This is a genomic window from Actinomadura nitritigenes (genome assembly GCF_017573545.1).
GTDB lineage: Bacteria > Actinomycetota > Actinomycetes > Streptosporangiales > Streptosporangiaceae > Spirillospora > Spirillospora nitritigenes.
The window spans coordinates 1-54,802 of record NZ_JAGEOK010000029.1; the positions used below are offsets into that span (position 1 = coordinate 1).

The window sequence follows — 54,802 nt, forward strand, 5'->3', positions numbered from 1 at the left end:
CAGCAACACCCAACGCACCCACCGCCTGGCACCCTGGCTGGAGTACTACAACACCCAACGCCCACACACCGCACTCGGCGGTCACCCACCCATCAGCCGCCTGTCACCAACCTCATGACCGAGTACAGCTAGCCGGTCACTTCGGCCGGTGCGGCCGCCGATCCCCGCCGCCCGTCGTACGGGGTGACGGTGACCAGGGCGACGACGATGCCGAGCAGGTACAGCCCGACGGCGACTCTGAAGCCCGCCGTGTAACCGTGGACGAGCGCGTCCGGCAGGGGCGTGCCCTTCGCCGCGTGCCGGGTCGCCGTGACCGCGACGGTCGCCAGTCCCGCCAGGCCCAGCGCGCCGCCGATCTGCGAGCCCGCGGTGAGCAGCGCGGAGCCGATGCCGGCCTCGGAGCCGTCGATTCCGCGGACGCCGATCCCGGTGGAGACGACGACGGTCGCGCCCAGGCCCAGTCCGGTCACCAGCGACGCCGGCATCACCATCCCGTACATGCTGGAGTGCACCGTCAGGAAGCCGAACCATGCGGTGCCCGCGGCGGCGAGTGCCAGGGCCAGCGACAGGGCCGCCCTCTCCGAGGTGCGGGCGAGCAGCTGCGGGCCCACACCGCCGGCCGCGATGCCGAAGCCCACGGCGAGCGGCAGGTACATCAGGCCGGTCCGCAGCGCGGAGTAGCCCAGGATCTGCTGCATGTACAGGGTCAGGAAGAAGTACGTGGCGAAGCTGCCCGTCGACATCAGCAGCGTGACGATGTTCGCCCCGCCCCGGCCGCGGTCGCCGACCACCTCGCGCGGGACCATCGGCGTGCGGCCGATGCGCTGGGCGGCCACGAAGAGGGACAGCAGCAGGGCCGATCCGGTCAGGCAGCCGACGACCGCGGCGTCGCTCCAGCCGTGCTCGCCGACCCGGTCCACCGCGTAGACCAGCGAGCCCGCGCCAAGGGTGGCGAAGGCCGCGCCGGGGAGGTCGATCTTCGTCCGCCCGGCGGGGGCGCCCTCGTCCAGGGCGTTGACGCCGAGCAGGACACCGATGATGACCGGCACGTTCACCAGCAGCACCCAGCGCCAGCCGGCGTAGGTGGTCAGCACGCCGCCGAGGACCAGGCCCATGACCGACGCCAGTCCGGTCATCCCGCCGTAGAGGCCCAGGGCCCGGGTGCGGGGCCTGCCTTCGGGGAAGGTGGCGACCAGCAGCGACAGCGCGCCGGGGGTGGCGATCGCGGCCCCGACGCCCTGGACGGCGCGGAACGCGATCAGGGCGCCGCCGGTCGGCGCCAGCCCGCCGAGCAGCGAGGCCGCGCCGAACAGCACCAGGCCGACCCTGAAGATCTTCTTGCGGCCGTACAGGTCGCCGACCCGCCCGGCGACGAGCATCAGTCCGCCGAAGGTCAGCGAGTACGCGTTGATCACCCAGTTCAGGTTCGACGGAGAGATCTTCAGTGCGTCCTGGATGCTCGGGAGCGCGACGATCATGATCGTGCCGTCCAGCACGACCAGGAACCGTGCGAAGGCGATGACCCACATGGCGACGCCGAGCCGGCGGTCCGGAACCGGGTCCGCGACCGCCGCGGGGGCGCCCGCCGCGGCCTCCTCGTTCGCGTTACCGGTCATCGCTGCTCGTCGTCACCCGGGCGACCTGCGGAAGCCGGTCGTCGGTGGCCGAGGCCGGCGCCAGCCGCGTGACGGCGGCGGGCATGGGGCCGACGGTGAACACGCGGGTGAACGGGCCGACGGTGACACCGGCGAAGGACGCTTCGGCCGGTACCCGGTCGGGAAGCGGGATGACGTGGGTCCCCGCGTCGAGGCGGTCGTCGAACACGTACATCGACGCGCTCTCGGGTTCCGGGGGGACGAAGGACGTGCCCCACCACGCCTCGACGGTGACGGGGGCGGATTCGTCGAGCGTGAGCCGCAGCGAGCGCGTTGGGGCGTCGTAGACGACCTCGCCGGTGCCGAGGGCCTCGTCCGAGGTGGCGGCCTTCACCTGGGCGGCGATGAGGCCGGCGATACCGGCGAGCCCCTGGACGAACGTCACGTCCGGGTTGCGCTCGAGGACGTCCTCGCGCAGCTTCTGCTTCGTCTCGGCGGGGACCATGCCGCCGAAGACCAGGACGTCGAGATCGGTGACGTCGTAGTCCTGGAGGACGTGGTCGAACTGGTTCGTCGCGTCCGCGGAGTAGCCCCTGGCGCGCAGGATGTCGACGGTGGCGATGAGCACGCCGGGGCTGCGGCCGACGACGAGAACGCGTTCCGGCTCGCTCTTCGGTGACCTGTTCACTGGGAGATCTCCTCGGCGGTGGGCGGTTGAGTGTTGGTCAGGCCAACATAGCGAGTGTTGGGGCGACCCACAACTGCTAGACTCGGCGCGTGCCCATGCCCCGCCACGACACCGGCCGCACTCCGACCCGGCTCGAAGGACGCGCGACCTGGCTGGTCAGCCGCGCCTACCTGCGTTCCTCAGGGCTGCTCGGCGCCGGTTTCGAGACGCATGGCGGCGGACTGCGCAGCTACCACTACCGGCTCCTCGCCGCGCTGGAGGAGTGGGGTCCGGCGAGCCAGGCCGACCTCGGCCGCAGGACCGGGATCGATCGCAGCGACGTGACCGCCGCCCTGACCGAACTCGAGTCGCGCACCCTGGTCGAGCGCTCGGTCGACCCCGAGCACAAGCGCCGGAAGATCGTCACGATCACACCGGCGGGCGTCGACCGGCTGCTCGAGCTCGACAGGGTCGTCGACGGCATCCAGGAGGAGTTCCTCGCGCCTCTGACGGACGCCCAGCGGCGCCAGTTCATCGCCCTGCTGTCGCGACTCGCGCACGCCCAGCCCTGACCCGGCGGCTCACCGGCGACGTCCTCGCCCGCCAGGCGCCGGGACCACCCGGCGCCGTCCGTTCGAGCCCTCGGAGGGGCGCTGATCAGGCGCCGGCCGGGGCGGCTTCGGTGGTGACGGCGAGGAGGTCGGCGGCGCCGGCGGACAGGGCCTCGGCGAAGTCGGTCTCCTCGTCGGCCATCCACCGTTCGGTCGCGAGGCGGAGGACGGCCAGGCCGGCGTCGGTGGCGAGCCGCGCCGTCCGCCGGTCGCAGCCCCGGCGCACCAGGGCCGCGGTCAGGGCCTCGGAGAGCGAGACGAGTTTGATCAGCTCGCGCTCGCGCAGCGGCGGGTTCGCCGCGATGACCGCCGCCCGCTTCTCCAGGAAGTCGCGGGGACGGAACACCTCGGGCGCGGTGGCGAACGCGGCCAGCAGCGCCGGCAGCGCGCCGGTGCCCGCCGGGACGGCGTCCATCGCGGCCAGGAACCGCTCCTGGAGGTCGTCGCCGGCGAACAGCACCTCGCGCTTGTCGGTGAACCAGCGGTAGAACGACCGCTCCGTCAGGTTCGCGCGCCGCGCGATCTGCGCGACCGTCGTGCGGTCGTAGCCCTGCTCGTCGAACAGTTCCAGCGCCGCCCGTTCGAGCCGTCCGCGCGCGTCGCCCTCCCAGCGTGCCATGCCCGCGAGTATAGCGACAGCAGATGCTGTCATCGCTCTGCTAGCGTGAGGTGACGACAGCATCTGCTGTCACCGTTTCCGAGGAGGTTCCATGCGCACCCTTCGCTTCCACGAGCACGGAGCGGCGCTCGACGTCCTGAGGCTCGACGACGCCGAAGCCCCCGCGCCCGGCCCGGGCCGGGTCCGCGTCCGGGTCCAGGCGTGCGGGCTGACCCCGGCGGACTGGGCCCTGTGCGGCGGGCTCTTCCCCGGGGGCCTGCCGCGCGGCATCGGGCTGGAGGTCTCCGGCACGATCGACGCGCTCGGCGACGGCGTGACCGGCGTCGCGATCGGCGATCCGGTGTTCGGCCCGGCGCCCTTCACCGGGCCGACCGCCGGCGCGTCCGAGCAGGCGCTCCTCGACGTGTGGTTCCCGCGGCCGGCGGGGCTCGACGCGGTCGGCGCCGCCGCGCTGCCGATGGCGGTCGAGACGGCCTACCGCGGCCTGGACGCGCTCGGCGTCCGCGACGGCATGACCGTGCTCGTCCACGGCGCCGGGACCACCGTCGGGTACGCCGCGGTGCAGATGGCGCTCCAGCGCGGGGCGCGGGTCGTGGCCACCGCCGGGGAGACCTACGCCGGCGCGCTGCGGGCCGCGGGCGCCGAGGTCACCGGTTACGGCGCCGGCATGGCCGAGCGCGTGACGGCCCTCGCGGGCGGGCCGGTCGGCCTCGCCTTCGACGCGGCACCGGTCAGCGGCGCGCTGCCGGAGCTCGTGCGCACCGTCACGGCGCCGGAGCACGTGCTGACGGTCAGCGACTTCGACGCGGCCAGGGAACTCGGCGTGCGGTTCAGCGGACCCGGCGGCGAGGGCGCGGTGAGCACCCATGTGCTCGGCGAGTACGCGGCGCTCGCCGCCGAGGGCCGCTTCTCGATCCCGGTGGCCGGCACGTTCCCGCTGGAGGACTGGCGTACGGCTGCGGAGCTGAGCCTGTCGGGACGGGCGCGCGGCAAGGTCGTCCTGGAGATCGGCTAGTCGCGGCAGGTATCCGGCCGGACGCCGGGTAGATCCGGGTGGTCGGATGTGTCACATACGGGGCGCGCCGATCGTCTATCACGTGAAGGCGGAAGGCCCGAGCCGCAGGGGGGCGCCATGCCGGCCGAGGACAGGAAGCGAGCGGTGCACGACGCGCTGGTCGACCGCGTGCTGCACGGGGACGGCAGGGCGCCCGCGGAGCTGCGGGCGCGCGCGTTCCGCAACGAGGGCCTCGCCCCGCCGCTGGACGCGCTGATCGGCAAGGTCGCCGACAGCCCGGCGCAGGTCACCGAGGCGGACCTGGCCGCGGCGAAGGCGTCCGGCTGCACCGAGGACGAGCTGTTCGAGCTGGTGGTGTGCGCCGCGGTCGGCCGGTCCTCCCGGATGTACGAGGCCGGGCTCGCGGCCCTGGCCGACGCGGGCGGCGAGGAGGGGCCGGACCATGCGCCTTGACGTCCTGAACCACGGGTACCGCCCCGGCGCCAAGCTGCTGTTCGCCGCCGTCCGGCTGTTCTCCGGCCGGCCGCTGCCGGACGCCGCGAAGGTCACGTTCTACCGGCCCGACTTCTACGGCGCTCTGGCCAAGGAGTTCACCCACGAGGCGATGCGCGGGCCGTCCGCCTGGTCCGTCGGCGACCGGGAGCTGATGGCGGCCTACGTGTCGAAGGTCAACGCGTCGGCGTTCTGCGTCGGCGCGCACACCGCGACCGCGACGCAGGCGTACGGGGACGGGGCGCGGGTCGCGGCCGTGCTCGCCGACCTGGAGGCGCCTCCCGTCGAGGAGCCGCTGCGGGCGACGCTGCGGATGCTCGGCGCGCTGACGCGGGACGGAGAGGTCGGCGCCGGCGACATGCGGGAGGTGCTGGCCGCCGGGGCGTCGCCCGAGCAGGTCCGGGACGCCCTGGCGGTCTGCGCCGCCTTCAACGCCACCGACCGGCTCGCCGACGCGTTCGGGTTCGAGCTGCTCAGCCCCGAGGGCTACGCGGCGGGCGCGAAGTTCCTGCTCAAGCGCGGCTACCGGTAGCGCGGCCGGGGCGCCGCGTCAGGACTCGGCGGCCAGGCGGATGCCCAGGCCGAGGAGGACGAGCCCGGAGACCTGCTCCATCCGGCGGCGGATCGACGCGCGCTGCAGCAGCGCGCGGGCCCGTCCCGCCAGCCAGACCATCGGCAGGTACCAGATCATGTCGACGACGGCCCAGATCACCGAGAACAGGACCAGCGTCGCCAGGACGGGCGCGCCGTGCGGGACGAACTGCGGCAGGAACGACACCGCGAACACCCCGGCCTTCGGGTTCGCGAAGTTGGTGATCAGACCCTGCCGGAACGCGCGCCCGTGCGAGACGGCCGCGGCGGGGGCCGGTTCGTCGTCGGCTTCGTCTTTGTGCCGCGCCTTCCACAGCGCGCGCGCCCCCATGTAGACCAGGACCACCGCGCCCGTGATGCGCATCGCGTCGTAGGCCAGGCGCGAGGCCAGCAGCAGGGCCGACAGGCCGAACGCGGCGGCCAGGCCCCACAGCAGGACTCCGCACTCGTTGCCGAGGACCGTCGCCATGCCGTTGACCCGGCCGTGCATCACCGAGCGCCGCAGGATCACGGCGGTGCTGGGGCCGGGGACCATCGCGATCAGGAACGCCGCGCCGACGAATGCCACGAGCGAGGACATCATGCGCCAAGTATCTAGAGTCGCCCGTATCCCGACAACGCCTTTCCCGGTGGCGCGGCGCCGCCCGGTCCCGCCCGCGAGTGCGCGCGAGCGCGCGCGGCCTTCACGGCCGGACGCCCGGGACCGCCCCCGACGAGCGCGCGGCCGTCAGGGGCGGCCCGTCCCGGGCGGTGCGGCTCAGCCGAACTGGCCGGGCTGGTAGTCGCCGGCGGGCTGCTGCGTGATGACGTTGAGGCGGTTGTAGGTGTTGATCACGGCGATCATCCCCACCAGGGCGGCGAGCTGCTCCTCGTCGAAGTGCTTGGCGGCGTTCGCCCAGGTCTCGTCGCTGACGCCGGCCCCGTCGGCGAGGCGGGTGCCCTCCTCGGTCAGCTCCAGCGCCGCGCGCTCGGCGTCGGTGTAGACCGTGGCCTCCCGCCACGCGGCCACCAGGTTGATCCGCTGCTGGGTCTCCCCGGCGGCGGCGGCGTCCTTGCTGTGCATGTCGAGGCAGTAGCCGCAGCCGTTGATCTGGCTCGCGCGGATCTTCACCAGCTCCTGCGTCGCGGCGGGGAGGCTGGAGTCGGCGATGGCCTTGCCCGCGGAGTTGATGTACTTCGCGACCTTCATGGCCACGTCGCTCTCGTAGAAGTTGATCCGTGCGCTCATCGTGGTCTCCTCATGGCGGTGTCGAAACGCTGACACCTCCATGACGGGAGGGAGCCGCGGAATGTGACGCGGCGCCCGCGAGTCCCGCGCCCGCCTCAGGGCAGCTGCGCGCCGAACGCCTGGAGCGCCTCGGTGACCGGCTGGAAGAACGTGACGCCGCCCGTCCGGCAGTCGCCCGACCCGCCCGAGGTCAGCCCGAGCGCCGTGGTCCCGCTGAACAGCGGCCCGCCGCTGTCGCCCGGCTCCGCGCAGACGGTCGTCTGGATCATGCCGGTGACCGTCCCCTCGGGGAAGTTCACCGTCGCGCCGACCGCCGTGACCCGCCCGGTGCGGACGCCCGTCGTGCTGCCGCTGCGCGCGACCTGCTGGCCGACCACCGCGTCCGCGGCCTTCGCGATCGGCTGCGCGGTGCCGTCGTGCAGGTCGACCGCGCTCTGCCCGCCGTCCGTCGCCTGGACCAGCGCGAAGTCGTTGCCGGGGAAGTCGCTCTGCACCGTCGTGCCGAGGGCCTGCGCGCCCTCCTGGTCGGCGGTCCAGTCCTTCACGATGTTCCCGCAGTGCCCGGCGGTGAGGAAGAACGGCTGCCCGCCCCGCTGCACGTTGAAGCCCAGCGAGCAGCGCGCGCCGCCTCCGAAGATCGCGTCGCCGCCGAGCGCGAGGGTGCGCAGCCGCCCAGGGACGCGCACCATCCGCACCGCCGGCCCCATGCTCGCCGCCTCGCGGCGGACCCCGGCCATCCGCGCACCCCTGACCGAGTCGTCGACCCACATCACGACCTGCGACGTCGCCGGATCGACGGCCCATCCGGTGCCGGGCGTCCCCGCCATCGACCGGCGCAGCGCGGCCGTCGTCCTGGCCAGGGTCCGGGGGCTCGTCCGCATCATCTTCGGCACGGCGCCCGCCGACCGCACCATCGCCGCGTCCGCCGCGGTGGCGACCGTGACGACGGGCCGTCCCGCCGCGTCCAGGTAGCCGCCGGCCGTGCGGCCGCCGAGCCGCCCGGCGACCCGTGCGGCGAGCGCCGCCGCCCGCGGCTGCGTTCCCCCGGCCTGAACGCCCTTGGCCTGCCCGTTCCGGGCCTGGGCGTCGCCGGCCAGTCTCGCCGCCTGCGGCCCGTCCCCGGTGCGGACCGCGTACAGCGACCCGGCGACGAGCCCGGCCGCACCGGCGACCGCCACGCTCGTTCCGACCACGGTGCGCAGACGACGTTCCCTCGCGGCGTTCCGGCGCCTCATGAGCCCTCCAGCTCCCGAGATGACGATCTACGGGAGGTGTTACGGCGCGGCGTCCGGCGGAGTTCAACGCGCGTCCCGCCGATCCCGCCGAAGCGGCGAGTTCGCTGGTCAGAGGCTTAATGATCTACTCACGGTGAGTAGTCGCGCGGATGCGGAGCGGGTAGAGGAGGTGAGGAAGCACGGGCCCGCCAGGGCCCCGAACCCCTGGAGGAAACATGAAGATCCCGAGTCCGCTGCGCTCGGCGGCGCTGACCGCCGCCGGACTGACCATGGCCGCCGGCCTGGCCGCGTTCGCCCCCGCCGCCTCCTCGGCGAACGCGGCGGAGACGGCCACGGCCACGGCCGCGCGGGCGTGGCCGCGTCACTGCCCGTGGGGCACCCACTGGGACCCGTACTGGCACAGATGCGTCCGGGACCGCGGCCACGGCCACGGTGGCTGGGGCGACCACGACGACCACGGCGACCACGGCCACGGCGGCTGGGGCGACCACGGCGGCTACGGTCACCACGGCGACCACGATGACCACGGCGACCACGGTCACCGCTGGTAGAGCGCACTGAGGCGGCCGGCCGTCCCACCGAGGTCCGGGACGGCCGGACGTCCTTCCCCCGGCCCGCGGCCGCAGCGGTCAGGACAGGTCGCGGGCCAGGCGGGTCGCGCCGATCGCCATGTACGCGCCGGTCAGCGCCGTGTACCCCAGCGCGGTGGGGCGCGGGAGGTCGCCGCGGGCGAGCCGGGCGGCGCCGTGCGCGGTGTCGAGGGTGTCGACCAGCAGCGCCAGCCGCTGCCAGCGGGACCGCTCGGGGCCCGGCGCGGTCAGGTAGCCGAGCCCCAGCGCGATCGCCCGCGCCCCGAAGACGCGGGTCATGTAGCCGAGTTCCGGTGACGGCCGCACCCCGGACGCCCTGGCCATCGCGTGCGGCGCGAGGATCGCGGCGGCGCCGAGCACGATCCGGCCGGCGGCGAGGCCGCGCAGCGCGGTCGCGAGCGCGCCGCGGTCCGCCTCGCCCGAAGGCGTGGCGGCGGGTACGCCGGTGGTCCGGTCGACGGGCGGGCTGCCGGTGCTGTGTTCGCGAGTGTTCACGGCGCCTATGCTTCACCGCATGGCCGCGCCGGCACTTCCACGAACGTGCGCTCCCGTGCGGCTGTGGGTCCGGCTCGGGCACGTCGTGTACGTCGGGCCCTCGCTCGGGCTCGGCCCGCACTCCACGGCGGTGGCCTGCCTGGGCGTCGGCCTCGACGCGCCCTTCACCGTCCGGGCCGACGGGCTCCCGGAGCGCACCGTCCGCAGCTTCCTGTTCCGCGCCCGGGTCCGGCACGAGGTCGTCGGCGGGACGGGCCGCATGCTGTTCTGCTTCTTCGACCCGACGTCCGCGCGGATGGCCCGGTGCCTCGGCGGCATGCGGCGCACCGCGGGCGGGTTCGGCAGCGACCACCACCGCGAGGCCGAGCTCATCGACCTCGCCACCCGCGACGAGGTGGACGTCGAACGGCTGCTCGCGGCGGCCAGCATCCCCGTCGCGAGGCCCCGCGACCCGCGCATCGCCCGCGCCGCCGCGCGGATCCGCGACGATCCGGCGCGGCCGCAGCGCGCGGAGGCCGCCGCGCGCGAGGCGGGGCTGTCCCGGTCCCATTTCCTGCGGACGTTCTCCGACCAGGCCGGCACCAGCTTCCGCCGCTACGTGCAGTGGGCGCGGATCCTGCGGGTCGCCGAGGCGTTCGCCGCCGGCCACGACTTCACCCGCGCCGCCGCCGACGCCGGGTTCGCGTCGCCGTCGCATCTCAGCGGCGCCTTCCGCGGCATGTTCGGGCTCACCCCGACGGCGCTCGCGGCGCTCGGCCCCGACCTGGTCCTCGACGAGCCCGCCCGCCCGCGGTGACCCCGGGGCGCGGCGGGTATGACGGCCGGGCGGGATGTGACCTCGGTGTCCGTTATCTGCGATGATGGCCGGTCTTGCCGGTGCCCGTTCCGTGACCTGCCGTGAGGCCGGGCCGGCCGGAGAGGGAAGGACGCACCACCGTGGACGTCGAACGGACCGCCCTGCCGGGGATCGGCCTGCAACACGTCATGACGACCGAGCGGGGCCGGCAGCTCGGCGTCATCTCGCACCGGTCGGGCCGCCGCGACCTCGTCGTCTACGACCGCGAGGACCCCGACAGCTGCGTCGCGACGGTCGCGCTGACCCCCGAGGAGGCCAACGCGATCGCCGAGCTGCTCGGCACCGGCCGGATCGTCGAGCACCTCGCCGAGCTGCACCGGCAGGTCGAGGGCCTGGTCACCGAGCAGCTGCCGATCGCGCCGGGCTCGCCCTACGTCGGCCGCCCGCTCGGCGACACCCAGGCCCGCACCCGGACCAGCGCGTCCATCGTCGCGGTGGTCCGCGAGGGGCAGGTGTTCGCCAGCCCCCGGCCCGACTTCGTCTTCGCCGCCGGGGACGTGGTGGTGGTCGTCGGGACGGGCGAGGGCACGGCGGCCGTCGCCGCGATCCTCGCCGACGGCTGACCCCGCATGGAGTCGGCCGTCCAGCTCATCGAACTCGGCGGGATCATCCTGGCCCTCGGCATGCTCGGCGCCGTGTCCCTCCGCTTCTCGATCTCCCCGATCCCGCTCTACCTCATCGCCGGCCTCGCGTTCGGGTCCGGCGGCGTCTACCCCCTCACGACCAGCGAGGACTTCGTGTCCATCGGCGCCGAGGTCGGCGTCATCCTGCTGCTGTTCACGCTCGGCCTGGAGTACACCGCCGACGAGCTGGTCGGCACCCTGCGCACGTCCGCGCCCGTCGGCCTCGCCGACATGGCGCTGAACGCGGCGCCCGGCGTCGCGGCGGCGCTGCTGCTCGGCTGGGGGCCGGTCGCCGCGGTCGCCATGGGCGGCATCACCTACGTCACCTCGTCCGGCATCACCGCGAAGGTGATCGGCGACCTCGGCTGGCTCGGCAACCGGGAGACGCCCGCGCTGCTGTCGGTGCTGGTGTTCGAGGACCTCGCGATGGCCGCGTACCTGCCGATCCTCACCGCGCTGCTCGCGGGGGCGGGGCTGGTCGGCGGCGCCGTGGCGCTGGCGGTCGCCGCCGCCACGATCGCGGTGATCCTGTTCGTCGCGCTGCGGCACGGCGCGTGGGTGGAGCGGTTCGTCTCCTCGCCCAGCGAGGAGGTGCTGCTGCTGAAGGTGCTCGGCCTCACCCTGCTGGTCGCCGGGATCGCGCAGCAGCTGCAGGTGTCGGCGGCCGTTGGAGCGTTCCTCGTCGGGATCGCGCTGTCGGGGTCGCTCGCGCACACCGCCCACAAGCTGCTGTCGCCGCTGCGCGACCTGTTCGCCGCCGTGTTCTTCGTCTTCTTCGGCCTGCACACCGACCCGCACGACCTGCCCCCGGTGCTCGGCATCGCGGCGCTGCTGGCGCTGGTGAGCATCGGCACCAAGCTCGCCACCGGCTGGTTCGCGGCGCGCCGCGCCGGCGTCGCCGTCACCGGGCGGCTGCGCGCCGGCGTCGCGCTGATCCCGCACGGCGAGTTCAACATCGTCATCGCCGGGCTTGCGGTCAGCGCCGGCACCAACGCGCGGCTCGGCCCGCTCGCCGCCGCGTACGTCCTCATCCTCGCGGTGGCCGGGCCCGTGCTCGCGCGCGGTGTCGAACCGCTGACCAGGGCCGTCCGCGCGCGCCGCACCGCGCGCCGCGAGAAGCCCCCGCAGACCGACGACGACGTGCCCGTCGCCCCCGCCCCGCGCCACGCCCGCCCAGGCCCCGGCGGCTGAGGCCCGCCCCGTCCGGGCCGCGATCTCGGCGAACTCGGCGATGCGGCGGCCCGGGTTCCCGACATGCGCGAACGCGTCCTCACCGACCGGCCCGAGCACGGCTTCGAGCGACCCGCGCCCGGCTCAGCCGAAGCGGGCCAGGAGGTCGGAGCCGGTGGGGCCGTGGAACCGGATCAGGAGGATGTCGTGCACGGCGACCGGGATCGTCCTGCCCCATGACCCCTTGCCGTCCTTGACGGACATCGCGCCGATCGGGACGTCGCGGCCGTCGCGGGTCGTGAGGGACATGCTGTAGGTGCCCGCTCGTCCCGCCTCCCCGATGGTGACGAAGAGCCAGGTCGGCGTTCCCTGGTAGGCGAACACGTAGCCCGCCGGCGCCGCGCCGGCCGGTGCGGCGCTCGTCCCGTCGACGGGCACCGTGCGAAGGTACCGGCCGTGCGCGACGGCCAGCGTCTTGCGGTAGCTGGACGCGAGGTCCCGGTCGCTTCGCGTCTCCTTCCATACCGCGCCCGCGGCGGCGCCCCCCGCGACGCCCGCGACCAGCACCGCCGACGCCGCGAGCGCCAGCGCGTCGCGCAGCCGCCGCGGCCGCCGGCGGCGCTGCATCGGCGCCAGCACGGACGCCTCGAAACCGGCGGGCGGCTGCCGTTCCGGAACGAGCTGGAACAGCTCGTCCACCAGGGCGGTCTGCGCCTCCAGCTCGCGCTGGCAGCGGCCGCAGCCCGCCAGGTGCCGCAGCGCGCGGGCGCGCTCGTCCGCCGGCGCGACGCCCGCCGCCAGCTCGGGAAGCAGCGGCCGCGTCTCGGCGCAGGCCGGCCGGTCAGTCATGGGTCACTCCCAGCGCCTCGCGGAGTCGGGCGAGCCCCCGGCGCAGCCGGGTCTTCGCGGTGCCGAGCGGGATGTGCTCGCGGTCGGCGATCTCGCCGACCGTCAGCCCGTAGAACACCGACAGCACGATCGGGGTGCTCTGCTCGCGGGGCAGGGCGCGCAGGGCCTCGCGCAGCTCCTCGGCGTCCTCGAACGACGTCCCCGGTGGCGCGGCGCGCTCCGCGCCGGTCAGCGTGGTCAGCAGCAGGTGCGGATCGACGGGCCGGTCGGCGCGCAGCCGCAGCGCGTCGACCGCCAGGTTCCGGGTGATCGTCAGCAGCCAGGTGACCGCCCGGCCCTTGCGCGGATCGTAGGCGCCCGCGTGCCGCCACGCGCGCAGGAACGCCTCCTGCGCGACCTCCTCGGCGATCGCCGAGGACCCGACCAGCGTGTACGCGAGGCCGTACACGCGGGCCTGGTAGCGCCGGACGAACACGGCCGCCGTCTCCGGGTCGCCCGCGGCCATGCCGGTGAGCAGTGACTCATCGGAAAGTTCCCACATGAGCAATACGGATGCGAGGCACGAAAGGGTTCACGAAATGGCGAATCTCTTGCGGTCCGTCCCGGCGTATTACCGCTGACATCCAGCAGAGCGCGGAGGAGAGACGCATGAACGTGAGGTTCCTGGCGGCCGGGATCGTGAGCGCGGCCCTCGGGCTCAGCGCGTGCGGCACGGGTTCGGGTGCCGCGAGCGGGGGCGGCGGCGCTCCGAAGGTGACGATCCAGTCGCCCGCGGAGGGCGCGAGCGTCGGGTCCCCCGTCACGCTGAAGTTCAGCACGAGCGTGCCGATCGGGCCCGTGGACTCCGGCAAGGACCACGTCCACGTCGTCATCGACGGCAAGTCGGACGAGTACACCGTGGTCACGTCCACGGTGTACCAGATCAGGAACCTGGCGCCGGGGCGGCACCTCATAGGCGTGACGCTGCAGCACGCCGACCACTCGCCCGCCGGAGCCGGCTCCCAGGTCCACGTGGACGTTACGAGCGGCGGGACGGGCGGCGGTTCCGGCGGTGGGACGGGCGGCGACGGCGGCTATGTCTACTAGGACGTCCGAAGAGCGGGCGCGGCGTCGCGCGCGGGTCCTGATGCGCCGCCGCGACACGGTCGAGCGGTACACGCGCCCGGTGCGCTGGTTCCATGCTGGCATCTACCTCGCGGTGCTCGTCCTGCTGGTCACCGGCTGGTGGCTGCTCCTCGGGCACGAGGGCCGCCCGAGCGCGCTCGCCCGGCTGTTCCGCCTGCCGGACACGGCGCTGCACAAGGACGTGGGCTGGGCGCTCGCCGCCCTCGTCGTGGCCGGCCCGGTCCTCGGCTTCCGCGCGTCCCGCACCTTCGTGCGGGAGACGCTGCGGGTCCGGACGGGCGACGTGCGGTGGCTGCTCCGCTGGCCGGCCGCCCTGCTCACCGGACGGTTCGGCCGCCACGACGGGCACTTCGATCCCGGCCAGCGGATCCTCAACGTCCTGCTGGTCCTCTCCTTGACCGCCCTGGTCGGGACGGGTGCGGGGCTCGCGCTCCTGCACGGCGGCCCCGCGTTCGCCGTGCTCGCCCGCGTCCACAAGTGGGCGACCTACGCCTGCACGCTCCTTGTCGCGGGCCACGTGATCGTCGCGGCCGGGATCCTGCCCGGGTACCGGGGCGTGTGGCGGTCGATGCACCTGGGCGGCCGGCTGGACGCCGGGGTGGCCCGTCGGCTGTGGCCCGGCTGGCTCGAACGCGTCCGGGGCGAGCGGCGGGGCCCCTGATGCGCTGCCCGCACCGCATCGACGTCGGCGCCTACGCCCTCGGCGTGCTCGCGCCCGCCGACCAGACGCGGACGCGGATCCACCTGGAGGGCTGCCCGTCCTGCCGGGCCGAACTCGCGGACCTCGCCGCCGTCCTGGCCTTCCTCCACCGAGCGGCACCCTGCGGATGCCGCCCTCCTGACCTGCGCCCCCGGCGCGACCGGTGATCCATGCGGGCGGCCCGGCGGCGGGGGCGCCGGGCCGCCGCGCGCGGGCACACCCACTGAGGGGCATCAGGGGCCGATCGAGCGGCGAGGCCGGTGAACGGCAGGCCGGGGACGCCGAGCGCCGGGACGGGCACGCTCATCGGGACCGTGTGGCCCGCGCCATCACCAGCATGAACAGCATGATGAGGGCGACCACTGTCGCACCGGAGGGGCGGCCGGGCCAGGGGGCGCGCCGACTGTGGACAACCATCGAACCGACCGGCCGAACCTGGTCGAATTCCGACCTAGACTTTGCGCCCGGGCACGCCACGGGTCATGATTTGCCCCACACGAGTCCCATAAGTAAGTAATTACCCCGTGTGTACGGCGCGCAACGCAGGGGGACGAGCGGCGGGGAGGTTCCGTGTCGGACGACGGTTCGACCACGTTCGGGCGCCCGTGGGCGGATCTGCCCAGGGAACTGGCGGATCACATGAGGCCGCACCTCGACGAGGTGGCCGACGACATGATCCAGGAGATCCAGACCAAGGTCCGCGAGTACGACCGTCCGGGCGACGGCTCCTACTCGGGGACGCTGCGCCAGGCCGTCGAGCGCGTGCTGCACTACTTCGTCGACCGGGTGGCCGATCCCGGCCACGAGCCCGCCTCGGTCACCGACTTCTTCCGCGCCATCGGCCGCGGCGAGGCGGGCGAGGGCCGCAGCCTCGACGCGATGCAGTCCGCGATGCGCGTCGGCGGCATGGTCGCCTGGCGGCGGATCACCGAGGGCGCCGAGGCGCAGCAGGTGTCGCCGCGCACCCTCGGCGCCGTCGGGGAGGCCCTGATGCAGTTCCAGGACGAGCTGGCGAAGGCCGCCGCCGAAGGGTTCTCGCAGGCCAAGGCCGCCGTCGCGGGCGAGATGCAGCGCCGCCGCAAGCGCCTGCTCGACCTGCTGTTCGCCGACCCGCCCGCCGCGCAGGAGGCCATCGCCGACCTCGCGGCCGCCGCGCACTGGCCGCTGCCGCGCACGGTCGCCGCCGTCGCGCTCGGCCGTCCCGGGACGGACGCCCGGCAGCCCGCGTTCCCGCCGGACGTGCTCGCCGACCTGACCCGCCGCACCCCCAGCCTGATCATCCCCGACCCGGACGGTCCCGGCCGCGCCAAGCTCGTCGACCGCGCCCTGTCCGGCAGCCTCGCCGTCGTCGGCCCGACCGTTCCGCTGATGGAGGCGGCCCGCTCGATCCAGTGGGCGCGCAAGACGCTGTGCCTCGTCCAGCGCGGCGTCATCGAGGCCCAGGACGGCGTCATCCGCAGCGTGGAGCACATGTCCACGCTGATCCTGTTCCAGGACGAGGGCCTCATCACCTCCCTCGCCGACCTGCGCCTCGCGCCGCTGTCGCACCTGCGCGCCAGCCAGCAGGACCGGCTCGCCGAGACGCTGCTCGCGTGGCTGCAGTCGGGCCGCAACGCCAACGAGGTCGCGATGCGCCTGCACGTCCACCCGCAGACCGTCCGGTACCGGCTGCGGCAGCTGGAGGAGCTGTTCGGCGACCAGCTCCTGGACCCGGACCTGCGCTTCGATCTGGAGATCGTGCTGCGCGCCCGCGCGCTGCTCGCCGACAACGCGGGCGAGCGCATCATCCCGCAGGCGCGGGAGGCGGTCGGCGACAGCGCCGAGGTCGTCACCTTCCGCCGCACCTGACCTGGGCCGCGGCCGTCGCGGCCGAGCAGGCCGCGGCGGTCAGCGGGAGGTCGCTCCGCCGCGGAGGCGCTCGGCGGTGGCGACCCGCTCGGCGAGGCGGGTCTGGGCGTCGCACAGCAGCCACAGCTCGCCCTCGTCGAGCGCGGAGATCTCCTCCAGGCAGCCGTTGAGCAGCTGGTAGTCCGACAATGGGGTGACCCGGGTGGCCTTCAGCCCCCGCTCCGAACGTTCGCCGTGCCAGCCGGGCATGCAGGTGATCAGCGACATCGACGCGGACTCCTTGGTCGGCCTATGGTAGGTCTACCCTAGGCCGACGCCACCGGCCCCGCGCCGAGTTCGGCAGAATGCCGCGGGAGGCCTCCCGGCAGGCAGCAGAGAAGGATCCGGTATGCCGCGTCCCCCCACCAAGGCCCAGGCGATCACCAGCGCGCTGGCCGCCCGCATCGTCGAGGGCGAGCTGGAACCCGGCGCCTGGCTGCCGTCCGAGCGCGACCTCGCCCGCGCGTTCGGCGCCGACCGCTCCACCGTCCGGCGCGCGCTGCGGATGCTCGCCGAGCAGGGCCTGGTCGAGGCCCGTCAGGGCACCGGCGTGCGGGTCCGGACGGCCCGGCCGGTGCGGCGCGCCGCGTCCGACATCACCCGGCAGGTCGGCGCGTGGCGCGGCTTCCACGTGTCCGCGCAGCGGGACGGCCGCCGCCCGTTCACCCGCACCACGGTCGCGGAGGTCGAGGCGGGCGAACGGATCGCGCGGCACCTGGACGTCCCGCCGGGGACGCGGGTGCTGGAACGCGCGCGCGTCCAGGGCGTCGAGGGCGAGCCGCCCGTGCAGACCGCCACCACCTGGGTGATCCTCGACATCGTCGACGAGATCCCGAGGCTGCGCGAGGTCGACACCGGGCCGGGCGGGATCTACTCGCGGCTCGAGGAGGCCGGGCACCGCATCGCCTTCGAGGAGAGCGTCACCTGCCGGCTGCCCCGCGCGGAGGAGCAGGAGACGCTGCGGATCGGCCCCGAGCAGCCCGTCCTCACGCTGTGGCGGCGCGGCACCGACGAGGACGGCCGCGTCGTCGAGGTCACCCACCGCGTCGTGGTGGGCGACCGCCACGAGCTCGTGTACCGCTACGGCCCTGGAGCCTGACGTGACAGAGAACGAGGAGCCCGCCGTCCGCCGCGTCGGCTCGCGGGTGGTCTACGAGAACCCGTGGATGCTCGTCCGCGAGGACGAGGTCGAGCGGCTCGACGGCTCGCGCGGCATCTACGGCATCATCGACAAACCGGACTTCGCGCTGGTCATCCCCGTCGAGGGCGACGGGTTCCACATGGTGGAGGAGTTCCGGTACCCGATCGGGAGGCGCACCTGGAGCTTCCCGCAGGGCTCGCTGCCGGACCGGCGGCGCGCCGAACCCGAGGAGCTGGCCCGCCTCGAACTCGCCCAGGAGACCGGCCTGCGCGCCGGCACCCTCACCCACCTCGGCCACCTGCACTGCTCGCACGGGACGAGCGGCCAGGGCTTCGACGTCTTCCTCGCCACCGACCTGAAGGCGGGCGAGGCCGACCGCGAACCCGAGGAGCAGGACATGCGGCAGCGCCTCGTCCCGCGCGCCGAGTTCGCCGAGATGATCCGCGACGGCCGCATCACCGACGACTCCACGGTGGCCGCCTACACCCTCCTCACCCTCCACGAACACCGCTGACTCCCGGCGAGCCGCCGCCATCGCCGGCCGCATGACGGCGGCTCGCCGCAGGTCAACGCGGAGGGCCGGGGAGGGCGACGCGGATCCGGCAGCCCCTGTCCGTGTCGAGGACGGTGATGTCGCCGCCGTGCAGCTCCGTCGCCCAGTGCGCGATGGCGAGACCGAGGCCCGTCCCGCCGCCCGGCGTCCCCGCGCGGGGGCCGTTCGCCGCGCCGCGCGAGAAGCGCTCGAACACCCGCGCCCGCTCCTCCGGCGGGATGCCCGGCCCCTCATCGGCGACCTCGACGACCAGCGCGCCGGGCACCGGCCCCGGACGCGCCGTCACCGTCACCGGACGGCCCGCCGGGCCGTGCTTCGCCGCGTTGTCCAGCAGGTTCGCGACGACCTGGTGCAGCCGGTCCCGGTCGGCGGTCGCGCGCAGGCCCGGCGGGACGTCCGCCTCGAACAGCGCGTCCGGGTGGCCCGCCGCGGCCTCCGCCGCCACGTCGCCGATGAACGCCGCCACGTCCAGCTCGTCCAGGTCGAGCGGCGCCGCGCCCGCCTCCACCCGCGACAGGTCCAGCAGCTGCGTGACGAGGCGGCCGAGCCGCTCGGTCTGGTCGAGCGCCGACTCCAGGACGTCCGGCGTCGCGGGCGTGACGCCGTCCGCGACGTTCTCCAGCACCGCCCGCAGCGCGCTGATCGGCGTCCGCAGCTCGTGCGACACGTTCGCGACGAACTCGCGGCGCTGCCGGTCCACCTCGGCGAGGTCGGCGGCCATCCGGTTGAACGCCTGCGCCAGCTCGCCGACCTCGTCCCGGGACGTGGCCCGCACCCGGCGGCTGTAGTCGCCGCGCGCCATCGCGCGCGCCGCCGCCGTCATCTCCCGCAGCGGCGCCGTCATCCCGTGCGCGAGGAGCTGGATCACCACCAGCGAGATCAGCACCCCGACCGGCATCGTCTGCCGCGCCCGGAACCCCAGCGGGTACCCCCACAGCACGATGAGGACCGCGACGCACGCCGTCACCACCACGACGACGCCGAACTTCATCTTGATGGACCGCAGCGGGTCCAGCGGCCGCGGCCACCTCGTCCACAGCCTGTGGAAAACCTTCGCCTCCATCATCGCGCGGCCTCCAGGCTGTAGCCGACGCCGTGGACCGTGCGGATGAGCCCCTGCCCGAGCTTGCGGCGCAGCGCCTTCACGTGGCTGTCGACGACCCGCGTCCCGGACGCGTCCGCCCAGTCCCACACCTGCTCCAGCAGGACCGCGCGGGTGAGCACCGCGCCCCGGTTCCGGACCAGGCACGCGAGCAGGTCGAACTCCGTCGGCGTCAGGTGCACCTCGCGGCCGTCCCGCCGCACCCGCCGCGTCCGCGGGTCCACCTCCACCGGCCCGGCGCGCATCGGCCCGTGCCCCGCCGCGTCCACCCCGGGCCGCTCGACGCGCCGCAGCACCGCCCGGATCCGCGCCACCAGCTCCCGCATGCTGAACGGCTTCGTCACGTAGTCGTCGGCGCCGACGCCGAGCCCGACCAGCAGGTCCGTCTCGTCGTCACGGGCCGTCAGCATCAGCACCGGCACCGCGCGCTCCGCCTGGACGCGCCGGCACACCTCCAGGCCGTCGAACCCGGGGAGCATCACGTCCAGCACGACGAGGTGCGGGCCGAACGCGCGGGCCCGCTCCACGGCGGACGGGCCGTCCGCCGCCGTGTCCACCGCGAACCCCTCGGCGGCCAGGCGGTCCGCCACAGCCCGCGCGATCGTCGGCTCGTCCTCCACCACCAGAATCCGCGTCTCGCTCACACGCGCACTCTAAGCACACCGAACGCGCACACCGTGCCGGACATGTGCAGATTCTGTGTCGACCCAGGGGGGCGACCCCCTGGAACCCCCGTCACGACGGACGGGCTGTTTCGCGCTCCGCTGGCGCTCCGCGCGAAACAGCCCGTCCGTCGTCGGGCGTGCCCGCTGCGCTCGCTGGCGCTCGCTCCGCGTGCCCGCCCGTGGGGCGGCTGAGGTTCAGGCGTGCCGGTGCCGGGGGTCCGTCCTGGGGGCGGTCACCATTCGTGGACGGGGGCGTTGGTGCGCATGTTCTCGACGTAGCGGCGGGTCATGAGGCGGAGGGCCTCGTGGCGGGGGGCGGCGGTGGACTCCTCGATGGCGTCGACGGTGGCGATCTGCCAGGCGGCGCCGGTCCGGCCGGTGACGCAGCGGCGCTCGATGATGCCGAGGAGCCGGTCGCGGCGGGACGGGTCGACGCCCCAGCGGTCGAGGCCCTCGTGGGCGAGGGGGAGCAGGGTGCGGAGGATGAGCTCGGCGGCGGGGACCTCGCCGACGCCGGGCCAGTAGAGGGTGGCGTCGATGCCGTCGCGGGCGGCGCGGTGCAGGTTCTCCTCGGCGGTGTTGAACGACATCCGCGACCAGACGGGGCGGTCCTGCTCGGCGAGCATGCGGACGACGCCGTAGTAGAACGCGCCGTTGGCGACGACGTCGGCGACGGACGGTCCGGCGGGCAGGACGCGGTTCTCGATGCGCAGGTGGGGGCGGCCCTTGACGACGGCGTAGATGGGGCGGTTCCAGCGGTAGATGGTGCCGTTGTGCAGGGTCAGCTCGCCGAGTTCGGGGATGCCGCCCTCGTCGAGGACGGTGGCCGGGTCCTCGTCGTCGCAGAGCGGGAGCAGCGACGGGAAGTAGCGGGTGTTCTCCTCGAACAGGTCGAACACGGAGGTGATCCAGCGTTCGCCGAACCAGACGCGGGGCCGGACGCCCTGGGACTTCAGCTCGTCGGGGCGGGTGTCGGTGGCCTGCTCGAACAGGGTGATGCGGGTCTCGTGCCAGAGGCGGTGCCCGAACAGGAAGGGGGAGTTGGCGGCCATCGCGACCTGCGCGCCGGCGACGGCCTGGGCGGCGTTCCAGTAGGCGCCGAACTGGTCGGGGCTGACCTGGAGGTGGAACTGGACGCTGGTACAGGCGGCTTCGGGGAGGATCGTGTCGGTGTGCATGCGCAGCGGTTCGGGGCCGTCGATGGCGATGTGCATCTCCTCGCCGCGCGCGCGGAAGATCTGGTCGTTGAGCATCTTGTAGCGGGCGTTGGCGGAGAGGGTCTCCTCGCCGATGTCGCTGCGCCGCAGGGTCGGGAGCACGCCGATCATGACGAGTTCGCCGCCGACCTCGCCGGCCCGGTGCTCGGCGTGCTCCAGGTGGTCGCGGACCTCGGTCTCCAGTGCGCCGGTCCCCTCTCCGCCGAGTTCCCGCGGCGGGATGTTGATCTCGAGGTTGAACTGGCCCAGCTCGGTGGCCCAGGCCGGGTCGGCGATGGCCTTGAGCACGTCGGCGTTGCGCATCAGGGGGTCGCCGAGCTCGTCGATCAGGTTGAGCTCGATCTCCAGGCCGATGTGCGGGCGTTCGAAGTCGAACTGGGATTCGCCGAGCATGCGGGCCAGTACGTCCAGGCATCTGCGGACCTTGTCGCGGTAGCGCCGGCGGTCCTCGCCGCTGATGGTGACCGAAGCCACGTCCCTGCCCATGTGTCCGTCCCTGTGCTTCGGAGGAACCGTCATAAAACGGGATGTCCCGGCTAGGGGGGTGGAAAACCCTGATGATGATTTCGGCCCACGTTTAGTGACTGGCCGGTAACCGGTTCCGGCGACCCGGTATCCCGTGACACTCTGTGACGCATGCGGATGCGCCCCCGGTCGATCAGGGCCAGGGACACCGTCGTCGCCGCCGTCATCGCGGCGCTCGTCTGGGGCGTCAGCGCCGTCGGCGTCGACCTCGCCGTCCGCACGATCGTCCGGGACGACCTGCTCCAGCGCACCCAGGTGGACGCGCGGCGGGTCAGCGGCGGCGTCCGGGACGGCACGCTGCGCGGCCCGATCCCCGACGCCGGCGGCGGCCGCGTCCTGGTGCAGGTCGTCGCGCCGGGCGGCCGCGTCCGGGAGGCCACGCCCGCCGCCGCGGGACGCCCGCCGGTCAGCCGGCTCTGGCCGTCCCCGGGCCTGCGGGTGCGGGACTTCACCGAGTGCCACGGGAACTGGCCGCACCGGCGCTGCCTCGTCGCGGAGGCGATCCGCGCCACCACCGCGCCCGACTCGGTCGTGGTGTACGCGGCCGCGCCGATGCCCTCCTACCTGGTGAACGGGCTGCTGGAGGGGCTGCTCGCGGCCGGGGTGGCGGCCCTCGCCGGGATCGCCGCCCGGATCACCTGGCGGGTCGTCGGCCGGACGCTCGGCCCCGTCGAGGCGATCCGCGCCCAGCTCGCCGAGATCAGCGCGACGGATCTGAGCCGCCGGGTGCCCGAGCCGCCCGGCGAGGACGAGATCGCGCAGCTCGCCCGCACCGCGAACGCGACCCTCGACCGGCTGGAGGCGGCGGTCGGGCGGCAGCGGCAGTTCGCCTCGGACGCCTCGCACGAGCTGCGCACCCCGATCGCGGGGCTGCGCGCCAACCTCGAGGACGCCTCGATGCACCCCGAGGACAACGACCTGCCCGCCGTCGTCGAGCAGGCGCTGCACGACACCGACCGGCTGGAGTCGATCGTCACCGACCTGCTGCTGCTCGCCCGCATCGGGACGGGCGGGACCGTCGCGCAGGAGCCGATCGACCTGTCCGCGCTGGCCGGCGCGGAGATCGGCCGCCGCACGTTCCAGGTGAAGATCGAGAAGGAGCTCGCGCACGGCGTGACGGTGCGGGGCGTGCGGATGCAGCTCGTCCGGCTGCTGGGGAACCTGCTGGACAACGCCGAGCGGTACGCCGACCAGGTCATCGCCGTGGAGGCGGTGCGCGACGGCGACCACGTGCTGCTCACCGTGACCGACGACGGCGTCGGCATCGCGGCCGCGGACCGCGAGCGGGTCTTCGAGCGGTTCACCCGGCTGGACACCGCGCGCAGCCGCGGCGCGGGCGGCACGGGGCTGGGGCTGGCCATCGCCCGGGAGATCGCGGAGGCGCACGGCGGCACGTTGCGCGTCGAGGACGACCCGCGCGGCGCCCGCGGCGCCCGCGGCGCCCGCTTCGCCCTCCGCCTCCCGCTGGCCTCGCCCGCCGAATGACCGGGCCCCGGCCGGGCCGTGGAAAGCGGAAAGGGCCGTCCACGGGGCGAGGACGGCCCTTTCCGGTGGGCGCCCGTGCGGGGCGGGCGCCCTGGGAGGATGGTTCGTCAGGCGCGGACGGCCTGGATCTCCAGCGCGAGGTTGACCTTGTCGCCCAGCAGGGCGCCCTCGCCCTTCAGCGGGACGTTGAACTCGATGCCCCAGTCCTTGCGGTTGATCGTGGTCTCGGCGGAGAACCCGGCGCGCGTGCCGCCCCACGGGTCCTCGGCGACACCGTTGAACTCGACCGTCAGGGTGACCGGGCGGGTGACGCCCTTGATCGTGAGGTCGCCGTCCAGGTAGTACTCGCCGCCCTCGGCGCGCACGCCCTTGGTGTTGAAGGTCATGGTCGGGTGGTTCTCGACGTCCAGCACGTCCGCGGTGCGCACGTGGGCGTCGCGGTCGGCGTTGCGGGTGTCGAGGGAGGCCACCTTGATCTCGGCGTGCGCGCTCGAGCCGGCGAGGTCGTCGGCGATCTGCACGGAGCCGGAGAACTCGGTGAACGAGCCGCGCACCTTGGACATCAGGTGGCGGATGGTGAAGGTGACCTCGGAGTGGACCGGGTCGATGTTCCAGGTGCCGGCGGTCAGGCCCGGGGCGAGGGTGGCGATGCTCATCGGTGACTCCAGTGGGACGTAGGTGCTTGAAACTTCAACGACTAGCCCGGAGGTTAGTTGAAGGCTCAAACACATGTCAACCGCCCCTTGTTCCCGCCGCGCGCGAACGGGCGGAACGCCGGTTCGGGACCCCGGGCACCGGGGCGCGGCGGGGCGGGCCCCTAGGTGGCAGCGGTCTCCGGGCGGGCGCCGAGGAGCGGGTGGGCGCTGCCGTCCAGCAGGACGCGGGCGACCTGCGGCGGGTCGTCGGACATGGGGACGTGGCCGCAGCCCTCCAGCCAGACGAACCGGGCGTGCGGGAGGCTGCGCTGGGCCCGGACGGCCTGGCTGCGCAGCAGCAGGCGGTCCTTGGTGCCCCACGCGATCGTGACCGGGACGTCCGCGCAGGAGCCGGCGAACCGGGTGGCGCGGCCCGCGCGGAGCGTCGGCTCGAACCCGGCGGCGTCGCGCATGGCGCGGGCATCGCCGGTGAGGGCCTCCAGGTCCATCAGGTCCGGACGGCCGTAGATCATGCCGAACATGGCGGCGCGGCGGCGCGGGGAACGGGCCAGCCGGGCCAGGACGGCGTCGGGGACGCGGGCGCCGAGCCGGGACGCGCGCAGCACCGAGGACGCGTAGCGCAGCTCGGCGGCGTTGAAGAAGCCGGCGGGCGACAGCACCGTGGCGGAGCTGACCAGGCCGCGGTCGGCGGCCTCCAGGGCGAACAGGCCGCCGAGCGAGTTGCCGGCGATGTGCGGGCGGTCGAGGCCGATGTCGGCGAACGCCTCGGCGAGGACGGAGAGGGCGGAGTCGAGCGTGTAGGGGACGCCGTCGGGGAGGGGCGGGGACTCGCCGAAGCCGGGCAGGTCGACGGCGATGACGTCGCGTTCCGCGGCGAGCAGGTCCAGGACGGGGGACCAGCCCTGCCGGCGGTGGCCGATACCGTGCAGGAGGACCAGCGGCGGGCCTTCGCCGCGGCGGTCGAAGACGATGTCCACGGGCCGAGGGTAGGCCGAAGTTACTCACTGGTCACTAGTGACGCTCGTCACGCGCGCCGCCGCGCACGGGCGGGGACGGCAAGGGGCGGTGGGGGTCAGCCCGGCGCGACCTCGGCGGGGCGGCGGTGCTCCAGCGCGTTGCGCAGCTGGGCCCGGCCCCGGTGGATGCGGGAGCGGACGGTGCCGAGCTTCACCCCGAGGGACGCGGCGATCTCCTCGTAGGTGAGGCCCTCGATGTCGCACAGCACGACGGCGGCGCGGTACTCGGGGGCGAGGCCGTCCAGGGCCTTCTGGATGTCGGCGTCGAGGTGGCGCTCGTCGTAGGACTGGGCGGGGCTCGGCTCGCGGCCCTGGAGCCGCTCGGCGGCGTCGTCGGCGAGCGCGTCGAAGCGGATGCGCTGCTTGCGGCGGGCGCGGTCGAGGAAGAGGTTGGTGGTGATGCGGTGCAGCCAGCCCTCGAACGTGCCGGGGCTGTAGGACGACAGCGAGCGGAAGACCCGGATGAAGACGTCCTGGGTCAGGTCCTCGGCGTCGTGCCGGTTGCCCGTAAGGCGGTACGCCAGCCGGAACACCCTTGTGGAGTGCTCGGTGACGATCTCCTCCCACGTCGGAGGAGTCCACGCCATCGTGCCTGCGCTCACCACGACCCCCGTCTGATACGAAATCGTTACGGCCAAGCATGCCGGTACCCAGATAAGACCGGTGTAAGAAGCTTCCGGCGTGGCCGGATCCGGCGGTCCGGCGATCCTGCCCTTCACCTGGGGATCATCGCCCGGACACCCGCGGGCTCTACGGTCCCGGCTGTGACAGATCGCTCATTTCCTTACCGGACGCTCATCGCCGGCCTCGCCCTCGCGGCCGGCCCCGCCGCCCTGCTCGCCCCCGGGACCGCGCTCGCCGCGTCCCACCCGTCCTACGGGAGCGCGACGCTCCCGCGGATCCCGCTCGCGCGGTTCCAGAACGGGCTGCTGCCGGGCAGCGTCGCCGACGACCACGGGGTGGCGCTCGGCGGGATCGGCAGCGACCTGTTCCACGAGCAGGGCGCCCCGCGCGACGAGTTCTGGGCGATCACCGACCGCGGCCCGAACGGCACGGTCACGGTGGACGGCGGGGACCGCGTGACGTTCCCCGTCCCCTCGTTCGACCCGACGATCGTGAAGCTGCGGGTCCGCAAGGGCACGATCGAGATCACCCGGGCGCTGCCGATCACGAACGCGCAGGGCCGCCCGGTGACGGGACTGCCGAACGTCGAGGGCCGCGAGTCGGCGCCGTACACCGTCGACGGGAGGACGCGGCTGGCCTACGACGCCGACGGCATCGACTCCGAGGGGCTCGTCCGGACGAGGGACGGCGACTTCTGGGTGGCGGAGGAGTACGGCCCGTCACTGCTGCACCTGGACCGCCGCGGACGCGTCGTCGAGCGGTACGTCCCGCAAGGGTGGACCGGGAAGCCCGGTTACCCAGTGAAAGCGGTGCTGCCGTCAATCCTGAACAAGAGGACCGAGAACCGTGGCTTCGAGGGCCTGACCGTATCTCCGGACGGTAAGTCCCTGTACGTCGCGGTGCAGAGCCCGCTGTCGAATCCGGACAAGAACGCCTCCAAGAAGTCGCGGATCGCCCGCGTGTTCCGGTTCGACCTCCGGAAGGGGAGCGTGACCGGCGAGTACGCGTACCGGTTCGAGGACGTGTGCGCGTTCGACCCGTCCGGCTGCGGCGACCAGAAGGAGATGAAGATCTCCGCGCTGACCGCCGTGAACGACCACGAGCTGCTGGTGGACGAGCGGACCGACAACGTCGCGCGGATCTACCGGGTCGACCTGCGCAAGGCCACCGACATCCTCGGCATGCGCTGGGACGACGAGCGGACGACGCCGTCCCTGGAGCAGTCCGAGTCGGGCATCGCGCCGCTGCCGAAGACCCTGGCCGCGGACCTCGGGAAGGTCGCGGGCATCCCCGGCAAGATCGAGGGCGTGGCGCTCGCCGACCGCCGCACGCTGGCGGTCGTCAACGACAACGACTTCGGGCTCGGCACGTTCGGCCCGGACGGCCGGCTGGTCGACAGCGGCGTCCCGACGAAGCTGACCTACGTCCCGCTGCCGCGCTGACCGGACGCGCCGGGCGGACCGCCGAGCGGACCCCTGAGCGGACCGCTGAGGGCACGCGCCGGGCGGACCGCTGAGGGGGCGCGCGCCGTGTGACCGAACTCATTGGACTCGATGACAACAGCCATTGAGCCGATCGCGGGTCGCCGAGGATGATCGGAGGCGTCCCACCCACCCCGACATCCGAGGACGTGGCATGGCGCGCAGCTACAACCTGGCCGATCTGCTCGAGATCCTGGCGGAGGCGGGGCCCGAGCGCCCCGCCCTCGTCGCCGGCGGCGAGCGGCGCACGTACGCGCAGCTCGACGAGCGGGCGAGCAGGGTCGGCCACCATCTCGCCGCCGCGGGCGTCCAGGCCGGGGAGCACGTCGCGATCCTCGCCTACAACCGGGCGGAGTGGGTCGAGGCGATGATCGGCGCGTTCAAGATCCGCGCGGTGCCGATCCCGGTGAACTACCGGTACGTCGCCGGGGAGCTGCACCACGTCCTGTCCGACTCCGACTCCGTCGCGCTCATCGGGGAGCGGTCGCTGCTGGAGAAGGTGGAGGAGATCCGCGGCGACCTGCCGAAGCTGCGGCACGTCGTCGTCCTGGAGGACGGCTCGTCCGCGGACATCCCGGACGCCGTCGGGTACGAGGGGGCGCTCGCGGCCGCCGCGTCCGGCAACGACTTCCCGGAGCGCTCCAGCGACGACCGCTACATCATGTACACCGGCGGCACCACCGGCTACCCCAAGGGCGTCGAGTGGCGCTGCGAGGACATCTTCTTCGGCGCGCTCGGCGGCGGCAACGTCCTCGGCGACCCCATCACCAGCCCCGAGGCGATCGCCGCGAACGCCGAGCAGCCGCCGATGGCCGTGCTCGACTGCGCGCCCGTCATGCACGGCGCCGGCCAGTGGGTCGCGTTCATGGGCCTGTTCAGCGGGGCGAAGGTCGTCCTCTACACCGACCACGCCTTCGACGCCGGGACGGCGCTGACGCTCCTCGCCGAGGAGCAGGCGAACGTGATGATGCTGGTCGGGGACGTGATGGCCCGCCCGGTCGCCAAGGCCGTCGCGACCGGGGCGTACGACACGTCGTCGCTGATGGCGATCGCGTCCGGCGGCGCGCCGCTGACCGAGGGCGCGAAGGCGGCCCTGCGCGAGCACCTGCCGACCATCATGTTCCTGGACAACTACGGCGCGTCCGAGACCGGCGCGTGCGGGCCGTCGGTGGACGCGAAGGAGGGCACCGCCAGGTTCATGATGCGGCCCGGCATCACCGTCCTGGACGACGACCTGAAGGTGGTCGGGCCCGGCCAGATCGGCAGGCTCGCGCGCAGCGGCCACATCCCGATCGGCTACTACAACGACCCGGCGAAGACCGCGTCGACGTTCTTCACCGACGCCGACGGCACCCGCTGGTCGATCCCCGGCGACTTCGCGAGCCTGGAGGAGGACGGCACGATCACGCTGCTCGGCCGCGGCTCCCTCATGATCAACACCGGTGGCGAGAAGGTCTACCCGGAGGAGGTCGAGGTCGCGCTGAAGGACCACCCGGACGTGGAGGACGCGGTCGTCGTGGGCCTGCCGGACGAGCGGTTCGGGCAGCGCGTCGCGGCCGTCGTCGCACCGCGCCCCGGCGCGACGGTCACGCTGGAAGGGCTGACCGAGCACTGCCGCGGCCGCCTCGCCGGCTACAAGCTGCCCCGCGAGGTGAAGGTGGTCGGCGAGGTGCAGCGCACCGCCGTCGGGAAGTCCGACTACAAGTGGGCCAGGTCCGTCTTCGCCTGATCCGCGCCGGTCGCGGCCGGCCGCCGCAACCAGCGACGCGCCGGAAAGCGGTCAAGAAAGAATTGATGGCGCGGGGGCGTGCGGCGCCGGTTCCGGGCGCATAACGACCCCATGGACGGGGACCGGCCGAGACCGCTCGCGCGGCGGTACCGGCTGCTCTCCGTGGTCGGCCGCGGCGGCATGGGCACCGTCTGGCGCGCCTACGACGAGATGCTGGACCGGGACGTGGCGGTCAAGGAGGTCCGCCTGCCCGGCCGCATCACCGAGGCCGAGCGCCGGGCGCTGTGCCGGCGGCTGCTCGCCGAGGCGCGGGCGACCGCCGCGCTCCGCCATCCCGGCGTCGCCGCCGTCCACGACGTCCTCGTCGAGGACGGCCGCCCGTGGATCGTGATGGAGTTCCTGCCGTCGTGCTCGCTGAACCGTCTGATCGGCGAGGGCGGCCCGCTCGGCGTGCGGCGGACGGCGCGGATCGGCGCGGCGGTGCTGTCGGTGCTGCGCGCCGCGCACGAGGCGGGCATCCTGCACCGCGACGTGAAGCCGAGCAACGTCCTGGTCTGCGACGACGGCCGGGTCCTGCTCACCGACTTCGGGCTGGCGCTGCACACCGACCGGGGCCGCGGCGCCGACGGGACGCTGCAGGCCGAGACGATGGCGGCGGGCATCGAGGGGTCGCCCGCCTACCTCGCGCCGGAACGGGTGCACGGGCTGCCGAGCGTCGAGGCGTCCGACCTGTGGTCGCTCGGCGTGACGCTCTACACCGCCGTCGAGGGGTTCTCGCCGTTCCTGCGCTGCCACGCGCTCGCGTCGATGGTCGCGGTGCTGCTCGGCGACCACCCGCGGCCCGTCCGCGCGGGGGCGCTCACCCCGGTCATCGAGGGGCTGCTGCGGGAGCGGCCCGAGGACCGGCTGTCCGCCGAGGCGGCGGCCCGGATGCTCCAGGAGATCGCGGACGCCGAACCGGCGGGCGCGACGGCCGCCTTCCTGGCCCCCGTCCCGAAGCCGGGCCGGCCGGCGCCGGCGCCGTCCCGGCCCGGCGGGCGCCCGGCCGGCGTGGACGGCCGGGGCGGCGTGGACGGCTGGGACGATGCGGACGGCGGGGTGCGCGCCCGGCGGGCGCTGCGGGTCCCGGTGCCGGTCGGGCGGCGGCTGCGGCCCGGTGCCGTGCTGAGCGTCGCGCTCCTCGCGGTCGTGGCCGCGGGGGTCGGGACGTGGACGGCCCGGTGGAACTCCGTCGGGAAGAGCGACTCGGTGGCGCTGCGTCCGGCCGCGGGCGTCGAGGCGAAGATGGTGAAGTACACCGAGGAGGGCGCCTACTCGGTGCGCGTTCCGGCCGGCTGGCAGAGCGAGCGGCGCGACGACGTCATGGAGTGGGAGGACGAGGCCACCGGGCGGGGGCTGCGCATCTCCCCGGCGACGGGCGAGCCGCTGGACGGGCTGCGCGCGGCCGAGCGGCGGGCCGAGGCGAGGCACCTGTATCCCGGGTACCGCCGGCTGCGGCTGGAGGCCGCGCCGGAACTCGGCGACGGCGCCGCGGAATGGGAGTTCGTCTGGAACGGCGGCGGACATAGCGGCGCACAAGGCGGTGGGCAGGGCGGGAGACAGGGCGGCGGGCAAGGCGGGGGACAGGGCGGGGAGCACGTGCTGTGCAGCCGCGCCGCCGGATACGAGTTCTGCTTCCACGCGCCCGAACCGCACTGGACGCCGGCGCAGCGGCTCTACGACCGCGTCTTCAGAACGTTCAGGCCGCCGAAGGGCTAGAGGCTCTTCTGGAGGCGGAGCAGGAACTCGGCGTTCGACGAGGTGCCCTTCATCTTCTCCAGCAGCTGCTCGATCGCCTGCTGCCTCTCCAGGCCCTGCAGGGCGCGGCGCAGCCGCCAGGTGAGCGCGAGCTCCTCGGGCGACATCAGCAGCTCGTCGCGGCGGGTGCCGGACGCCTCGATGTCGACGGCGGGGAACACCCGCCGGTCCGCGAGGCCCCGGTCGAGCTTCAGCTCCATGTTGCCGGTGCCCTTGTACTCCTCGAAGAACACGTCGTCCATCCGGGAGCCGGTCTCCACCAGCGCTGTCGCGAGGATGGTCAGCGACCCGCCGTTCTCGATGTTGCGGGCGGCGCCGAAGAACTTCTTGGGCGGGTAGATCGCGGTGGTCGCGACGCCGCCGGCGAGGATGCGGCTGCTGGACGGCGCGGCGAGGTTGTAGGCGCGGCCCAGCCGGGTGATCGAGTCGAGCAGCATCACCACGTCGTGGCCCTGCTCGACGAGCCGCTTGGCGCGCTCGACGGCCAGCTCGGCGAGGGCGGTGTGCTCCTGCGCGGGCCGGTCGAACGTCGAGTGGATCACCTCGCCGCGGACCGTCCGCTGCATGTCGGTGACCTCTTCGGGGCGCTCGTCGATGAGCACCACCATGAGGTGCACCTCGGGGTTGTTCGTGCTGATGGCGTGCGCGAGGGCCTGCAGCACCATCGTCTTGCCGACCTTCGGCGGCGACACGATCAGACCGCGCTGCCCCTTGCCGATCGGCGCCACCAGGTCGATGACGCGGGTCGCGAGGGGGCCGGTGTCGAGGCGCAGCCGCTCGTCCGGGAACAGCGGGGTCAGCTTGGCGAACTCGGGGCGGCCGGCGGCCTGCTCGGGCGGCAGCCCGTTCACCGACTCGACGGTGGCGAGCGCGCCGAACTTCTCCCGGCCGCTCTTCGGCGGGCGGGCGGTGCCGGCGATGGCGTCGCCGGGCCGCAGGTCGTACGTCTTGACCTGTGCGAGCGACACGTGCACGTCGTCGTTGCCCGGCAGGTAGCCGGACGTGCGGACGAACGCGTGCTTGTCCTGGACGGAGAGGATGCCGTGGAACGGCACGGCCGGCTGGTCGTCGGCGGCGGGCCGCCTCGCCTGCTGCTGCGCGCCCTTGCGCGCGGCCGGGACGGCGTGCGCCCGGCTCTCGGCGGGGCGGCGCTCCGAAGTCAGAGTGGGAGTGGACATACGGGTCCCTTCTCAGGGCGGCGCGGTGAACGCCGCGCCCCCTGGAGTCGAATCCCGCGTACGGCGGCGGAACCCGCGGCGCGTACGCGAGGAGAATGCGAGAAATGCAGCTCGGTTCACCGGGCTGACGTCGGCTCCCTTGTGCGACGGTCCGGGACGCTCGTCGGCGCGTCCGGACGGGGGATCACCGGGCGCTCAGATGGCCCGGGCGGGGAAGAAGTGCGCCTCAACCGCGGATCGCGGGAAATCAAAGGCGCTGCCTCGACATTACAGCACCGGAGGCCGTCTGTGCATTCCCCAAGGTCATCGATGTGGTCCTTCTCCTCGGGCGGCGCCGTGTCGCACGGGGCCGCCACGGCGGACACGGCCGGTGCGGGCCGCAGGGCGGATCCGCCGGCGGGCCGGCCGGCGGATCACCTGGCGGGGCGGCGGGTCAGCTGGCGGGGCGGCGGGCGCGGGGCAGGGTCAGGGACGACAGCGGGCGCGTCTGGAGCAGCCAGAGGGCGCCCTCGCGGTCGAACCCGAACTCGATCTCCTGCGGGCCGCCGAACAGGGCCGCCGCGCGCGCGGCCAGCTTGACCAGTGCCCGGAGCTGCGGCGGGGAGAGCGGCTCCCCGTCCGGCGCGCCGGTGTCGCGTTTCGTGCTCACGACCTTGCCGCGCCGGTTGAGCGCGTAGGTCGTGGCGGCCTGGTTGTCGCGGAGCGCGCGCGGGCCGCCCGGCGCGGCGGAGACGATCACCCGTTCGGTGCCGCTCTCCAGCGGGTCGGCGCCGAACAGCATGCCGCCCGTCACCAGTTCCAGCTGCGGCTGGACGAGGATCGCGGCGGTCGCGGGCCCGGTGGCGGAGGCCGCCACGCCCTTCACGGCCTTGAGGAACTCCGGCCAGCCCTTGACGTCCAGGGCGGACACGTACCGGCCCGGGGCGCCCTCCTCGTGCGTGGACGAGGACCGGACCGCGAGGGCTCGGGCGCCGTTCCCGCTGAGGCGGGCCCATGCCTTCCGCAGCTCGCCGGTGTTCCGGTAGCCCTCGCCGCGCGGGAAGCACTGCACGGGGATCACGAAGCCGGGCGGCACCGGCAGCCCGTGGCGCGCCGCGCGCGAGAGGTCGGACGCCTTCGCGCCGGCCATGTCGGGGGCGGCTGCCAGGGGGTCGTCCAGGTTGATCGTCCAGAAGGCGTGCGCGCTCTGCTGCACCACGAGCTCCGTTTCGGGTCGGAGTGACCCTTCATGTTCCATAATCCGGCGGGCATCGCAAGAATTCCTCCCTCACGCGGGGTGTTCCTAATCCATCCGGAAGGAGTATCCGCGGGGCGCCTCCGTCGTCCTCGGGGCGGAGGGGCGCCCGCCGCGCCGGGTCCGTACGATGATGCCGCTGGTGGAGCGGTAGGGAGGACCATGGGCGGCGGGTTGCGGTGCGAGGTCGCGGGCGGGGTGGGGACGATCACCATCGACCGCCCGGAGAAGCGGAACGCCATGTCGGCGGACATGTGGCGGGCCCTGCCCGGCATCCTGGACGGCCTGGAGGGCGACTCCGGCGTCCGGGTCGTGGTGCTGACCGGCGCGGGCGGGAACTTCTGCGCCGGCGCCGACATCGCGGAGCTGACCGACATCCACCGGGACGACGACTCGCACCTGTCGACGGTCGCCGAGCGCGCCCTCGCCGCGTTCCCGAAGCCGACGCTGGCCGCGATCGAGGGGTTCTGCGTCGGCGGCGGCTGCCAGCTCGCGGCGGCGTGCGACCTGCGGTTCGCGGCGCCGGGCGCCCGGTTCGGGATCACCCCCGCCAAGCTCGGCATCGTCTACCCGGCCGCGGCGACGGCCCGGCTCGTCCGCCTCGTCGGCCCGTCCGCCGCGAAGTACCTGCTGTACTCGGCCGATCTCGTCGACGCCGACCACGCGCTGCGGATCGGGCTGCTGAACGAGATCGCCGCCGACCTCCCGGCGCGGGTCGCGGCCTTCGCCGAGACCCTCGCGTCCCGCTCGCTGCTGACCCAGCAGGCGACCAAGGACATCGTGGACGCCATCGCCGCGGACGGCCCGGTCGAGGAGAAGGCCCGGGGGTGGCTGGAGGAGGTCGCGGCGCGCGGCGAGGTCGCCGAGGGCATCGCGGCTTTCCTCGAACGCCGCCCGCCCCGCTTCACCTGGACCGCGAACTAGATCGCCCGGGCCCGGTCACGTAGCGAGCCGCCAGGCGAGCGAAGTGGACCGCCGGGCGAGCGAAATGAACCGGGACTTTGAAACACGGCTAGGACGCGTCGAGGAGGCGGGCGGCCGGGAGCCGGCGCAGCCGGGCGGCCGCGCGGGACGGGTCGTCCAGGAGCCCGGCGGTCTCCGGGAGGCGCAGCTCCGCCAGCGGCAGCACGCCGCACAGCAGGTCCCCGGACGTCCGGACGATCAGCAGGGGCCCGATCTGCGCGGTGGCCCGCGCGGCGCCGCGCAGCGCGTCCAGCAGCGCCGCCGCCTCGGCGGTGGCGGCGCCGCGGCCCGGGCGGAGCGCGGCGAGCAGCTCGATGAAGTCGCGCTCCAGGCCGCGGGGGCTGCGGCCGGACAGGTAGAGGCGGTCGCCGTCCGCCAGCTCGCACCACAGCCCGTACCGTTCGAGGAACCGCTCGAACGGGCCGGCCAGCGCGGCGCGGGCCGCGCCGGGCGCGGCGGTGAGGGACGCGGCGACGAGGTCGGCGGGCTCCGCGCCGAGCGACGCGGCGACGGCCTGGTCGAGCCGGGCGACCAGGTGCGCGCGGAGCGCGGCGACGTCCGCGGCGAGCCGTTCGAGGTCCGCCTTCTGGCGGTTCAGCCGCTCGTTGACCTCCGGCACCATCCGGTCGTTGATCTGCGTGACCAGCGAGCCGATCCGGTCGTCGGTCTCGCGCAGCGACTCCGCCAGCCGGTCCTGCCCGGCGGCGAGCGGCGCGAGCTCCGCGGTCCGCTCGGCGGTGAGCCGCTCCAGCCGCTCGCCCTGCGCGGAGCGGAACCGCTCCAGCTCGTCGCGGGTGTCCTTGAGCGCGGTGAGCTGGGTGCGGATGTCGGCGATCTCCGGCGCGCCGGCCCGGCGCCTGCGGTCGAACGCCAGGTAGAGCTCGCGGCCCGCGATCGCCAGGCAGAGCAGGACAAGGATCACCTTCATCGCGCCCTCCCAAGGGCCCACTTCGCCCGAGCAACATATTTCACCGCGCGGGGACCCGGGAAGCCCGCCGAGCACGCGGCTCGGGGCCGGGGTCAGTGGTTGAGGTAGGCCAGGACGGCGAGGACGCGGCGGTTCGTGTCGTCGGTGACGGGAAGATCGAGCTTGGCGAAGATGTTCGCGGTGTGCTTGGTGACGGCGCGCTCGGTCACCACCAGCCGCTCCGCGATCGCCGCGTTCGAGCGGCCCTGCGCCATCAGCTCCAGCACCTCCGTCTCGCGGGGGGTGAGCCGGCTCAGCGGGGTGTCGCGGGTGCCGCTGGCGACCAGCCGGGAGATCACCTCGGGGTCCATCGCGGTGCCGCCTCCGGCGACCCGGCGGACCGCGTCGACGAACTGGGCGGTGTCGAACACCCGGTCCTTCAGCAGGTAGCCGATGCCGCCGGTGCCGTCGGCGAGCAGCTCCCGGGCGTACAGCTGCTCGACGTACTGCGACAGCACCAGCACCGGAAGGCCCGGGATCCGGCGGCGCGCCTCCAGCGCCGCCTGGAGGCCCTCGTCGGTGAAGGACGGCGGCAGGCGCACGTCGACCACCGCCACGTCCGGGCGGTGGTCGATCAGTGCCTTCAGCAGCGAGGGCCCGTTGTCGACGGCGTCGGCGATCTCGAAGCCGTGCGTCTCCAGGAGGCTGACGAGGCCCTCCCTCAGGAGGGCGAGGTCTTCGGCGAGGACAACGCGCACGGCAGCTCCAGCGTGACGATGGTCGGGCCGCCCACCGGGGAGTTGAGGGCGAGCACGCCGTCGAATGTACCGATCCTGCGCTCGATCCCGCGCAGCCCGGTGCCGCCGTCGAGGGACGCGCCGCCGTGCCCGTCGTCGGTGACGGTGATGCGCAGCATGCCCCGCTCGTACCGCATGTCGACCCAGACGCGGGACGCGCCGGAGTGCTTGGCCGCGTTGGTGAGGATCTCCGACACCGCGAAGTAGGCGGCGGACTCGACCGGCGGCTCGGGGCGGGCCGGCAGGTCGGCGGTGACCTCGACGTGCAGCGGGTGGTCGAGCGCGAGCGCCTTCACCGCGTCGGCGACGCCGCGGTCGGCGAGCACCGGCGGGTGGATGCCGCGGACGAGGTCGCGCAGCTCGTGCAGCGCCTTCGCGGACGACTCGCGGGTCTGCGCCAGCAGGATCCGCGCCTTCTCCGGGTCCTTGTCGAGCAGGTGCTCGATGGCGCCGAGGCTCATGCCCATCGCGACGAGCCGGGCCTGCGCGCCGTCGTGCAGGTCCCGCTCGATGCGGCGCAGCTCGGCGGCGGAGGCGTCCACCGCGTCGGAGCGGGTCTCGGTGAGGTGCCGGACGCGCAGCGCGAGCCGGGACTTCTCGGTCGGGCCGAGGACGGCCGTGCCCCACCGCCCGTACACCCGCATCATCACCGGGCCGAGCAGGTGACCGGCGACGACGCACAGGGTGGCGACGACCAGCGTCGAGCCGACCCGTCCGGCGTCGCGGCCGTAGCCGTCGGTGACGTGGACGTAGGCGTACCAGTCGCTGCCGCCGTAGTGGCCGATCATGTCGCCGGCGAACGCCGCGACGGCGTACCCCCACAGCCCGTACAGGATGAGCAGGCCGGGCAGCGCGGCGGTGAACAGCGCGACGAACGGGTCGGCGGCCACCCACAGGTAGTCCCGCCAGGTGGCGGGGTCGCGGGCCAGCGCCAGGAAGCGGTGCACCGCGCCCATGACCCCGGGCTCGGGCGCGGGCTCGGGGAGGTAGGGCCGCTCGATCCGGTTGCCCGTCCAGCGCTCGATCTTGTCGCGGTACACGTCGAGCTGCTTGCGCAGCGCCATCGTCGCGGACGGGAACAGCAGGATCCCCACGAAGCTCGAGATCAGCGAGACGACCGTGATGAACCACAGGCCCACGAAGGTCGCCGGGATGCCCAGGAACCACAGCCCGAGCCCGCGCCAGGGCGTCCTGAGCCACCGCTGCCAGGGGGCCTCGCTCACCGGCCGCTCGTTCACCGCGTGCTCGTTCACCGTGTTCCTCCGGTCGTCGCCTGCCGTCGTGCGTCCAGTCTCCGGCCGGCGTCCGTCCAGCACAGTGTGCCCGCAACCCGGACCCGGGGTGTACCCAGATACACCCCGGGACGGTGTTCAGGGCCATGTCGGCGGGCCCGCCTCCCCTATTGGCTTCTTGGTGTCACCCCGCACCGACGACCCCCAGGGGACTCCCATGAGAAGGAACCTCGCCGCCGCGCTCGGCGGCTGGAGCGCGCGGCACCGGATGGCGGCCGTCCTCGGCTGGCTGCTGTTCGTCGTCCTGGCCTCGGTGCTGGGCGGCGCGGCGGGCCAGACCACGATGGCCGAGCACGAGCAGGGCGCCGGACGGTCGGCGCACGCCGAGAAGATCATCGACGACGCGGGCATCGACGACCCCGACTCGGAGACCGTGCTGGTCACCGGGCCGGCGGGCGCGCCGGAGACGCTCCGGGCCGTCGCGGCGGTCCGGGCCGGCGTCCAGGCGACCGGGAAGATCACGGACCTGCGGCCGGACACGGTCGCCCGGGACCGGCGGCACGTGATCGTCCAGTTCACGCTGAAGGAGGTGCCGGACGGCGCGCCCGACCCGCTGCCCGCGATCGAGGACGCGGTCGCGAAGGCGCAGCGCGACAACCCGGCGGTGACGATCGGCGAGTTCGGCGGGGCGACGGCGGACGCGTGGTTCGACAACGCGCTCGGCAAGGACTTCGCGCGCGCCGAGATGACCGCGGTGCCGCTGGCGATCGGGATCCTGCTCGTCGCGTTCGGCGCGCTGCTCGCGGCCGTCCTGCCGGTGGTGCTCGCGTTCACCGCCTACCTCGCGGCGGGCGGGCTGCTGGCCGTCGCCAGCCACGCGGTGCACGTGGACGACACGACGAACTCGGTGATGCTGCTGATGGGCCTCGCCGTCGGCGTCGACTACTGCCTGTTCTACCTGCAGCGCGAGCGCGAGGAGCGGCGCCGCGGCCGGGACCGGGAGACCGCGCTCGCGATCGCGGCGGCCACCTCGGGACGGTCCGTGCTGGTCTCCGGCATCACCGTCATGATCGCGATGTCCGGGATGTTCCTGTCCGGGCTGCTGCTGTTCAAGGGGTTCGCGGTCGCGACGATCCTGGTCGTGTGCATCGCGATGCTCGGCTCGGTGACGGTGCTGCCCGCGCTGCTGTCGCTGCTCGGCGACAAGGTGGAGTTCGGGCGGATCCGGCTGCCGCGCCGGCGCGGGACGGGCCGCCGCGGTGAGCGCGCCGGTCGCCGCGGCGAGCGCGCCGGGGTCGTGGGGACGCTGCTCAAGCCCGTCCTGGCGCGTCCCGGGATCGCGGCGGTGCTGTCGGCGGGGCTGCTGCTGGCGCTGGCGGCGCCCGCGCTCGGCATGAAGACCGCGAAGCTCGGCATCGACCAGCAGATCCCGCCCGGCGAGCCGATCGCGCGGACCTACACGGAGCTGAACAAGGCGTTCCCCGGCAACCCGGCGCCCGCGAACGTCGTGGTGAAGGCCCGCGACATCGACGCCCCGCAGGTGAAGGCGGCGATCGGCGAGCTGAAGCGGCGCGCCCTCGCGTCCGACGAGATGAACGCGCCGATCGAGGTGACCGTGCACCGGAAGGCGAACGTCGCGGAGATCGAGGTGCCGCTCGCCGGCTCGGGGTCGGACGCCGCCTCGAAGCACGCGCTGCGGACGCTGCGGGACACGATCGTCCCGCAGACCGTGGGACGGGTCGCGGACGCGCCGGTGAGCGGGCAGCTCGCCTGGTCCACCGACTACAACGCCCAGCTCAAGGACGCGATCGTGCCGGTGTTCCTGTTCGTCATGGGCGTCACGTTCCTGCTCATGCTGGTGTTCTTCCGGTCCCCCGCCATCGCGCTGACCGCGATCGCGCTCAACCTGCTGTCGGTCGGCGCCGCGTACGGGGTGATGGTCGCGGTGTTCCAGCACGGCTGGGGGGACTCGCTGGTCGGGACGCGGGGCGCGGGCGCGCTGGAGTCGTGGATCCCGCTGTTCGTGTTCGTGGTGCTGTTCGGGCTGTCGATGGACTACCACGTGTTCGTGGTGTCGCGGATCCGCGAGGCCCGGGACCGCGGGCTCGACACCGCCCGCGCGGTCGGCGAGGGCGTCCGCGCCACCGCCGGGGTCGTGACCAGCGCCGCCGTCATCATGGTCGCCACGTTCGCGATCTTCGGGACGCTGTCGATGCAGGACTTCAAGCAGCTCGGCGTGGGCCTGGCGGTGGCGGTGCTGATCGACGCGACCGTGGTCCGGATCGTGCTGCTCCCCGCCGTGATGGCGCTGCTCGGCCGCGCGAACTGGTACCTCCCGCGCTGGCTGGGGTGGCTGCCGCGGGTCTCGCACGGCGAGGCCGCGCCGGTCCCGTCCCCGGCGCCGCCCGCGGTCCCGGTTCCCTAGCCGTACTCGGCCGGCCCTAGCCGGGCGGCGGCTGCTGGTACGGCTGCCGGAACGCGTCGTCCGGCGCGGGATGGCCGTACGGAGGCTGCTGCGGCGGGAGCGACGGCTGCTGGGCCGGTTGCTGCGCCGGTGGGTGCGGGAAGCCCGGGTGCGGCGGGACCGGCGGGGGTGGCGGTAGGGCGGGCTGTGCCGGTTGCTCGACGGCACGGCCCGCTCTGCGCTCCTGATAGGCGTCGCGGAGGCGGCCGCCGAACCGCTTGCCCGCGTCCTGGACCTGCTGCGCGCGCTCGCTCGCCGCGACCTCGCGCAGCTTCCCTGCGGACTGCCGGCCGAGTTCCCGCAGCCGCTCGGCCCGCTCGGACTCGATCGCCTGCTGGACGCGCTCGTGCTGGGCGAGCCGCGCGGCGTTGTCGCGGGCGGTCTGGCCTACCACCTGCCCCGCGGCCTGGGCGCCGTCCCACGCGATGACGGCGCCCTGCCGGGCGGCCGCCGCGGCGCGCCGGTAGGCGCCGGCCCGCATGACGACCGTGCCGCCCACGAGGTCGGCGAGCGTGCGCCGCCGCCGGCCCGCGAGCGCGGGCAGGCTGTTCGCCAGGAAGGCGAGGACCGCGAGCGCCCACAGCAGGACGGCGAAGAAGAACAGGCCCTCCAGGAGGAGCACCCAGGCGAGCGCGTAGAGGCCGGTGCCCGACGCGGTCGTGATCAGCGCCCGGCGCATCGCGCGGCCCTTGCCCGGACCGGCCTCCGCGGAGGCGTGCCGGACCCGCAGGTCCATCGCGGCCTTCCCGGCCGTCCGCCCGGTCCAGGCCAGCCCGACGAACTGGTGGAGCAGTTCGGCGAGCACGAGCAGCAGCAGGGCCTGGTCGACGGTGCTGACGAACGTGCCCCACACGCCCGCGCCGAGCTCGCCCGCGGCCTTCTCCACGCTCCCGCCGGAGACCAGGAGCTCGAACCCCGCCGACAGCGCCTTGCGCGGCAGGTCCTCGGCGACGTAGGACTGCAGCCGCCCCCACGTCACGCCGGCGAGCAGCGCGGCCACACCGACCAGGATCCCGGCGTCGATCGACCAGGCCAGCAGCCGGCGGGCGCGGGGCGCCGACTCGCTCGCCGGTCCGGACGGCTCATGCGCCCCGTACGGCTCATACGGCGTGTACGGCGGCGGGGGCGGTGGTGGAGCCGGGTGCGCGGGGCCCTGGTACGGGCCGCGATAGGGCTCGGGGAACGGGGAGGGCGGAGGGCCGTGCACAGGGAACCCCTCTGGCTCGGTGGAGATCATCGCGATCCTAGGGACCGCGCTTCCCGGGCGCCATCGGATGACCGCGAGTTGCCAGCGGGAGGCGCCCGCCCGCATCGCCCCAAAAGGTAGGTCGAGCCTAAAAATAGCCTTGACCAAGTGAGTGTACTGAACCTAAAGTTCGGTTCGCTCTACTTACTTGGAGGTGTCCATGACCGCGCCCTCCCGCGCGCCCGCCGCACCGGCCGCGGCCCCGGAACGGCTCGACCCGGCGCTGCTGAAGACGTCGTTCGTGCTGGTCCTCGGCCCGATCCTCGCCCTGCTCGACACGACGATCGTCGGCGTCGGGCTGGACGCGGTCGCCCGCGACCTCGGCGGCCCCGTGACGACCCTGCAGTGGGTGTCCGCCGGGTACCTGCTGGCGATCTCGATGGTGATGCCGCTCGCCGGCTGGGCGAGCGACCGGTTCGGCGCCCGGACGATGTGGATGACGTCCGTCGCGCTGTTCACCGCCGGGTCCGCGCTGTGCGGGCTCGCGTGGTCGGCCGGGAGCCTGATCGCGTTCCGGGTCCTCCAGGGGATCGGCGGCGGGCTGATCCAGCCGATCGGCCAGTCGATCGTCGTGCGGGCCGCCGGCCCGAAGCGGCTCGGCCGGGTCTTCGGTGTCACCGTCCTGCCGCTGACGTTCGCGCCCGTCCTCGGGCCGGTGCTCGGCGGGCTCATGGTCGAGCGGCTCGACTGGCGCTGGATGTTCCTGGTGAACGTCCCGCTCGGCCTGCTCGCGCTGCTGCTCGCGGCGCGGTACGTCCCCGCGTTCGCCGGCGCCGGTGGTGGCGACGGCGCCGGTGCCGGGGACGGGGCGGAGCGGCGGCTGGACGTCCGCGGCCTCGCCCTGCTGTCGCCCGGTCTCGCGGCCGTCGTCTACGGCTTCTCCGAGGTCGGGACGGCGGGGTTCGGCGCGGCCCGCGTCATCGTCCCGCTCGCCGCCGGGACGGCCCTGCTCGCCGGATACGGCGCCCACGCCCTGCGCCGCCGCGGCACCGCGCTGATCGACCTCGGCCTGTTCGCCCGGCGCGGCTTCGCGGTCGCGACGGCCAACTCGTTCCTCCAGGGCGCCGCGCTCTACAGCTCCATGCTCCTGCTGCCGCTCTACTACCAGCAGGTCGAGCACGTGTCGGCGCTCGACGCCGGGCTGCTGCTCGCGCCGCAGGCCCTCGCCACCGCCGTCGTGACGCTCGTCGCGTCGCGGCTCGCCGACCGGACGGCGCCGCGCCCGCTCATCCTCACCGGGATCGCCGTCACGCTCGCCGGGACGGTCGCGTTCACACAGGTCGGCTTGCACGTGGCCGGTTGGCTGCTGGTGCTGTCGCTGATGCTGCGCGGCGCGGGCCTGGCCATGGTGATGGCGCCCGGCATGGCGGCCGTCTACGCGAGCGTCCGCCCGGACGAGACGGCCCGCGCCGCCGGAGCCGTCAACACCGTCAACCGGGTCGGGGGCTCACTCGGCACCGCCGTGCTGGCCGTCGTCCTGCAACGCTCGCTCGGCCACCACGCGCCGGCCGCCGCCTACGGCGCCACGTTCTGGTGGGTGGTCGGCCTGTCGGCCCTGACGCTGATCCCCGCCTTCTTCTACCCGTCCCGCGACCCCCGGAAGGAGCGCGCATGAACCTGCGCATCACCCACGAAGAGCGGCCCCGGCTGCTGACCGTCCACGCCCACCCGGACGACGAGTCGAGCAAGGGCGCCGCGACGCTGGCCAGGTACGCCGCCGAAGGCGCGGAGGTCCTGGTCGCGACCTGCACGGGCGGGGAGCGCGGCAGCGTCCTCAACCCGGCGCTGGACCGGCCGGAGGTCCGCGCGGACCTGCCCGCGATCCGGCGCCGCGAGATGGAGGCGGCGCGGCGGATCCTCGGTGTCCGGCAGCGGTTCCTCGGCTTCGCCGACTCGGGCCTGCCGGACGACGGCGAGGACCTGCCGGCGGGCTGCTTCGCGCTGGAGCCGCTCGCGGACGCGGCGCGCCCGCTCGTCGCCCTCATCCGCGAGTTCCGTCCGCACGTCGTGGTCACCTACGACGAGACCGGCGGCTACCCGCACCCGGACCACATCAAGACGCACCAGGTCACGGCGGAGGCGTTCGACGCCGCCGCGGACCCGGACCGCTACCCCGGGACGGGACGGCCGTGGCGCCCGGCGAAGCTCTACTACCAGGGCGCGTTCTCGCGGGACTGGTTCCAGGCGCTGCACGACGGCATGCTCGCGCGCGGCCTGGAGTCGCCGATGGGCCCGGTGCTCGCGGAATGGCCGGACGGCGCCGCGGACCTGGAGATCACCACGCGCGTCCCGTGCGCGGAGTACTTCCCCGTCCGGGACCGGGCGCTCCTCGCCCACGCCACGCAGGTCGACCCGCACGCCGGGTTCATGCTGCACCCGCGCGACGTCGAGCGGGAGGTGTGGCCCACCGAGGACTACCGGCTCGCCCGCTCGCACGTCGAGACGCCGCTGCCGGAGGACGACCTGTTCGCCGGCCTCCGCCCGCCACCCGGTGGCGCTGCCCGAGGGGGGACGACCCCCCACACCCCCCGGGCGGCTCCGCCGGTCAGAGGGCCACGAAGGTGAGGCCGCGCTTCTTCATCTTCGGGATGACCTTGTGCAGCGCCGCGATCGTCTGCGAGCGGTCGCCGCCGCCGTCGTGGCACAGCATGATGTTGCCGGCCTTGCCGCGCAGCATCGTCCGGCGGATGTGCCCGACGCCCGGACGGGACCAGTCGCGCGGGTCGACCGCCCAGTCGATCGGCAGCATGTTGTGCTCGGCCACGAGCTCCAGGATCGTCTTCGTCCACGCACCGCCCGGGGACCGGAAGAACTGCGGCTCGATGCCGGTGGTGTCGGCGATCCGGTCGCGCGCCTGCATCATCTCCTTCTTGATCCGCTTCCTCGGCAGGCCCGCGATGGTGATGGGGTGCGTCTCGGTGTGGTTGCAGATCTGGTGGCCGGCGGCGGCGACCCGGCGCACCAGCTTCGGCCACTCCTTCACCTGCTCGCCGATCATGAAGAAGGTCGCGTGGATCTGGTGCTCGGCCAGCAGGTCGAGCATCTTCGGCGTGTACTCCGGGTGCGGGCCGTCGTCGATGGTGAGCGCGATCGTCTTCGGCGGGGGCGCCGGGGACAGCTGCGTCAGCTCGCGGACGGGCGTCTCCAGCGCGGTCAGCCGCGCCGCGGTCCACGTCGCGGGGCGCGGCGTCGGAGTCGGGGACGGCGTCGGCTTCGGCTTCGGATGGATGACGGGCCGGGCCCGCGGCATGGGCACGGACGGCTTCGCCTCGGCGCGCGCCCCGTGGGACGGATGCGCCTCGTCCGCACCGATCGCGGTGAGGCCGACGGCGGCGGCCCCCATCAGCCAGAGCGCTCTGCGGCGGGACGTCCCGCCTGCCTCCTCGTCCTCCACAAGTCCCACGCTATCGGGCTTTTCGCGTCCTTGAGCGGCCTTGCGGATCACAATCGACTCAAATGGGAAGAGCAGTCACAGAAGATCGTTTGGTCCGGGGGGTGGGGATGAGCGCGGGGCCCGCGGTCGGACCACTCCTGGCGATCGTCCTGGGCTCGCTCGCGGTGGTCGCGGCGGGGCTCGCGCGGCTCGGCCGGCTCGGTCTCGGGCGGGACATGGCGGTCGTCGCCGTGCGCGCAGCGGTGCAGCTCAGCGCGGTGTCCGCGCTGATCGCGGCGGTGCTGCGCGACGCGGGCTACACGGCCGCGTTCATCGCGGGCATGGTGGTCATCGCCGTGGTGACGGCGGGCCGCCGCATCACCGGCGCGCTGCGCGCCGGCGCGTGGACGACCGCGCTGCCGATCGTCGCCGGCGTCGCGCCCGTCCTCGCGCTGCTGCTCGCGTCGCGGCTCGTCCCGTTCCGGACCGTGTCGGTGCTGCCGATCGCCGGCATCTTCATCGGCGGCGCCATGTCGGCGACCGGGCTGACCGGGCGGCGCGCGCTCGACGAGCTGGCCACGCGGCGCGGCGAGTACGAGGGCGGGCTCGCGCTCGGGCTGATGCCGCGGGACGCGGCGATGGAGGTGTGCCGCCCGGCCGCCGCGCTCGCGCTGTTCCCCGTGCTCGACCAGACCCGGACGGTCGGGCTCGTCACGCTGCCCGGCGCGTTCGTCGGCGTGCTGCTCGGCGGCGCCGACCCCGCCCAGGCGGGCGCGACGCAGCTGCTGGTGCTCATCGGGCTGCTCGCCATCGAGGTCGTCGCGGTGCTCATCACGCTCGAACTCGTCGCGGCGGGCGTCCTCACCCGGGCGGGCCGGCGGCCGCCCGGCGACCGTAGTCGGCGGAGATGGCGTCCGCGGTCGCGAGCAGCCCGGTGAGGTCGCCGCCGTCCGGGACGGTCACCGCCGCCACCACGCCTCCCGCCGCGTCCCGCACGGGCGCGGCGGCGTAGCGGCCGGACGCGCCCGCGCGCGCCAGGTCGTCGAGCAGCGCGGGCGGGCCGGTGACCAGGCGGGCCGCGCCCCCGGTCGCCTCGTTCAGCCGCGCCAGGTGCGGCGCCGCGACGGCGCGCACGTCGCGGGCGCCGGGACGGCCGGGGGCGTCGGCGAGCGCGGCGAGCGCGGCGAGGCGCGTGCCGAGGTGGAAGCGGTGGTGCTCGTCGCGGCGCACGAAGCGCTCGGCCTCCAGCGTGCGCAGCAGCCGCAGGACGGTCGTCTTGTGGACGCCGAGCTTGGCGGCCAGCTCGTCCAGGTTGTGCGGGCCGTCGCCGAGCTCGATCAGGATGCTCAGCCCGCGCCCGAGGCTCTGGCTCATCGGGTTCCCTCCTCCCGGCGGCCGATGCCGGAGCGCAGCGTACCCGCGGCCGCGGACCGCCGGAGCCGCCGCGCGCGGCGGCTCCGCCGGGGGGTCGCGCCGCGCGGGGCGGGGAAGGATCATGGCGGGCGGAGGCGACAGGGGAGGGCATGCCGGTGACGGGGATCGACGGCACGGCCGTGGACGCGCTGGACGGGGAGCCGCTCGACTGGCGGTTCAAGGCGATCCCGGCGTCCGCGCAGGGGATGACGGTGGCGCAGGCGCGGGACGCCCGGCTGCCGCTGGACGACTTCGGCACGCCGCTGCTCACGCTCGACGGCGGAGCGCTCGACCACAACGTCCGGTTGATGGCGGACTGGGTGAGCGCCGCCGGCATGGAACTCGCACCGCACGGTAAGACGACGATGGCGCCCGCGCTATGGCGCCGGCAGCTCGACGCGGGCGCGTGGGGCATCACGCTCGCGACGTTCCCGCAGCTGCGCGTCGCGCGCGCGTTCGGCGTCCGCCGCCTGCTGCTCGCGGGCGCGCCGCTCGACCCCGCCGGCCTCGCCTGGCTGGCCGGCGAGCTGGACGGCGACCCCGAGTTCGCGTTCGTCTGCTGGGCCGACTCGGTGCGGTCCGTCGAGCTGATGGACGAGGCGCTGCGCCTCGCGCGGGCGCAGCGGCGCGTGGACGTGTGCGTCGAGCTCGGCGGCCCGAACGGCCGGACCGGCGTCCGCGACGACGGCGAGGCGCGGGCCGTCGCCGGCGCGATCCGCGAGGCGCCGTCCCTGCGGCTCGCCGGGATCGGCGGCTACGAGGGCGCGCTCGCGCACGACGCCTCCGCGGAGGGCCTCGCCGCCGTCGACGCCTACCTGCGGCGGCTCGCGAACCTGCACGGGCGGCTGGACTACGAGACGGACGAACCGGTCGTCACGGCGGGCGGCAGCGCCTTCTTCGACCAGGTCGCCGAGGTGCTCGGCGGGCTCGACGCGCGGGTGGTTCTGCGTTCCGGCGCGTACCTCGTCCACGACGACGGCTTCTACCAGGACATCACGCCGTTCGACCGGGGAGCCGGAGCGGGCGGCGAGCACCTGCGCCCGGCCATGCACGCGTGGGGCCGCGTCGTGTCCGCGCCGGAGCCCGCGCTCGCGCTGCTGGACGTGGGGCGCCGCGACGTCCCGTTCGACTCGGGCCTGCCGCGGCCGCAGTTCGTCCGCGGCAAGGGCGCCGGGCCGGTCGAGGGCGCGCGCGTCACCGCGCTGAACGACCAGCACGCCTTCCTGCGGGGCGCGTCCGTCGAGCCCGGCGACATCGTCCGCCTCGGCCTGTCGCACCCCTGCACCGCGCTCGACAAGTGGACGCTCATCCCGGTCGTCGACGACGCCGCCGCGGAGCACCCCGTCGTGACCGACTACGTCCGCACCTACTTCTGACCGCCCTTCTGACCACCCTCCGACCGGCGTCAGCGGTCGAGGAGGGAGCGGACGTGTCCGAGGATCGGGGCGCAGAGGGCCGGGAGGGCGGCGTGCTCGCCCAGCGCGACGTGGCCGGAGACCAGCGACGCGATGCCGCCGATGAGCATCCGGCAGGCGAACTCCGGGTCGGGCAGCGCGCGGAACCGCTCGTCCTCGGCCAGCAGCCCGTCCACGACCTCGGTGAAGCGGCGCTGCACCCGGTACCGCAGCGCGGCGGCGGCCGGACCCGCCGCGTAGATCTCCAGCAGGAACGTGCGCGCCGCCGCCGCGTCCGCCGCCAGTTCCCGCAGGTAGGCGTGCAGCGCGCGCTCCAGGCGGCCCAGCGCCGGCTCGTCGCGTGCGCGCAGCGCCTCGTTCACGACGCCGAGGATGCGGTCGGCGGCGTGCTCGTACGCCGACATGAAGCACTCCTGCTTGTCGGTGAAGTGCTCGTAGAACGTCTCGCGCGACACGCGCGCGCGTTTCAGCACGTCCGCGACGGTCGTGCGGGCGTAGCCCCGCTCGCCGACCGCCGCCGTCATGCCCTCCAGCAGCCGGAGCCGCTGCGACGCCCTGACCTGCTCGCGGGTCAGGTGGTGCCGCCCGCGCGGCAGCGACCCGCCCCCCGCGCCCGCACCGCCGGACCCCGCTCCCGTACCGCCGGACCCCGCTCCCGTACCGCCGGACCCCGCTCCCGTACCGCCGGACCCCGCTCCCGTACCGCCGGACCCCGCTCCCGTACCGCCGCTCCTCACGGCGCAAACGCTAGCCGGTCGCGGGGTTTCCGCCCAGTAGATCGGGTTGTTCACGAACATTCGTGTTCGCCGGGATGTTACGGTTTTCCCTGCACATCGGGGGCCGGACGTCTCCGCCGGCGCGTACGGCGGGACGGCCGAGCGATCAGGGCCCGGCGCAGCCGGTGCGCGGTGATGTCGCTACGTCCAGGCAGTGCGCCACGGGGGCCGATCTGCACTGGACGGCGCGTGCCGCCGCCGCACCACGAAGGCTGACCCCGTCGCCGGGCCGATCGTCCGCCCTGCCGTCCCCGCCGCCCGTCCTGCAACGGGCTGTGCGCGCGCGGGGTTGTCCCGTCATGACTCCAACAGACGACGGCGCCCGGCATCCGCGCGGGATGCTCGCGGTGCTGCTCCTCGGCCAGTTCCTGGTGAACGTCGACACCGCGATCGTGAACGTGGCGGGCCCGTCCGTGCAGGACGACCTGCACCCGTCCGGCGGCGCGCTGGAGCTGGTCGTGTCCGGGTACACGCTGACCTACGCGGTGCTGCTGGTCACCGGCGCGCGGCTCGGCCAGGCGCGCGGGCACCGGCGGATGTTCTTGCTCGGCCTCGCCGCCTTCACCGCCGCGTCGCTGGCCTGCGGGCTCGCGCCGGCCACCGGGGCGCTGGCGGCGGCACGGCTCGTCCAGGGCGCGGCGGGCGCGCTGATGGTGCCGCAGGTGCTGTCCGGCATCCAGATCCACTTCACCGGTAAGGCGCGGGCGCGCGCGCAGGGGATGCTGGTGCTGACGCTGTCCGGCGGCGCGGTCGCGGGCCAGGTCCTCGGCGGCGTCATCGTGTCCGCCGACCTGTTCGGGCTCGGCTGGCGGCCCGTCTTCCTGGTGAACGTCCCGGCCGGGATCGCGCTGCTCGCGGCGGGCGCCCGCCTCCTGCCCCGGGACGCCGGGAACGGCTCCGGCCGGCTCGACCTAGGCGGCGTCGCGCTGCTGTCGGCGAGCGTGCTGCTGGCGACCGTCCCGCTGATCTTCGGGCGCGAGGCCGGCTGGCCCGCCTGGACGTGGATCTGCCTCGCCGCGAGCGCCCCCGCGCTGGCGCTGTTCGTCCGGCGGCAGCGGCGGGTCACCGCGCGGGGCGGGACGCCGCTGGTCGACCCGCGCGTGCTCGCCCGGCCGGTCGTCGCCTGGTCGCTCGCGTCGATCGCGCTCGCGACGTCCACCTACTTCGCGATGCTGTTCACCCTCGCGCTCTACCTGCAGCAGGGCCTCGGGAAGAGCGCGATGTTCTCCGGACTGGTGCTCGTGTCGTGGGTCGCCGCGTTCGGCGTCGCCGGGCCGCTGCTGCCGCGCCTGCCCGCCCGCCTCGCCGCGCACGCCCCGGTCGCCGGCTACCTGATCCTCGCCGCCGCGTACCTCAGCATCGGCCTGACCCGGGCGGACGGGGCGCTCCTCGTCGTGCTGCTCGGCTTCGGCGGGCTCGGCCTCGGCCTCGGCTTCGCGTCCCAGCTCGGGCGCGCCACCGCCGACGTCCCGGCGCGGTTCGCCCCCGACCTCAGCGGCGTCGTCAACACCAACTCGCAGCTGTCGGCCGTCGCGGGCGTCGCCGTCTTCGGGACCCTCTACCTCGGCCTCGGCGGCACGCCGCGGCACGCCTTCACCGTCGTGATGACCGCGTTCGCGGGCACCGCGCTCGCCGCGTGCGCCGCCGGGTTCGCCGGATGGCTCGCCGCCCGCCGCGAGGAGGCCCGGCACGGTCAGGGCAGCAGCCCGGCGCGGCGCGCCGAGGTCACCGCCTCCAGCCGGGTGTGAGCGTCGAGCTTGCGCATCGCCGACCGCAGGTAGCTCTTCACCGTCTCCGGCAGCAGCCCGAGACGGTCGGCGGCCTCCGCGTTCGTGCAGCCGATCGCCACGTACGACAGCACGTCCAGCTCGCGCGGCGACAGCACCGGACGCGGCGGCGCCGGGCTCGCGGCGTCCGGGTCAGGTCCGGCGACGCCGGGGGCCAGGCCGGCGGCGGCGAGCCGCAGCGTCATCGCGCGCAGCCGGTCGCGGGTCGGCCCGTCCGCCACCCGCTCGGCGAGCGCTCGCAGCTCGGCGTGCACCGCGCGGACCTCCTCCCACCGCGCCGCCGCGTCCGGCGGCTCCGGCGGGCGCCACGCCAGCGCCTCGTCGGCACGGTCGCGGACGGCGAGGTCCTGCTCCAGGTCGCGGGCCGCCTGCACCGCCGCGCCGACGATCCGGTCGGCGAGCGACAGCGGCTCGCGCAGCGCCCCGTACAGCACGCCGCGGACCCGCCGCCGCACCACCACCGGCACCGCCACGATCGACAGCAGCCCCTCGCGGCCGACCGGCTTGTCGTAGTCGTGGCTGATGGACGCCGCGCACGGGTAGTTGCTCACCCACATCGGCCGGCCCGTCGCCATCGCCTTGCCGCCGAGCCCGTTGCCGTGCCGGACGACGAGGCCGTTCAGCGAGTCGGTGGTGTTGCCGACCAGCTCGGAGATGCGCAGCCGGTCCCGGCCGCTGAGGGCGCCGCCGAACACCATGGGCAGGCCGGTCGTGCGGTGCAGCGTCAGCACCGCCGACCGGACCGCCCCGGCGTCGTCGCCCATGCCGCCCAGCATGCCCGCACGGGACCGATCACGGAAGGTCACGCGCGCGGAAAAACGCACCCTCCGGACCTCACGCGTGCTCCCGGGCGGCCACGTCGCCGAGCCCGAGGATGTCCACGGCCTCCGCCCGCATCTGCACCTTGCGGATCTTCCCGGTGACGGTCATCGGGAACTCGTCCACCACGTGCACGTAGCGCGGGATCTTGAAATGCGCCAGCCTGCCGTGGCAGAACTCGCGGAGCGCCCCGGCGGTGAGCTCCGGCGCGCCCTCGCGCAGCCGCACCCACGCCATCAGCTCCTCGCCGTACTTCTCGTCCGGGACGCCGATGACCTGCGCGTCCACGATGTCGGGATGGGTGTAGAGGAACTCCTCGATCTCGCGCGGGTACACGTTCTCGCCGCCGCGGATCACCATGTCCTTGATCCGGCCGGTGATGTTGACGTAGCCCTCGTCGTCCATGACGGCGAGGTCGCCGGTGTGCATCCAGCGGGCCGCGTCGATCGCCTCCGCCGTCTTCTCCGGCTCCTCCCAGTACCCGAGCATCACCGAGTAGCCGCGCGTGCAGAACTCGCCGGGCGTGCCGCGCGGGACGGTGACGCCCGTCTCCGGGTCCACCACCTTGATCTCCAGGTGCGGCATCACCGTGCCGACCGTGGACACGCGGCGGTCCAGGGAGTCGCCCGCCCGGGTCTGCGTCGACACCGGCGACGTCTCCGTCATGCCGTAGCAGATCGCGACCTCCGCCATCCCGAGCCGGTCGATGACCTGCTTCATCACCTCGACCGGGCACGGCGACCCCGCCATGATCCCGGTGCGCAGGCTCGACAGGTCCAGGGCGTCGGCCGACGGCTCGTTCAGCACCGCGATGAACATCGTCGGCACCCCGTACAGGGACGTGCAGCGCTCCGCCGCGACCGCGTCCAGGGTCGCCTTCGGGTCGAACGCGGGCGCCGGGATCACGATGCACGCGCCGTGGCTGGTCGCCGCCAGGTTCCCCATCACCATGCCGAAGCAGTGGTAGAAGGGCACCGGCACGCAGATCCGGTCCTCCTCGTCGTAGCCGCACAGCTCCCCGACGAAGAACCCGTTGTTCAGGATGTTGTGGTGCGACAGCGTCGCGCCCTTCGGGAACCCGGTCGTCCCCGACGTGTACTGGATGTTGATCGGGTCGTCCGCGCCGAGGCCCTCGCCGATGCCGTGGAGCAGGTGCCGGTCGCCGGCCCGCCCCGCCGCCACCAGCGCGTCCCACGCGTCCGTGCCGATGAGCACGACGTCGGCCAGCGCGGCGCAGCGCGGCCGGACCTCCTCGATCATCGCGGCGTAGTCGGACGTCTTGAACGACGGCGCCGCGACGAGCGTGCGGATCCCCGCCTGGTTCAGCACGAACTCCAACTCGTGCACCCGGTACGCCGGGTTGATGTTGACCAGGATCGCGCCGAGCTTCGCCGTCGCGTACTGGACCAGCACCCACTCCGCGCAGTTCGGCGCCCAGATCCCGACCCGGTCGCCCTTCGTCACGCCGAGGTCCCGCAGGCCGAGCGCGACCGCGTCGACGTCGGCGGCGAACTGGTCGTAGGTCCAGCGCCGCCCGGTCGCCATCTCCACCACGGCCTCGCGGTCGGCGAACGCGGCGACCGTCGCGTCCAGGTTGGCGCCGATCGTGTCGCCGAGCAGCGGCGTCGCCGAGACGCCCGACGCGTAGGAGAGCGTCATCGCAGGTCCTCCTCACGGAACTCCCCGGGCGGCCGGTCGTCCGCGCCCGGATGCTTGCCGATCTCCGCCGTCCGCAGCTCCACCCGGCGGATCTTCCCGGAGATCGTCTTCGGCAGCTCGCCGAACTCCAGCAGCCGCAGCCGCTTGTACGGGGACAGCTGCGCCCGGCTGTGCTCGAAGATCGCCCTCGCGGTCTCCGCGGTCGGCTCCCAGCCCGCCGTGAGCGTCACGTACGCCTTCGGCACCGCGAGCCGCACCGGGTCCGGCGACGGCACCACCGCCGCCTCCGCCACCGCCGCGTGCTCGATCAGCACGCTCTCCAGCTCGAACGGGGAGATCTTGTAGTCGGACGCCTTGAACACGTCGTCCGCGCGCCCGACATAGGTGATGTAGCCGTCGGCGTCGCGGGAGCCGATGTCGCCGGTGTGGTAGAAGCCGCCCGCCATCGCCTCCTCGGTGCGCGCCTCGTCCCCGTGGTAGCCGGTCATCAGCCCGAGCGGCCGGTCCTCCAGGTCGAGGCAGATCTCGCCCTCCTCGCCCCGCTCCCCGGACACCGGGTCGATCAGCGCCACCGCGTAGCCCGGGACGGGACGCCCCATCGAGCCCGGCTTGACCTCCTGGCCCGGCGTGTTCGCGATCTGGACGGTCGTCTCCGTCTGCCCGAACCCGTCCCGGATCGTCCGGCCCCACGCGTCCTTCACCCGCTGGATGACCTCCGGGTTCAGCGGCTCGCCCGCCGCGACCACCTCGCGCGGCGGCGTCGGCAGCCGGCCGAGGTCGGACTGGATCAGCATCCGCCACACCGTCGGCGGCGCGCAGAAGCTCGTGACGCCGCACCGCTCCATCGCGTCCAGCAGCCGGTCGGCGTCGAAGCGCGTGTAGTTGAAGATGAACACGCACGCCTCGGCGTTCCACGGCGCGAAGATGTTGCTCCACGCGTGCTTCGCCCATCCCGGCGACGAGATGTTCAGGTGGACGTCCCCGGGCCGCAGCCCCAGCCAGTACATCGTCGACAGGTGCCCCGCCGGGTACGAGGCGTGCGTGTGCTCGACCAGCTTCGGCTGCGCCGTCGTCCCGGACGTGAAGTACAGCAGCAGCGTGTCCGACGACATCGTCATCCCGTACTGGGAGAACGCGTCGCTTCCGTCGTAGGCGTCGGCGTACCGCAGCCACCCGTCGACCGGCTCGCCGACCGCGATCCGGGTGAACTCGCCGTCCAGCCCGGCGAACTTCCCCGTGTCGGACGAGCCCGTCACCACGTGGCGCGCCCGTCCCCGCGTCAGCCGGTCCTGGAGGTCCGCCGGGCCGAGCAGCGGCGTGCACGGGATCAGCACCGCGCCGAGCTTCATCGCCGCGAGGACCGTCTCCCACAGCTCGACCTGGTTCCCGAGCATCAGCACGATCCGGTCGCCGCGCCGCACCCCCGCCGCGCGCAGCATGTTCGCGACCTGGTTCGACCGCCGCGCGAGCTGCGCGAACGAGTACCGCTCCTCCGCGCCGTCCTCCTGGACGATCCACAGCGCGGGCGCGTCGTTCCCCTCGGCGATCTTGTCGAACCAGTCGAGCGCCCAGTTGAACCCGGTCAGCACCGGCCAGCGGAACTTCTCGTACGCGGTCGCGTAGTCGTCGCGATGCGCGAGCAGGAAGTCGCGCGCCGCCCGGAACTCGACTGCGGGCATGGTCTCTCCTCGTAGCCGCACGGACACCTGGCACTGCCGCCTCTCGGACGGCCCCCCCGGGTCTTCCAGGGCGCCGCCGCCCGAAGGGCGTGGTCAGGGGCATGGTCGGACATCCAGAGTGACCCACGCCACCCCCGAACGGGGGTACTCCTACCCGCGCGTCGCCCGCGCCGATCGCCGTAGGCTCGGGGAGCATGATCGCCTCCCCCCTCGACACCACCCGCACCGGCTACGACTCCGTCGCCGAGCTGTACACCGAGCTGTTCAGCACCGCGTTCCTCGACATGCCGTTCGACCTCGGGATGATCAACGCGTTCGGGCGGCTCACCCGGGACGCCGGGCCGGTCGCCGACCTCGGCTGCGGCCCCGGGCACCTCACCGCCCACCTGCGCTCGCTCGGCTGCGACGCGTTCGGCGCCGACGTGTCCGCGGAGATGATCCGGATCGCCCGCGCGGCGCACCCGGACGTCCGGTTCGACCACGTTCCGATGACCGAGGTGGACGTCCGCGACGGCGAGCTCGGCGGCGTCCTCGCCTGGTACTCGATCATCCACGCGCCGGTGGAGGACGTGCCGGGCCTGCTCGCCGCGTTCCACCGGATGCTGGCGCCCGGCGGCCACCTGCTGCTCGGCTTCTTCGCGTCCGACACCGCCGAGCCCGTCCCGTTCGACCACAAGGTGGCGCCGGCGCACCGCTGGCCCATCGACGCCCTCGCCGACCTGGCGGCCGGCGCCGGCTTCACCGAGATCGCGAGGCTCCGCCGCGAGCCCGGCGAAGGCGAGCGCCACCGCCAGGGCCACCTCCTCGTCCGCAAGTCAGGGGAGGAGGGCGAGGCGGAGGCGGTGTAGGCGGGCCGGGTCGCTGATCACGGTGAAGCCGGCGATGCGGTCGTTCTCCACGGCGACCTGGAGGACGGCCGCGAGGCGGCCCCGCGGGGCGACGACGACTCCCACCGCGCCGTCCACCAGGGCGAGACGGGCGTTCCGGGCGCGGGCGGGGTTGGCGAGGGTCTCCCCGGCGATGCGGCGGGCGCCCCGGACCTCCGCCGCGCCCTCGGCGCGCCGGAACGCGTCCGGCGCGAGCACCGCGAGCAGCGCGTCCATGTCGCCGGACCGGGACGCGGCGAGGAACGCCGACACGGCCTCCCGCTGCCGCGCGAGATCGGCGGCGGGCACCGACGGCGACCCCTGCACGCGCCGCCGGGCCCGGCTCGCCAGCTTCTTCGCGGTCTCCGGGGTCCGCTCGACGATCCCGGCGATCTCCGCGAACGGCACGGCGAACAGGTCGTGCAGCACGAACGCGACGCGCTCGGCGGGGCCGAGGCGGTCCAGGACGACGAGCATCGCCAGCCCCACCGCGTCGGCGAGCACCGCCTCCTCCTCGGGATCGCGGCCGCCCGCCCGCTCCGGCCCGTCCAGGCCGTGAAGGCCGTCGAGGCCGCCGGGGTCCTCGCCGCGGCGCCGCCGCGACCGCAGCATGTCGAGGCAGATCCGCCCGGCGATCGTGGTCAGCCAGCCGGGC

The 54,802-nt window shown here is 74.3% G+C and carries 55 protein-coding genes and 1 pseudogene (1 of these 56 cut by a window edge); 27 read left to right on the plus strand and 29 right to left on the minus strand.

Annotated elements, in window-relative coordinates; all coding sequences use genetic code 11:
• Window positions 1–118, plus strand: a 118-nt coding sequence (locus J4557_RS35755; RefSeq protein ID WP_208268587.1) for an integrase core domain-containing protein, incomplete at its 5' end; no start/stop codon positions are given.
• Between the two features lie 10 nt (window positions 119–128).
• On the opposite strand, the gene J4557_RS35760 is transcribed toward J4557_RS35755, so the two are convergent.
• Together J4557_RS35760 and J4557_RS35765 are read right to left on the minus strand one after the other, a co-directional pair.
• Complete coding sequence (locus J4557_RS35760; RefSeq protein ID WP_372442568.1) at window positions 129–1,529, minus strand: MFS transporter; 1,401 nt, start codon at window positions 1,527–1,529, stop codon at window positions 129–131.
• 76 nt (window positions 1,530–1,605) lie between these two features.
• A complete protein-coding gene (locus J4557_RS35765; protein WP_208271225.1) occupies window positions 1,606–2,283 on the minus strand; it encodes a hypothetical protein in 678 nt (225 codons plus the stop codon).
• Window positions 2,284–2,378: 95 nt separating this feature from the next.
• Here J4557_RS35765 and J4557_RS35770 point away from each other — a divergent pair, with 95 nt between their 5' ends.
• On the plus strand, window positions 2,379–2,834 hold the full coding sequence (locus J4557_RS35770) for a MarR family winged helix-turn-helix transcriptional regulator (RefSeq protein ID WP_208271339.1): 456 nt from the start codon (window positions 2,379–2,381) through the stop codon (window positions 2,832–2,834).
• An 85-nt stretch (window positions 2,835–2,919) separates the two neighbouring features.
• Here J4557_RS35770 and J4557_RS35775 read toward each other — a convergent pair whose 3' ends face one another.
• Complete coding sequence (locus tag J4557_RS35775; RefSeq protein ID WP_208271226.1) at window positions 2,920–3,492, minus strand: TetR/AcrR family transcriptional regulator; 573 nt, start codon at window positions 3,490–3,492, stop codon at window positions 2,920–2,922.
• Between the two features lie 91 nt (window positions 3,493–3,583).
• On the opposite strand from J4557_RS35775, the gene J4557_RS35780 reads away from it, so the two are divergent.
• The 3 genes from J4557_RS35780 (at window position 3,584) to J4557_RS35790 (ending at window position 5,531) form a co-directional block, all read left to right on the plus strand.
• Complete coding sequence (locus J4557_RS35780; protein WP_208271227.1) at window positions 3,584–4,507, plus strand: NADP-dependent oxidoreductase; 924 nt, start codon at window positions 3,584–3,586, stop codon at window positions 4,505–4,507.
• A gap of 117 nt (window positions 4,508–4,624) precedes the next feature.
• Window positions 4,625–4,960 carry a hypothetical protein gene (locus J4557_RS35785; protein ID WP_208271228.1) on the plus strand — a complete coding sequence of 112 codons (336 nt, stop codon included), beginning with the start codon at window positions 4,625–4,627 and terminating at the stop codon, window positions 4,958–4,960.
• Window positions 4,950–5,531, plus strand: coding sequence for a carboxymuconolactone decarboxylase family protein (locus tag J4557_RS35790; RefSeq protein ID WP_208271229.1), 582 nt, complete (start codon window positions 4,950–4,952; stop codon window positions 5,529–5,531). The genes J4557_RS35785 and J4557_RS35790 overlap by 11 nt, the downstream gene beginning before the upstream one ends.
• Window positions 5,532–5,549: 18 nt before the next feature.
• Here J4557_RS35790 and J4557_RS35795 read toward each other — a convergent pair whose 3' ends face one another.
• From J4557_RS35795 to J4557_RS35805, 3 genes are all read right to left on the minus strand, one after another.
• Window positions 5,550–6,173 (minus strand): LysE family translocator, encoded by a 624-nt coding sequence (locus J4557_RS35795; protein ID WP_208271230.1) that lies wholly within the window; start codon window positions 6,171–6,173, stop codon window positions 5,550–5,552.
• Between the two features lie 174 nt (window positions 6,174–6,347).
• A complete protein-coding gene (locus J4557_RS35800) occupies window positions 6,348–6,818 on the minus strand; it encodes a carboxymuconolactone decarboxylase family protein (protein ID WP_208271231.1) in 471 nt (156 codons plus the stop codon).
• 95 nt (window positions 6,819–6,913) lie between these two features.
• Window positions 6,914–8,011: a S1 family peptidase gene (locus J4557_RS35805; protein ID WP_208271232.1), complete on the minus strand. Its 1,098-nt coding sequence runs from the start codon at window positions 8,009–8,011 to the stop codon at window positions 6,914–6,916.
• Window positions 8,012–8,268: 257 nt separating this feature from the next.
• Between J4557_RS35805 and J4557_RS35810 the strand changes: the two genes are divergently transcribed.
• Window positions 8,269–8,604, plus strand: a complete 336-nt coding sequence (locus J4557_RS35810; RefSeq protein WP_208271233.1) for a hypothetical protein — start codon at window positions 8,269–8,271, stop codon at window positions 8,602–8,604.
• Between the two features lie 78 nt (window positions 8,605–8,682).
• On the opposite strand, the gene J4557_RS35815 is transcribed toward J4557_RS35810, so the two are convergent.
• Window positions 8,683–9,138, minus strand: coding sequence for a hypothetical protein (locus tag J4557_RS35815; RefSeq protein WP_208271234.1), 456 nt, complete (start codon window positions 9,136–9,138; stop codon window positions 8,683–8,685).
• A gap of 55 nt (window positions 9,139–9,193) precedes the next feature.
• Here J4557_RS35815 and J4557_RS35820 point away from each other — a divergent pair, with 55 nt between their 5' ends.
• From J4557_RS35820 to J4557_RS35830, 3 genes are all read left to right on the plus strand, one after another.
• Window positions 9,194–9,934 carry a helix-turn-helix domain-containing protein gene (locus tag J4557_RS35820; RefSeq protein WP_208271235.1) on the plus strand — a complete coding sequence of 247 codons (741 nt, stop codon included), beginning with the start codon at window positions 9,194–9,196 and terminating at the stop codon, window positions 9,932–9,934.
• Window positions 9,935–10,074: 140 nt separating this feature from the next.
• The gene (locus J4557_RS35825; protein ID WP_208271236.1) at window positions 10,075–10,557 is read left to right on the plus strand and encodes a cation:proton antiporter regulatory subunit; all 483 of its coding nucleotides are present in this window, start codon (window positions 10,075–10,077) and stop codon (window positions 10,555–10,557) included.
• A 6-nt stretch (window positions 10,558–10,563) separates the two neighbouring features.
• Entirely contained in the window at window positions 10,564–11,808 is a 1,245-nt protein-coding gene (locus tag J4557_RS35830; RefSeq protein WP_208271237.1) for a cation:proton antiporter, read from the plus strand.
• A gap of 123 nt (window positions 11,809–11,931) precedes the next feature.
• On the opposite strand, the gene J4557_RS35835 is transcribed toward J4557_RS35830, so the two are convergent.
• Entirely contained in the window at window positions 11,932–12,636 is a 705-nt protein-coding gene (locus J4557_RS35835) for an anti-sigma factor family protein (RefSeq protein WP_208271238.1), read from the minus strand.
• Window positions 12,629–13,177 carry an RNA polymerase sigma factor gene (locus J4557_RS35840; RefSeq protein ID WP_208271239.1) on the minus strand — a complete coding sequence of 183 codons (549 nt, stop codon included), beginning with the start codon at window positions 13,175–13,177 and terminating at the stop codon, window positions 12,629–12,631. Before J4557_RS35840 ends, J4557_RS35835 begins: the two co-directional genes overlap by 8 nt.
• 107 nt (window positions 13,178–13,284) lie before the next feature.
• Between J4557_RS35840 and J4557_RS35845 the strand changes: the two genes are divergently transcribed.
• The 4 genes from J4557_RS35845 (at window position 13,285) to J4557_RS35860 (ending at window position 16,309) form a co-directional block, all read left to right on the plus strand.
• Window positions 13,285–13,722 carry a hypothetical protein gene (locus J4557_RS35845; RefSeq protein WP_208271240.1) on the plus strand — a complete coding sequence of 146 codons (438 nt, stop codon included), beginning with the start codon at window positions 13,285–13,287 and terminating at the stop codon, window positions 13,720–13,722.
• Complete coding sequence (locus tag J4557_RS35850) at window positions 13,712–14,422, plus strand: cytochrome b/b6 domain-containing protein (protein WP_208271241.1); 711 nt, start codon at window positions 13,712–13,714, stop codon at window positions 14,420–14,422. Before J4557_RS35845 ends, J4557_RS35850 begins: the two co-directional genes overlap by 11 nt.
• Window positions 14,422–14,628 carry an anti-sigma factor family protein gene (locus J4557_RS35855; protein ID WP_208271242.1) on the plus strand — a complete coding sequence of 69 codons (207 nt, stop codon included), beginning with the start codon at window positions 14,422–14,424 and terminating at the stop codon, window positions 14,626–14,628. The genes J4557_RS35850 and J4557_RS35855 overlap by 1 nt, the downstream gene beginning before the upstream one ends.
• A gap of 403 nt (window positions 14,629–15,031) precedes the next feature.
• Window positions 15,032–16,309 carry a PucR family transcriptional regulator gene (locus J4557_RS35860; protein WP_208271243.1) on the plus strand — a complete coding sequence of 426 codons (1,278 nt, stop codon included), beginning with the start codon at window positions 15,032–15,034 and terminating at the stop codon, window positions 16,307–16,309.
• 39 nt (window positions 16,310–16,348) lie between these two features.
• Here J4557_RS35860 and J4557_RS35865 read toward each other — a convergent pair whose 3' ends face one another.
• Complete coding sequence (locus tag J4557_RS35865; protein WP_208271244.1) at window positions 16,349–16,576, minus strand: hypothetical protein; 228 nt, start codon at window positions 16,574–16,576, stop codon at window positions 16,349–16,351.
• A 121-nt stretch (window positions 16,577–16,697) separates the two neighbouring features.
• Between J4557_RS35865 and J4557_RS35870 the strand changes: the two genes are divergently transcribed.
• A complete protein-coding gene (locus J4557_RS35870) occupies window positions 16,698–17,447 on the plus strand; it encodes a GntR family transcriptional regulator (protein WP_208271245.1) in 750 nt (249 codons plus the stop codon).
• Between the two features lies 1 nt (window position 17,448).
• Entirely contained in the window at window positions 17,449–18,003 is a 555-nt protein-coding gene (locus J4557_RS35875) for an NUDIX domain-containing protein (protein ID WP_307800403.1), read from the plus strand.
• A 52-nt stretch (window positions 18,004–18,055) separates the two neighbouring features.
• Here J4557_RS35875 and J4557_RS35880 read toward each other — a convergent pair whose 3' ends face one another.
• From J4557_RS35880 to J4557_RS35890, 3 genes are all read right to left on the minus strand, one after another.
• Window positions 18,056–19,108 carry a HAMP domain-containing sensor histidine kinase gene (locus J4557_RS35880; protein ID WP_243776898.1) on the minus strand — a complete coding sequence of 351 codons (1,053 nt, stop codon included), beginning with the start codon at window positions 19,106–19,108 and terminating at the stop codon, window positions 18,056–18,058.
• Window positions 19,105–19,788 carry a response regulator transcription factor gene (locus J4557_RS35885; protein WP_208271246.1) on the minus strand — a complete coding sequence of 228 codons (684 nt, stop codon included), beginning with the start codon at window positions 19,786–19,788 and terminating at the stop codon, window positions 19,105–19,107. Before J4557_RS35885 ends, J4557_RS35880 begins: the two co-directional genes overlap by 4 nt.
• 254 nt (window positions 19,789–20,042) lie before the next feature.
• Window positions 20,043–21,512: a glutamate-cysteine ligase family protein gene (locus J4557_RS35890; protein WP_208271247.1), complete on the minus strand. Its 1,470-nt coding sequence runs from the start codon at window positions 21,510–21,512 to the stop codon at window positions 20,043–20,045.
• Between the two features lie 150 nt (window positions 21,513–21,662).
• On the opposite strand from J4557_RS35890, the gene J4557_RS35895 reads away from it, so the two are divergent.
• Window positions 21,663–23,036 carry a sensor histidine kinase gene (locus J4557_RS35895; protein WP_208271248.1) on the plus strand — a complete coding sequence of 458 codons (1,374 nt, stop codon included), beginning with the start codon at window positions 21,663–21,665 and terminating at the stop codon, window positions 23,034–23,036.
• A gap of 107 nt (window positions 23,037–23,143) precedes the next feature.
• On the opposite strand, the gene J4557_RS35900 is transcribed toward J4557_RS35895, so the two are convergent.
• The 3 genes from J4557_RS35900 to sigE all read right to left on the minus strand — a co-directional run bounded on the left by J4557_RS35900 (window position 23,144) and on the right by sigE (window position 25,295).
• Entirely contained in the window at window positions 23,144–23,692 is a 549-nt protein-coding gene (locus J4557_RS35900) for a YceI family protein (protein ID WP_208271249.1), read from the minus strand.
• A 161-nt stretch (window positions 23,693–23,853) separates the two neighbouring features.
• Window positions 23,854–24,669, minus strand: coding sequence for an alpha/beta fold hydrolase (locus J4557_RS35905; RefSeq protein ID WP_208271250.1), 816 nt, complete (start codon window positions 24,667–24,669; stop codon window positions 23,854–23,856).
• Window positions 24,670–24,764: 95 nt separating this feature from the next.
• The gene (gene sigE / locus J4557_RS35910) at window positions 24,765–25,295 is read right to left on the minus strand and encodes an RNA polymerase sigma factor SigE (RefSeq protein ID WP_190865485.1); all 531 of its coding nucleotides are present in this window, start codon (window positions 25,293–25,295) and stop codon (window positions 24,765–24,767) included.
• Between the two features lie 177 nt (window positions 25,296–25,472).
• On the opposite strand from sigE, the gene J4557_RS35915 reads away from it, so the two are divergent.
• The 3 genes from J4557_RS35915 (at window position 25,473) to J4557_RS35925 (ending at window position 30,300) form a co-directional block, all read left to right on the plus strand.
• Window positions 25,473–26,774 (plus strand): esterase-like activity of phytase family protein, encoded by a 1,302-nt coding sequence (locus tag J4557_RS35915; protein WP_208271251.1) that lies wholly within the window; start codon window positions 25,473–25,475, stop codon window positions 26,772–26,774.
• 193 nt (window positions 26,775–26,967) lie between these two features.
• Entirely contained in the window at window positions 26,968–28,542 is a 1,575-nt protein-coding gene (locus J4557_RS35920; protein WP_208271252.1) for an acyl-CoA synthetase, read from the plus strand.
• 111 nt (window positions 28,543–28,653) lie between these two features.
• Window positions 28,654–30,300 carry a serine/threonine-protein kinase gene (locus J4557_RS35925; protein WP_208271253.1) on the plus strand — a complete coding sequence of 549 codons (1,647 nt, stop codon included), beginning with the start codon at window positions 28,654–28,656 and terminating at the stop codon, window positions 30,298–30,300.
• Here the strand turns inward: J4557_RS35925 and rho are convergent.
• Both rho and J4557_RS51865 read right to left on the minus strand, forming a co-directional pair.
• Window positions 30,297–31,391: pseudogene (gene rho / locus J4557_RS35930) on the minus strand (transcription termination factor Rho); the annotation flags it as partial. The gene J4557_RS35925 and the pseudogene rho sit on opposite strands and share 4 nt — an antisense overlap.
• Before the next feature lie 559 nt (window positions 31,392–31,950).
• Window positions 31,951–32,712, minus strand: coding sequence for a PEP/pyruvate-binding domain-containing protein (locus J4557_RS51865; protein ID WP_208271255.1), 762 nt, complete (start codon window positions 32,710–32,712; stop codon window positions 31,951–31,953).
• 201 nt (window positions 32,713–32,913) lie between these two features.
• Between J4557_RS51865 and J4557_RS35940 the strand changes: the two genes are divergently transcribed.
• On the plus strand, window positions 32,914–33,675 hold the full coding sequence (locus J4557_RS35940; RefSeq protein WP_208271256.1) for an enoyl-CoA hydratase/isomerase family protein: 762 nt from the start codon (window positions 32,914–32,916) through the stop codon (window positions 33,673–33,675).
• A gap of 88 nt (window positions 33,676–33,763) precedes the next feature.
• Here J4557_RS35940 and J4557_RS35945 read toward each other — a convergent pair whose 3' ends face one another.
• From J4557_RS35945 to J4557_RS35955, 3 genes are all read right to left on the minus strand, one after another.
• Window positions 33,764–34,642: a hypothetical protein gene (locus tag J4557_RS35945; protein WP_208271257.1), complete on the minus strand. Its 879-nt coding sequence runs from the start codon at window positions 34,640–34,642 to the stop codon at window positions 33,764–33,766.
• A 92-nt stretch (window positions 34,643–34,734) separates the two neighbouring features.
• Window positions 34,735–35,379, minus strand: coding sequence for a LuxR C-terminal-related transcriptional regulator (locus J4557_RS35950; protein WP_208271258.1), 645 nt, complete (start codon window positions 35,377–35,379; stop codon window positions 34,735–34,737).
• A complete protein-coding gene (locus tag J4557_RS35955; RefSeq protein WP_307800404.1) occupies window positions 35,343–36,671 on the minus strand; it encodes a sensor histidine kinase in 1,329 nt (442 codons plus the stop codon). The genes J4557_RS35950 and J4557_RS35955 overlap by 37 nt, the downstream gene beginning before the upstream one ends.
• Before the next feature lie 196 nt (window positions 36,672–36,867).
• Between J4557_RS35955 and J4557_RS35960 the strand changes: the two genes are divergently transcribed.
• The gene (locus J4557_RS35960) at window positions 36,868–39,075 is read left to right on the plus strand and encodes an MMPL family transporter (protein WP_208271259.1); all 2,208 of its coding nucleotides are present in this window, start codon (window positions 36,868–36,870) and stop codon (window positions 39,073–39,075) included.
• A gap of 16 nt (window positions 39,076–39,091) precedes the next feature.
• Here J4557_RS35960 and J4557_RS35965 read toward each other — a convergent pair whose 3' ends face one another.
• The gene (locus J4557_RS35965; protein ID WP_208271260.1) at window positions 39,092–40,321 is read right to left on the minus strand and encodes an RDD family protein; all 1,230 of its coding nucleotides are present in this window, start codon (window positions 40,319–40,321) and stop codon (window positions 39,092–39,094) included.
• A 199-nt stretch (window positions 40,322–40,520) separates the two neighbouring features.
• Here J4557_RS35965 and J4557_RS35970 point away from each other — a divergent pair, with 199 nt between their 5' ends.
• Both J4557_RS35970 and mca read left to right on the plus strand, forming a co-directional pair.
• Window positions 40,521–41,975: an MDR family MFS transporter gene (locus J4557_RS35970; RefSeq protein ID WP_208271261.1), complete on the plus strand. Its 1,455-nt coding sequence runs from the start codon at window positions 40,521–40,523 to the stop codon at window positions 41,973–41,975.
• Window positions 41,972–42,925, plus strand: coding sequence for a mycothiol conjugate amidase Mca (mca, locus tag J4557_RS35975; protein ID WP_208271262.1), 954 nt, complete (start codon window positions 41,972–41,974; stop codon window positions 42,923–42,925). Before J4557_RS35970 ends, mca begins: the two co-directional genes overlap by 4 nt.
• On the opposite strand, the gene J4557_RS35980 is transcribed toward mca, so the two are convergent.
• The gene (locus J4557_RS35980; RefSeq protein ID WP_307800405.1) at window positions 42,906–43,754 is read right to left on the minus strand and encodes a polysaccharide deacetylase family protein; all 849 of its coding nucleotides are present in this window, start codon (window positions 43,752–43,754) and stop codon (window positions 42,906–42,908) included. The two genes, mca and J4557_RS35980, sit on opposite strands and share 20 nt — an antisense overlap.
• 107 nt (window positions 43,755–43,861) lie before the next feature.
• Here J4557_RS35980 and J4557_RS35985 point away from each other — a divergent pair, with 107 nt between their 5' ends.
• Complete coding sequence (locus tag J4557_RS35985) at window positions 43,862–44,671, plus strand: ABC transporter permease (RefSeq protein WP_208271263.1); 810 nt, start codon at window positions 43,862–43,864, stop codon at window positions 44,669–44,671.
• Here the strand turns inward: J4557_RS35985 and J4557_RS35990 are convergent.
• Complete coding sequence (locus J4557_RS35990; RefSeq protein ID WP_208271264.1) at window positions 44,595–45,107, minus strand: helix-turn-helix domain-containing protein; 513 nt, start codon at window positions 45,105–45,107, stop codon at window positions 44,595–44,597. The two genes, J4557_RS35985 and J4557_RS35990, sit on opposite strands and share 77 nt — an antisense overlap.
• 155 nt (window positions 45,108–45,262) lie before the next feature.
• Here J4557_RS35990 and J4557_RS35995 point away from each other — a divergent pair, with 155 nt between their 5' ends.
• Window positions 45,263–46,522 carry an alanine racemase gene (locus J4557_RS35995; RefSeq protein ID WP_307800406.1) on the plus strand — a complete coding sequence of 420 codons (1,260 nt, stop codon included), beginning with the start codon at window positions 45,263–45,265 and terminating at the stop codon, window positions 46,520–46,522.
• 29 nt (window positions 46,523–46,551) lie between these two features.
• Here J4557_RS35995 and J4557_RS36000 read toward each other — a convergent pair whose 3' ends face one another.
• Window positions 46,552–47,298, minus strand: coding sequence for a TetR/AcrR family transcriptional regulator (locus J4557_RS36000; protein WP_208271266.1), 747 nt, complete (start codon window positions 47,296–47,298; stop codon window positions 46,552–46,554).
• Window positions 47,299–47,636: 338 nt separating this feature from the next.
• On the opposite strand from J4557_RS36000, the gene J4557_RS36005 reads away from it, so the two are divergent.
• The gene (locus tag J4557_RS36005; RefSeq protein WP_208271267.1) at window positions 47,637–49,085 is read left to right on the plus strand and encodes an MFS transporter; all 1,449 of its coding nucleotides are present in this window, start codon (window positions 47,637–47,639) and stop codon (window positions 49,083–49,085) included.
• On the opposite strand, the gene J4557_RS36010 is transcribed toward J4557_RS36005, so the two are convergent.
• The 3 genes from J4557_RS36010 to J4557_RS36020 form a co-directional block, all read right to left on the minus strand.
• Complete coding sequence (locus J4557_RS36010; RefSeq protein ID WP_208271268.1) at window positions 49,031–49,888, minus strand: helix-turn-helix transcriptional regulator; 858 nt, start codon at window positions 49,886–49,888, stop codon at window positions 49,031–49,033. The genes J4557_RS36005 and J4557_RS36010 overlap by 55 nt on opposite strands.
• A 70-nt stretch (window positions 49,889–49,958) precedes the next feature.
• The gene (locus tag J4557_RS36015; RefSeq protein ID WP_208271269.1) at window positions 49,959–51,602 is read right to left on the minus strand and encodes an AMP-binding protein; all 1,644 of its coding nucleotides are present in this window, start codon (window positions 51,600–51,602) and stop codon (window positions 49,959–49,961) included.
• Window positions 51,599–53,281 carry an AMP-binding protein gene (locus J4557_RS36020; RefSeq protein WP_208271270.1) on the minus strand — a complete coding sequence of 561 codons (1,683 nt, stop codon included), beginning with the start codon at window positions 53,279–53,281 and terminating at the stop codon, window positions 51,599–51,601. The genes J4557_RS36015 and J4557_RS36020 overlap by 4 nt, the downstream gene beginning before the upstream one ends.
• A gap of 194 nt (window positions 53,282–53,475) precedes the next feature.
• Here J4557_RS36020 and J4557_RS36025 point away from each other — a divergent pair, with 194 nt between their 5' ends.
• Window positions 53,476–54,129 carry a class I SAM-dependent methyltransferase gene (locus J4557_RS36025; RefSeq protein WP_208271271.1) on the plus strand — a complete coding sequence of 218 codons (654 nt, stop codon included), beginning with the start codon at window positions 53,476–53,478 and terminating at the stop codon, window positions 54,127–54,129.
• Here J4557_RS36025 and J4557_RS36030 read toward each other — a convergent pair.
• Window positions 54,097–54,802: the 3' portion of a sigma-70 family RNA polymerase sigma factor gene (locus J4557_RS36030; RefSeq protein ID WP_208271272.1), read on the minus strand. Its footprint extends 158 nt past the window's final position; 706 of the gene's 864 nt are visible here — the last part of the coding sequence; its start codon lies off the right edge, out of view; its stop codon occupies window positions 54,097–54,099. The two genes, J4557_RS36025 and J4557_RS36030, sit on opposite strands and share 33 nt — an antisense overlap.

Excerpts from the sequence above, each read along its gene's own strand:
- J4557_RS35945 (WP_208271257.1), bottom strand. The coding sequence starts at position 34,642 with ATGAAGGTGATCCTTGTCCTGCTCTGCCTGGCGATCGCGGGCCGCGAG.
- J4557_RS35850 (WP_208271241.1), top strand. The coding sequence starts at position 13,712 with ATGTCTACTAGGACGTCCGAAGAGCGGGCGCGGCGTCGCGCGCGGGTC.
- J4557_RS35830 (WP_208271237.1), top strand. The coding sequence starts at position 10,564 with ATGGAGTCGGCCGTCCAGCTCATCGAACTCGGCGGGATCATCCTGGCC.
- J4557_RS35970 (WP_208271261.1), top strand. The coding sequence starts at position 40,521 with ATGACCGCGCCCTCCCGCGCGCCCGCCGCACCGGCCGCGGCCCCGGAA.
- J4557_RS35890 (WP_208271247.1), bottom strand. The coding sequence starts at position 21,512 with ATGGGCAGGGACGTGGCTTCGGTCACCATCAGCGGCGAGGACCGCCGG.
- J4557_RS35840 (WP_208271239.1), bottom strand. The coding sequence starts at position 13,177 with ATGTGGGAACTTTCCGATGAGTCACTGCTCACCGGCATGGCCGCGGGC.
- mca (WP_208271262.1), top strand. The coding sequence starts at position 41,972 with ATGAACCTGCGCATCACCCACGAAGAGCGGCCCCGGCTGCTGACCGTC.
- J4557_RS36005 (WP_208271267.1), top strand. The coding sequence starts at position 47,637 with ATGACTCCAACAGACGACGGCGCCCGGCATCCGCGCGGGATGCTCGCG.
- J4557_RS35900 (WP_208271249.1), bottom strand. The coding sequence starts at position 23,692 with ATGAGCATCGCCACCCTCGCCCCGGGCCTGACCGCCGGCACCTGGAAC.
- J4557_RS35960 (WP_208271259.1), top strand. The coding sequence starts at position 36,868 with ATGAGAAGGAACCTCGCCGCCGCGCTCGGCGGCTGGAGCGCGCGGCAC.
- J4557_RS36015 (WP_208271269.1), bottom strand. The coding sequence starts at position 51,602 with ATGACGCTCTCCTACGCGTCGGGCGTCTCGGCGACGCCGCTGCTCGGC.
- sigE (WP_190865485.1), bottom strand. The coding sequence starts at position 25,295 with ATGGCGTGGACTCCTCCGACGTGGGAGGAGATCGTCACCGAGCACTCC.
- J4557_RS35795 (WP_208271230.1), bottom strand. The coding sequence starts at position 6,173 with ATGATGTCCTCGCTCGTGGCATTCGTCGGCGCGGCGTTCCTGATCGCG.
- J4557_RS35985 (WP_208271263.1), top strand. The coding sequence starts at position 43,862 with ATGAGCGCGGGGCCCGCGGTCGGACCACTCCTGGCGATCGTCCTGGGC.
- J4557_RS35780 (WP_208271227.1), top strand. The coding sequence starts at position 3,584 with ATGCGCACCCTTCGCTTCCACGAGCACGGAGCGGCGCTCGACGTCCTG.
- J4557_RS35800 (WP_208271231.1), bottom strand. The coding sequence starts at position 6,818 with ATGAGCGCACGGATCAACTTCTACGAGAGCGACGTGGCCATGAAGGTC.
- J4557_RS35760 (WP_372442568.1), bottom strand. The coding sequence starts at position 1,529 with ATGTGGGTCATCGCCTTCGCACGGTTCCTGGTCGTGCTGGACGGCACG.
- J4557_RS35810 (WP_208271233.1), top strand. The coding sequence starts at position 8,269 with ATGAAGATCCCGAGTCCGCTGCGCTCGGCGGCGCTGACCGCCGCCGGA.
- J4557_RS35865 (WP_208271244.1), bottom strand. The coding sequence starts at position 16,576 with ATGTCGCTGATCACCTGCATGCCCGGCTGGCACGGCGAACGTTCGGAG.
- J4557_RS36010 (WP_208271268.1), bottom strand. The coding sequence starts at position 49,888 with ATGGGCGACGACGCCGGGGCGGTCCGGTCGGCGGTGCTGACGCTGCAC.
- J4557_RS35845 (WP_208271240.1), top strand. The coding sequence starts at position 13,285 with ATGAACGTGAGGTTCCTGGCGGCCGGGATCGTGAGCGCGGCCCTCGGG.
- J4557_RS35770 (WP_208271339.1), top strand. The coding sequence starts at position 2,379 with ATGCCCCGCCACGACACCGGCCGCACTCCGACCCGGCTCGAAGGACGC.
- J4557_RS35880 (WP_243776898.1), bottom strand. The coding sequence starts at position 19,108 with ATGATGGAGGCGAAGGTTTTCCACAGGCTGTGGACGAGGTGGCCGCGG.
- J4557_RS35920 (WP_208271252.1), top strand. The coding sequence starts at position 26,968 with ATGGCGCGCAGCTACAACCTGGCCGATCTGCTCGAGATCCTGGCGGAG.
- J4557_RS35790 (WP_208271229.1), top strand. The coding sequence starts at position 4,950 with ATGCGCCTTGACGTCCTGAACCACGGGTACCGCCCCGGCGCCAAGCTG.
- J4557_RS35925 (WP_208271253.1), top strand. The coding sequence starts at position 28,654 with ATGGACGGGGACCGGCCGAGACCGCTCGCGCGGCGGTACCGGCTGCTC.
- J4557_RS35895 (WP_208271248.1), top strand. The coding sequence starts at position 21,663 with ATGCGGATGCGCCCCCGGTCGATCAGGGCCAGGGACACCGTCGTCGCC.
- J4557_RS35835 (WP_208271238.1), bottom strand. The coding sequence starts at position 12,636 with ATGACTGACCGGCCGGCCTGCGCCGAGACGCGGCCGCTGCTTCCCGAG.
- J4557_RS35990 (WP_208271264.1), bottom strand. The coding sequence starts at position 45,107 with ATGAGCCAGAGCCTCGGGCGCGGGCTGAGCATCCTGATCGAGCTCGGC.
- J4557_RS36025 (WP_208271271.1), top strand. The coding sequence starts at position 53,476 with ATGATCGCCTCCCCCCTCGACACCACCCGCACCGGCTACGACTCCGTC.
- J4557_RS35870 (WP_208271245.1), top strand. The coding sequence starts at position 16,698 with ATGCCGCGTCCCCCCACCAAGGCCCAGGCGATCACCAGCGCGCTGGCC.
- J4557_RS35775 (WP_208271226.1), bottom strand. The coding sequence starts at position 3,492 with ATGGCACGCTGGGAGGGCGACGCGCGCGGACGGCTCGAACGGGCGGCG.
- J4557_RS35855 (WP_208271242.1), top strand. The coding sequence starts at position 14,422 with ATGCGCTGCCCGCACCGCATCGACGTCGGCGCCTACGCCCTCGGCGTG.
- J4557_RS35940 (WP_208271256.1), top strand. The coding sequence starts at position 32,914 with ATGGGCGGCGGGTTGCGGTGCGAGGTCGCGGGCGGGGTGGGGACGATC.
- J4557_RS36020 (WP_208271270.1), bottom strand. The coding sequence starts at position 53,281 with ATGCCCGCAGTCGAGTTCCGGGCGGCGCGCGACTTCCTGCTCGCGCAT.
- J4557_RS35785 (WP_208271228.1), top strand. The coding sequence starts at position 4,625 with ATGCCGGCCGAGGACAGGAAGCGAGCGGTGCACGACGCGCTGGTCGAC.